We start from the raw sequence: 56,434 nt of genomic DNA, 5'->3' as shown, positions 1-56,434 counted from the left end.
CCGTCGGTGCGGTAGGCGTTGGGCTGCACGGTGAAGGTGCAGGGGGCGCTGCCGGTGTTGATCATGTCCACGTACACCGCGGCGTTGGCGATGTCATAGCAGACCCGGATCTCCGGCGCGCTGGCACCCGCCGCGGTCACGGCCCCCACGTTGCCGCGGAAGGCGCGGTGGAAGCCGTTGGGGCCAAGCACCCACAGGTCGTACTTGCCGTCGTCGCTGGCAAAGACGTCCCAGCTGCCATGCAGTTCCTTGCCCGGCTCGACCATGTAGCGGCGCGGCACGCGGTCCAGGTGCAGGCGGTCGTAGACGTGGAACACCGCCGCCGCGGTGCCGGTGTTGCTGAACAGCAGCCACACCGCGCGCTGGTCGCGGGCGTCTTCGCGGGCGCTTACGTGCAGCTCATAGGGCAGGGCGCGCGACGGGCGCGTGCCGGTGTCCTGCTGCGGCATCTGCTGGCTGCTGGCCGAAGGCAGCGGCACTTGCGGCAGCACGCCTTGCGCGGTGCGGATGGCATCGGCGCTGGCCTTGTCGCGGTTGGGCAGCGTGGGCAGCGGGTTGGTGTTCGGGCTGACGAAGTTGAAGGCCGAGGTCAGGTCGCCCGCCACGGCGCGGCGGAAGCTGCTGATATTGGTCTCGGCCACGCCAAAGCGGGCTTCCAGGAAGCGCAGCACCGAGGTGTGGTCGGACACCTGCGAGTTGACCCAGCCGCCGCGGCTCCATGGCGAGACCACGTACATCGGCACGCGCGGGCCGGGGCCGTAGGGGTGCCTGTCGACGTGGTATTCCGGCTTGATTTGTTGCGGGTCGAGCGTGGTGGCGCCGGCCAGCGTGTCGCCGTCGTAGGCGGGCGCGCACGGCGGCGGTACGTGGTCGAAGTAGCCGTCGTTCTCGTCGAAGTTGATCAGCAGCACGGTCTTGCTCCAGACCGCCGGGTTGGCGGTCAGGGCATTCAGCACCTCTTGCGTATACCAGGCGCCCTGCACCGGGCTGGAAGGCCCGGGGTGCTCGGAGTACGTCGCCGGCGCCACGATCCACGACACCTGCGGCAGCTTGCCCGCGGCAACGTCGTCGCGCAGCGATTGCAGGAAGCCGCCGTCAGGCATGGTGTTGGCCACGCCCTTGAGCAGCGGGCTGATGGCGTCGTCGGCGCTGGTGTATGCCGGGTAGGGGCTGCCGTTGGCCTGGTTGCCGCGCGCGGCATTGGCGTCGCGGTATTGCTTGAAGCCCGCCAGCGGGTTGTCGGTGAAGTTATCCGGCATGTTCTGGTAGACCTTCCAGCTCACGCCGGCGGCTTCCAGGCGCTCCGGGTAGGTCTTCCAGGTGTAGGCCGGGGCCGACCCCGTGAACGAGTCGCCGCTGTTGTCGATCACCGGCCCGCCGTTGGCGCCGCTGGGGTCGTTGGTGCCGGTCCAGTGGAACAGGCGGTTGGAGTTGGTGCCGCCGTGGAAGCTGCAGTGATAGGCGTCGCAGAGGGTGAAGGCATTGGCCAGCGCTACCTGGAAGTCCAGCTCGGCCTCGGTGTAGTAGCCCATCGACTGGGTCTGCTTGTAGGTCGGCCACTTGTTCATGCGGCCCAGGTCCCAGGCGTTCTGCGCATCCGGGTACGAGTGCGGCGTGCCGCTGACGCGCTGCGCATTGCCGGCGCTGCTGTCGAGGTGGTAGGGCAGCACGGTGCGGGTGGTGCTGCCGTTGGTATAGGTCTGCTGCCAGACGTTCAGGCCGCCCGCCAGCGGGATCGGGAAGCGGTCGCCAAAGCCGCGCACGCCGCGCAGCGTGCCGAAGTAGTTGTCGAACGAGCGGTTTTCCTGCATCAGGATGACCACGTGCTCGACGTCGCGGATGGTGCCGGTGGCATTGTTGGCCGGGATCGCCAGCGCGCGGCGGATGGACGGCGGGAAGGCCGCCAGCGCGGCGGTGGCGGCGGCGCTGCCGCCGGCGAGCTTGAGGAAGTTGCGTCTGCTTTGCGGGTTCATGGATTCTGTGCCGGGTGGTTTCTGGAGGAGGAGACGGGCCGGTGCGGCTTCAGGGCGCGCAGCGCAGTTGCGGCTTCACGGCGGGCGTCTCGCCAGGCTGGTCGCTGCCATTCCCCTGGCCGGGGTTGCCGCCGGTGCCGGGGGCACCCGGCGTGGTCGGTGCCGCGTTGGGCGAGCCGGTGGGGCTGTCGCCGGAGTCGCCGCCGCAGGCGGCGAGCGCTGCGCACATCAGCACGGCGGCGAGCCAGTGCGGCCGCGCCAGGAAGGAAGGTCGGAAAGTCATGGTGTCAATCTCCTGCAGGGGATCGGGCGGGGGGGGGAGGGTCGGTGAGGGACCCGTTCCATGACGAAACGGGTTCCAGCCGGATTTATGGATTCAGCGTGGACAGCGGCTGGCGTGCGCCGGTGATGGCCTTCAGTTCGTCCAGCGACAGCACGCGCGTCCACATCGCCAGGTCGTTGAAGCCCATCACGCCCTTGAGCGCGCCGGGGTTGTTGCCCACGTAGTTGTGCGTGGCATCGTCGTTCACGCCCCAGCCGGTGCCGAGTCCGGCCAGCTTGGTCACGTCGGTGTTGGCGATTGCCTTGTTCTCGGTCTTCTGCAAGCCCAGCACCGGATCGATGACATAGGCGCTGAAGCGCCTGGCTGCCGCGTCGACCGACAGCGCCAGGTAGGCCCACTGGTTGGCCGACACCTTCATGCCGTTGATGTCGTCGCGCTTGCCGCTGCCGCTGCCCAGGTTGAAGCGGATCTCGCAGCTGCCGAACAGCGCCACGGCAATGCCGGGGTTGCCGCCCGAGATGTAGTTCTTGTTGGACAGGATGGGCTCGCCGGTGCCGTTGCCCTGGCTGCAGTCGGTGCGGAACCAGAAGCCGATGGTGAACTGCGGGCTTTGGGTGATATCGGCGGCGTTGTATGCCAGCTTGTAGCTGTCGACACGCGAGTCCAGCTGCAGCGACTGGCCGCTGAAGTTGTCGGCAGCCAGCGTGCCGCCGTCAAGGCTTGCCACCCACGGGCCGAGCGTGGCGGCGTTCTTCGCGTCGGCGAACGGCTTGCTGTCGAGGCTGAAATACGTGGCCAGCCCATTGAGCAGCGTCGGTGCCAGCGTGACCGGCTTGACGTAGTGGATCTGCGCCAGGTACGACACCGGCACGTCGTTGCGCACCAGCGTGTAGTTGAACTGGTACAGGCCCGTGGCCATGTTGAAGGCCTTGTCGGTGAACTGCCGCGCCTCAGGTCCCAGCGAGGCGATCTGCACGCCGTCGCGCAGCACCCGGGTGACGCCGAAGGCTTCGGTCGGGTGCTGCCAGCTCAGCGTGATGGCATCGTTGTACTGGCTGATGCTGGCGCCGATGGCTCGCACGCCGGCGGTGGCAGTGGTCAGCGCCGAACCGTCCAGCCGCGTGGTGACCGGGTCAAGCGCCACGCCGGCGTGGGCCAGCACGGTGGGGACGATATCGGCTTCGGTCGGCAGCGCGGACAGGTCCGCCGGGGTGTCCGGCGCTGCCGCGCCAGGTCTGGCCAGCGCGCCGTTGAGCGCCTTGTTGGTGGCGAGGAAGGCGGTACGGTTCTCCACCGTCGGCACCGTGGTGGTGGCGCCGGTGGCATCCAGGCCGTGGCTGGTGGTGACCATCACCAGCCAGTCTTCACCGGGCTGCCCCTGGCTGCGCGCGGCCACGGCGCCGAGCAGCTCGCCCAGCGCCTTGTCGATGCCGGCCAGCGCCGTGGCATAGGCGCCGTTGCCGAAGCCGCCGGCTTCCGCCGCCTGTGCCGGCGCGCTGTATTGCGCAAACACCACGCCATAGCCGGACTGCACCTGCCGCACGGCGTTCTGCGTGACGCAGCTGTCGACCGCGGCGCAGTCAACCAGCGTATCGAGCATGCCCGCTTCCTGCTCGGCCTTGAGCAGGCCCGGCAGCACCCCCGAACTGGTGGATGCGCCTTGCTGCAGGCCGGGTTTGCCGGCCGCGCGCAGGTAGCGGAATACGGTGGGGGCCCGCAGTGCGGTGCTGCCGGTATCGTCTTCGATGCCGTGGCGGTTGGCCCAGGCGCCGGTCAGCACCGTGGCCCAGCTGGGCGCGTCCAGCGGCGGCTGCGCGGTGATGGTGCCGGGCATGCCGCCGGTGGCGGTGGGCACCAGGTTCAGCCGGGCCAGGTTGGGCAGCTCACGCCGCAAGAGCGCGCCCTGCACCTGGGCATAGGTGGCGCCGTCCACGCCGACCAGCAGCACGCGCGGGCCGCCGGCACCGGCAGGCGGCGGGGTCTTGATGGTGGTGTCGTTCGGTGCGGTTGTCGGCGCGGCGTCATCCCCGCCGCCGCAGCCGCCCAGTGTTGCCGCCAGTGCGGCGATCATGGTGGCGGCCAGCACACGGCCGCGCGCCATCCCCGCCAGCCTGCCCGGTGCAAGGTTCCCTGCCATCTCTGATTCCCCTGTTCATCTGCGTTGTTGTGCGCCGGCGGCAGGTGCCGCGTGGCGGATTGCGTTTGCCGCAATGCGCTCGCAGAGTAAGAACCGGGGTTGTCACCGTGGTGACAGCGGGGCAAAGAATGCTGATGGGGCTATTCGGATTCTTGGGGTGAGGGTGGCGCCAGCGTCCTATGCCTGGGGCGTGCCAACGGCATCGCCTGCCTGGATCAGCAGCACCGCGTCGCGCTTGTCCAGCAGGTGCTGGCGCAGGATGGCGGCAAGCCGCTTGCCATCGCGCGCCTCAAGTGCCTGCAGCATCTCTTCGTGGTCGTGGATGGCGCTGTCCCACTTCGGCTTCTGATAGTTGGAGCGGAAGCGCAGCGCCTGCAGCCGCCGGTTCACCGACAAATAGGTCTGGCGCAGCGCCGAATTGCGGGCCGCCAGGTTGATGCGGTCATGGATCTGGTGGTTGATCCGGTAATAGCCGGGCAGGTCGTCATTTGCCCGGCAGGCCAGCATCGCATAGTGCAGGGCCTTGATCTCGGCCAGTTCGACGGCCGTGATGCGTTCGCAGGCCAGTTCGCCGGAAAAGGCTTCCAGCCCGCTCATCAGCTCAAACGTGTCCTGGATCTCCGCCCCGGACAGGCGCGATACGGTCGCGCCGCGGTTGGGCGAGATATCGATCAGCCCCTCCGCCGCCAGCACCTTCAGGGCCTCGCGCAGCGGCGTGCGGGAGATGCCCAGGGTCTCGCACAGTTCGCGCTCATTGAGCTTCCTGCCCGGTTCCAGGGTGCCCTCGACGATGAACGTGCGCAGGTGGGCCACCACGGTGTCGTGCAAGCGTTGCCGTTCGAGCCTGGGCAGTACCGGAGCCGGCGAATCCGTGCCGGAAGTGGCGACAATTTGCATTCAAAATTCCTATCGCGTGATTGCGTTCAATTTTAGCAGACTCTCAACTGGAACTCAAAAACGCAGGTAAACCCTTAATTTGTCGGGTAAACGCTAGAGAATTTCCACGCAATCTCCGCTGTTTTTCCGTCACTCCTCTGATAAAGTATTTTGCATTCAAAACTCAACAGGAGGAGTCAAATGCTGAATCTCAACTTCCATCCCGCCGGCCGCCACTTCCTGCAGATCCCCGGACCGAGCCCGGTTCCCGATCGCATCCTGCGCGCCATCAGCTATCCGACCATCGACCATCGCGGCCCGGAATTCGGCGCGCTGGGCCTCAAGGTGCTGGACGGCATCAAGAAGATCTTCAAGACCGAGCAGCCGGTGGTGATCTATCCGGCTTCGGGCACGGGCGCCTGGGAAGCGGCGCTGTCGAACACGCTGAGCCCCGGCGACACGGTGCTGATGTTCGAGACCGGCCACTTCGCCACGCTGTGGAAGAAGATGGCCGAGAACCTGGGCATCAAGCCCGAGTTCCTCGGCCTGCCGGGCGTGGAGGGCTGGCGCCACGGGGTGCAGGCCGACATGATCGAGGCCCGCCTGCGTGCCGACACTGCGCATGCGATCAAGGCGGTGTGCGTGGTGCACAACGAGACCTCGACCGGCGTGACCTCGGATATTGCCGCCGTGCGCCGCGCCATCGATGCGGCCGGACACCCGGCGCTGCTGCTGGTCGACACCATCTCGGGGCTGGCGTCCGCCGATTACCGGCATGACGAGTGGGGCGTGGATGTGACCGTGTCCGGCTCGCAGAAGGGCCTGATGCTGCCGCCCGGCATCAGCTTCAATGCGGTCTCGCCCAAGGCCATCGCAGCCTCCCGCACGGCCCGGCTGCCGCGCAGCTTCTGGGGCTGGGATGAAATCATCGAGATGAACCGGACCGGCTACTGGCCCTACACCCCTAGCACGAACCTGCTTTATGGCCTGTCCGAAGCCCTCGACATGATCCTTGAGGAAGGGCTGGACAACGTCTTCACCCGCCACCAGCGCCTGGCCGAAGCCTGCCGCCGCGCGGTCAAGGCCTGGGGCCTGGAGATCCAGTGCGCGGACCCGGCCGTCTACAGCCCGGTGCTGACCGGCGTGATGATGCCCGAGGGGATCGACGCGGACGTGGTGCGCAGGAACATCTATGACCGCTTCAACATGTCGCTCGGCGCCGGCCTGGGCAAGGTCAAGGGCCGCATGTTCCGTATCGGCCATCTGGGCGACTGCAACGACCTCACGCTGATGGCCACGCTGGCCGGCTGCGAGATGGGCCTGAAGATCTCGGGCGTCGCGCTCGCGGGCAGCGGCACCGTCGCCGCCATGGACTATCTCGCCGCGCACGCGACGCCGCTGTCGCTCAAGGCTGCCGCCTGACGCAGTCACTGCCTTCCGAGACGGGGGCGGGCGCCGCGCGTGCGCAACGCCCCCGCCGGACTGATCGCAACGGATCAGCGCAGCACTGCCGTACCTGACAAAAAACAGAGGAGACGCTGTGGATACAACCCTGCAGGCGGGAACAAAGATCAGGACGTTCGAGGATGCGACCTATCGCAAGGTGAGCTGGAGGCTGGTGCCATTCCTGATGGTCTGCTTCCTGATCGCCTATCTCGATCGTGTCAACGTAGGTTTTGCCAAGCTCCAGATGTCGCAGCAACTGGGCTTCAGCGAAACCGTCTACGGGCTGGGCGCCGGGATTTTCTTTATCGGCTACTTCCTGTTCGAGGTGCCGAGCAACCTGGCATTGCACAAGTTCGGCGCCAAGGTATGGATCGGCCGGATCATGATCACGTGGGGGATACTCTCCGCGTGCTTTGCCTTCGTGCAGACGCCAACCCAGTTCTACACGCTGCGCTTCCTGCTGGGCCTGGCCGAAGCCGGCTTCACGCCAGGCATCGTGTACTACCTGTCGTGCTGGTACCCGTCGCAACGGCGTGCCAAGATCATGGCCATCTACTGCATGGGCTCGCCGCTGTCCGGCATCATCGGCAACCCGCTGTCCGGCTACCTGATGGGCAGCATGGCCGGCGTGGCTGGCTGGGGCGGCTGGCAATGGATGTTCATCATCGAGGCGGTGCCGGCGGTGCTGCTGGGCTGCTTCTGCTTCTACTACCTGGACAACTCCATTGCCAAGGCCAAGTGGCTGACCAGCGCGGAGAAGCAGGTCCTTGAACTGGCCAAGTCGGAAGACGTCAAGGCGGTGGACCCGCAGGCACGCGTCGGCAAGGTGTTTACCGATCCGCGCGTCTGGCTGATCAGCCTGATCTGCTTCTGCTATGTCACGGGCCAGTACGGCATCACGCTCTGGCTGCCCACGTTCATCAGGTCGACCGGTGTCAGCGACCCGCTCCATATCGGCATGCTGAGCGCGATACCGTATATGGCGGCCATTGTCGCGATGTACTTCTTCGGTCGCAGCGCCGACAAGCACCGCGAGCGGCGCTGGCACCTGATCATCCCGTGCATGATGGGTGCGATCGGCTTCCTGGCGTTGCCCTGGGTCATGCACAGCACCGCGCTGTCCCTGGTGTTCCTGTCGATCGCCACAGCCGGCATCCTGACCTGCACGCCGCTGTTCTGGTCCCTGCCGACGGCTTTCCTCAGCGGCGCGGCGTTGGCCACGGCCATCGCCATGAGCAACTCGATCGGCAACCTTGCCGGCTTTACCAGCGGCTACATGATCGGCTACCTGCGCGACGTGACCCAGAGCGGCAACAGTGCCTACTACATGATTGCCGGGATGCTGATGCTGGGTGCGTTCTGCATCTGGACAATACCTGCCCGCCTGGTCAACCGATAGCGAGACAAAGCGGGGTGCGGCACCGTGCCGCTGCCCCGCCTGGCCATCACCTCGCAAACACTTCGCGCCCTTGCCGGCGCATGGAAGGCTCTCATGACAAACTCGTACCAACCGGTGCCAGACGGCCCCGGCCATCACGCGCCGTTCAGCGTGGTGGAAGCCACCGTTGCCAGCGCGCATGCCGCGATGCGCGACGGCAGGCTGACGGCGCGCCAACTGGCCAGCGCCTGCCTCGCGCGCATCTCGGCCTATGACCAGGGCGGCCCCGCCCTGCGCAGCATCCTGCAGCCCAACCCGCAGGCGCTGGAAGAGGCCGGCCGCATCGACGCCATGGCGGGCCGCAACCCCACGCGGCCGCTGGCGCTGCTGCATGGCATCCCGGTGCTGGTCAAGGACAACATCGAATGCGGCGGCATGGAAACCACCGCCGGCGCCGCCTGCCTGCGCGGCAACCTGTCCAGCGACGATGCCTTCGTCATCCGCCGGCTGCGCGAGGCGGGTGCCATCGTGCTGGCCAAGACCAACCTGCACGAGCTTGCCTCCGGCGGCGAGACCGTCAGCACCTTGTCCGGCCAGACCCTCAATCCCTATGACCTGACCCGCACGCCCGGCGGTTCCAGCGGCGGCACCGGCGCCGGCATCGCCGCCAGCTTCGGCCTGCTTGGCATCGGCACCGACGGGGTCAATTCCATCCGCTCGCCGGCCTCGGCCAACAACTTGGTGGGCCTGCGTCCGACCATGGGCCTGATCAGCCGGGCCGGGCTGGTCCCTTGCGGGCTGACGCAGGACACCATCGGCCCGATCACCCGCACGGTCGCCGATACGGCGCTGCTGCTCGATGTCATCGCCGGCCATGATCCGGCCGACCCGGTCACCAGCCAGGGCGCGCCCCACATCCCGGCGAGCTATGCCGCCAGCCTCGACCGCGACGGACTCAGGGGCGCGCGCATCGGCGTGTTGCGGCATTTCTTCGGTGATCAGGATGTGCACCGTCCGGTCAACGCCGTGATGCAGGCAGCGCTGGCGACCATCGCGGCACAAGGCGCCGAGCTGGTCGCGATTGAAGACGCGATCAGCCCGGACGAGCTGCTCGCGTCCACGCTTGTGCACCACTACGAGATGGCGCGCGATCTCGATGCCTACCTGGCGGGGCTGCCCCCCGGCGTCCCGGTGCGATCGATGAAGGACATCATCGCTGCCGGTTCGGTCCATCCAAGCGTGGCGGGAACCCTCGACACCGCGGCAGCGCTGAGCGAGCGGGAAGGGGAGTACCGCGAACGCCTGCAGCGCCAGCAGGCATTGCGCCAGCGGCTGCAGGGCCTGATGGCGCGGCACCGGCTTGATGCGCTGGCATTTCCGCACCAGCGGCGCCTGGTGGCGCCGGTCGGCGAGATCCAGGCAGAGCGCAATGGCGTGCTCGCGTCGGCCACCGGCTTTCCGGCCATCGTGATTCCGGCCGGATTTTCGGCGCCAGACGGCAATGCACCGCAGGGTGTGCCGGTCGGGCTGGAGTTCTTTGGCTTGCCCTTCACCGAACCCGTGCTGATACGGCTGGCCTATGCGGCCGAGCAGGCCTTGCGCGCGCGCCGGCCGCCGCACTCGACGCCCGCGCTGGAATAGGCGCGCGCCGGAACGAAGTTTTATCGCTGCTCGACAAACGCCAGCCGGACACGGCGGCGACAAGGTCGCGGACAAACCGCGGCAACCTCGAAACGAGGAGGAGACAAAGATGGGCGCAGAAACTGTAGTTCAATCGCCGAATTCCCCACAGCAGCATGAGCTCGACCGGGCCATGGATGGCATCGGGGTGACGGCGTCGCACAAGAAGATCATCTTCATGATCATGCTCGGGGTGATGTTCGATGTCTTCGAACAGAACGCCGTCGGCCTGATCGGCCCCATGCTGCGCGAGCAGTGGGGCATCTCGGTGGCGGAGATCGGCTTTCTCAATACGCTGACCTTCAGCGCCGCCGCGCTGGGACGCATCGGCTCCGGCTATATCGCGGACCGCTACGGCAGGCGCACGATGCTGAGCGCCAACCTGCTGCTGTTCACGCTGGGCGCCATCATCTGCGCGCTGGCGCCGAACTATGGCGTGCTGGCGGCGGGCCGCTTTATCGTCGGCATCGGCCTGGGCGGGGAGATCTCGATCGCCGTGACCATGCTGGCCGAGCTGTGCTCGACGCGCTTCCGCGGCACCGCGGTGGGCCTGGTCAGCGTGGGCAGCGGCGGCCTCGGCAATATGCTAGCGCCGGCTTTCGGCCTGGCGGTATTCGCCATGTTCCCGGGACCGGACAGCTGGCGCTGGCTCTTTGCCTGCCTGGTGCTGCCGGCATTCTTCGTCGTGTTCTACCGGCGCTTTATTCCGGAGACGCCGCGCTTCCTGCTGTCCAAGGGGCGCGTGGACGAGGCCAACCGGGTGCTGTCGGTGCTCGCATCCGGCCGCCTGGGCAAGCTCGACGGCGAGCCGACGCCCTATATCAAGGCCGCGATCCAGGACGACGCGCCGCGCACCAGGGTGCGCCTGAGCGATATCTTCAAGGGTCGCCTGGGACGGCGCACGATCGCGCTGGGGATTGCGGTGTCCATGACGTACGGCGCGCAGATCTCGGTGCTGACGCTGATGCCGACCATCCTGATGTCGCAGGGCTACACCATCTCCAAGAGCTTTCTCTTCACCATGGTGATGCAGAGCGGCAGCCTGTTCGGGGCGCTCGCGGCGTCGTACTGCGGCTATCACTTCCCGCGCAAGCGGGTGCTGACGATAGGCGCGGGGCTGGCCTGCGCGGCCGGGTTGTGCTTCGGCTTCCTGACGTATAACGTGGGCCTGGTGCTGCTGTTCGGTGCCGCCTTCACGTTCTGCGTGGTATTGCTGAACACGTCGATCTGGATCTTCGCGCCGGAGCAGTATCCCACCCACGTGCGCGCGTTCGGCACCTCGCTGATCCTGGCGCTGGGCACCCTGGCCGGCGCGCTGACGCCGCTGATCAGCGGGCGTGTGTTCGAAACCTACGGCGTCGGCGGCATGTTCAGCATGCTCGCGGCGATGTACGCAGTGTTTGCGCTGGCCGTGCAGTTCGCGCCGGAAACCTTCGGCCGCGCCATGGGCGAGACCGCCGCCGACGACGAAGCCGCGCCTGCGGTCAGCGGCACCGCGGCCAGCGCCAGCGGCTCCTGAGACCGGCCCGTTCCCGGCAGCGTGCTGCGCGCGCTTGCCGGGAGCGGGATACCGGGCGATATTCATCCCTCATTCAAGGAAATACCCAAGGCATGACATCTTCCAATATCGATCGGGTCGCGCAGGCCCTGCTCAGCGCGCGTAGCGAACAGGGCTGCGCCGATGCAGAGCAATTCGCCACCGTGCTTGAGAATGCGGAACAGGCCTACGCCGTGCAGTCGGCCGTGGCCCGCGCGCTTGGCTGGCAAGTGTCAGGCGCCGGCTACTGGAAATCCGGCGGTGCCTCGCGCGAGGCGGTGCTGACGCATGCCGAACTGCCGCCTGCCGGGGTCTGGACCAGCCCCGCGCATGCCGGCGACTGGCCTTTCACATGGCGCGGCATCGAGGCAGAGATTGCGTTGCGGCTGGGGCAGGGCGTTGACGCCGCGCAGGCTGCCGCCCTCGACTACGCCGGCGCGGCCGGGCTGATCGATGCGATGGCGGTGTCGATCGAAGTCGTCGATTCGCGCTGGCGGCAGTATCTTGCCGCGCCCGCGCTGCTGAAGCTGGCCGACCTGCAGTCCCACGGCGCCCTGGTGCTTGGCGAATGGCGTGACTATGCGGCGCGGGACTGGGCGGCACAGCATTGCCGGGTGCGGATCGGCACGCAAACCACCGAGCGCCGCGGCACCCACGCGCTGGGCGATCCGGCCTTTGGGCTGGCCGCCTGGCTGCGCCATGCCACGCGCGACGGGCAACGTGTAGAGGCCGGCACGGTCGTCACTACCGGCACCTGGGTCGGCATCCTGGACGCATCGGCAGGCGACCTGGTGACCGCGGAGTTCGATGGCATCGGCGAGGCCTCGGTCCAGCTCTGAGGACGGCGTTGCCCTTGACGGGGCGTCAGCTGCGCAAGCCGACGCCCTGCATGATGATCCGCAGCACCCACGCGGCCACGCCCAGTGCCGCCACGCTGGCGGCCCAGATCAGCACCAGCCAGCCGATGCGGCGCAGCCAGGTGCCGGTGCTTGTCCCCGAGCGCCGTGTATCCATAGCCATCAGTGATAGCCCTCGCCGTGGCGCACCTTGCCGCGGAACACGTAGTAGGCCCATACCGTGTACATCAGGATGAAGGGGATGATGAACAGCGCCCCCACCAGCGCAAAGCCCTGGCTTTGCGGCGGCGCGGCGGCGTCCCAGATCGAGATTCCCGGCGGGATGATATTGGGCCAGACGCTGATCGCCAGCCCGCTGTAGCCCAGGAACACCAGCCCCAGCGCGTACATGAACGGCGAGATATCCGGCTCATGCCGCAGCGCGCGCATCAGCATGAACATGCACAGCGCCACCAGGATCGGCACCGGCGAGAACCAGAACAGGTTGGGCAGGCTGAACCAGCGCTCGGCAATCTCGGGATGCGTCAGCGGCGTCCACAGGCTGATCACGGCGATCACCGCCAGCAGCAGCCACGCCAGCGAGCCGGTCAGCTTGATCATGCGCTGCTGCAAGTCGCCCTCGGTCTTCATGATCAGCCAGGTGCTGCCCAGCACCGTGTAGGCCACCATCAGCCCCACGCCGCAGAACAGCGGGAAGGGCGTGAGCCAGTCCAGCGGCCCGCCGGCAAAGCGGTGGCCCTCCAGCTTGATGCCGTCGATATAGGCGCCCAGCGCCACGCCCTGGAAGAAACTGGCCGTGCCCGAGCCCAGGATGAAGGCGGCATCCCACACCGGGCGCTCGCGGTCGTTGGCCTTGAAGCGGAACTCGAACGCCACGCCGCGGAAGATCAGGCCCAGCAGCATCAGCATCAGCGGCAGGTAGAGCGCGCTCAGCACCACCGAATACGCCAGCGGGAACGCCGCCAGCAGCCCGGCGCCGCCCAGCACCAGCCAGGTCTCGTTGCCGTCCCAGACCGGTGCCACCGTGTTCATCATCACGTCGCGGTCATGCCGGTCCGGCACGAACGGATAGAGCATGCCGATGCCCAGGTCGAAGCCGTCCATCACCACGTACATCATCACGCCGAAGAAGATGATGAAGATCCAGAGAAGCGAGAGGTCGATGCCCATGGTGTCAGCTCCGGGTGCGTGCAGTGGTGGCGGGGGCGAGCGCTTCGTCGTCATCCACGGCTGACAATGGCCGTGCCGGCGTATGCCCGCGTCCGGGGCCGCCTTCCGGCTTGGCTTCTTCCAGCGCCGGACCCTTGCGCACCAGCCGCATCATGTAGGCGATGCCGACGCCGAACACGAAGAAGTAGGCCACCACGAAGATCGCCAGCGTCGTTGCCAGTTCGGGCACGCCGTGCGGCGACACCGCGTCGGCGGTGCGCTGCAGCCCGTAGACCACCCACGGCTGGCGCCCGACCTCGGTGGTGAACCAGCCGGCCAGGATGGCGATCAGGCCGGTGGGCCCCATCCACAGCGCCATATGCAGGAAGCCGCGCGAGCGGTACAGGCGCTCGCCCCGGCGCAGCAGCAGGCTCCACAAGCCCAGCAGGATCATCAGCAGCCCCAGCCCCACCATCACGCGGAACGACCAGAACAGGATGGTGGAATTGGGCCGGTCCTGCGGCGCGAACTCCTTCAGGCCCTTGATCTGCCCGTCCCAGGTATGGGTCAGGATCAGGCTGCCCAGGCGCGGCACCTCGACCGCGAAGCGCGTCTCTTCGCGCGCCATGTCGGGCCAGCCGAACAGCAGCAGCGGCAGGCCTTCATTGCCCTTGTTCTCCCAGTGCCCTTCCAGCGCGGCGATCTTGGCGGGCTGGTGCTTGAGCGTGTTCAGGCCGTGCATGTCGCCGATCACGGCCTGGATCGGCGCGACGATCAGCAGCATCCACATCGCCATCGACAGCATCTTGCGGATGGCGGGGTTGTCGCGCCCGCGCAGCAGGTGCCAGGCGGCGGAGGCGCCGACGAACAGCGCCGTGGCCAGGAACGCCGCCACGCTCATATGCACCAGGCGGTAGGGGAACGACGGGTTGAAGATGACTTCGAACCAGTTGGTCGGCACCACGCGGCCGTTGATGATCTCGAAGCCCGCCGGCGTCTGCATCCAGCTGTTGGAGGCCAGGATCCAGGTGGCGGAGATCAGCGTGCCGAGCGCCACCATCACCGTGGCAAAGAAATGCAGCCCCGGCCCGACGCGGTTCCAGCCGAACAGCATCACGCCCAGGAAGCCCGCTTCCAGGAAGAACGCGGTCAGCACCTCATAGGTCAGCAATGGCCCGGTGATGCTGCCCGCGAACTCGGAGAAGAAGCTCCAGTTGGTGCCGAACTGGTAGGCCATCACCAGCCCGGACACCACCCCCATGCCGAAATTGACGGCAAAGATCTTGGACCAGAAGTGGTAGAGGTCGCGGTAATGCGTGCGCTGCGTGCGCAGCCAGCAGCCTTCCAGCACCGCCAGGTAGGCGGCCAGGCCGATGGTGATCGCCGGAAAAATGATGTGGAAAGAAATCGTGAACGCAAACTGCGTGCGGGCGAGGTCGAGCGCGGTCAAACCAAACATTGTTGTTCTCCGTGGCGCTGGCCTGGCGCACGCCTGGGACGGGCGCGGCACTGCCGTCTGGCAGGCCGGGGCCGGTCGACAGGGCGCGCCGGGGCGCGGGCCGTAGGCGCGTGCGGTAAAGCGTAGTGTACGCCGCGCGCGCAGCAAAGGGCACTGTTGCTACCGGTGGCGTACGGGTGACATATCGCCGCACCCGGTACCGCCGGCGCCGCTTCGCGCGGCCCGATGCCCTTGTCGATGGCGACCATGCTAACGGAGCCGGGACGAACGGAACAGCATCACCTCATTGAAAAAATACCGTATCAGTTTTGCGCGGCGCAGCAGAGGCAGCGACTGACAAGCAGGGCAAAGAAGTGCATAGTCATGCGCTTCCCAGAAGCCTTTGAACATCGCGTCCGCCATCGTATGACGCGGCCCCGCCTGCCATGGATTCCACCTTGCTGATCGTGATCGCCGGCGCCGCCGTGGCTGGCTTTGTCCAGGGGCTGTCCGGCTTTGCCTTCGGCATGGTGGCGATGTCGTTCTGGGCCTGGGCGATCGAGCCGCAGCTGGCGTCGGCCATGACCGTGTTCGGCGCGCTTACCGGCCAGCTGCTGGCGGCGGTGTCGGTGCGGCGCGGGCTGTCGTGGCGGCGGCTGTGGCCGTTCGTGGCCGGCGGCGTGGCCGGCATCCCCCTTGGCGTGGCGATCCTGCCGATGCTCGACGCGCTGTGGTTCAAGGTCGTGCTCGGCGGCTTCCTGACCCTGTGGTGCCCGGTCATGCTGATGGTGCGCAAGCTGCCCCATATCGGCGTGGGCGGGCGCGTGGCCGATGGCGTTGCCGGTGCGGCCGGCGGCGTGATGGGCGGCATCGGTGGTTTCACTGGCGTGATCCCCACGCTGTGGTGCACGCTGCGCGGCTTCGACAAGGACGAACAGCGCGCGGTGATCCAGAACTTCAACCTCGCCACGCTGGCCATGACCATGGCCGCCTATGTGGGCAAGGGCATCGTCACGCGCGAGATGCTGCCGATGTTCCTGGTGGTGGCGCCCGCGATGCTGGTGCCAACGCTGCTGGGCACGCGGCTCTATCTGGGGATCAGCGAGGCCACCTTCCGCAAGGTCGTGCTGACGCTGCTGACCGTATCCGGTGTGGCGCTGCTGGCCACGTCGGTGCCGGTGCTGATGGCGCGTGCCAGCTAGACGGCCCTGACCTGCGCCGCAGCCTCGCGCAGGCATTCCAGCAGCTGGTCGGTGCCGAGCGAGGGCGCCCGTTCGCGCAGCGTGATGATGCCGACCGGGGGCAGGTCGACCGGCACGGCCATCTTCAGCACGTGCAACCGGCCTTCCTCCTGCAACGACAGCGCCACCGACTCAGCCATGAAGCCGGCCGCGCCGCGCTGGCCGACGAAGGTGGCCTGCGCCAGGTAGGACGAGGTCTCGATGACATCCTGCGGCGGGTGCAGGCCGTGGCGATAGAAGGCCTGCTCGATCTTCACGCGCAGCGAGGCCCACGGCGGCGGCAGCACGCAGGGCATCGCCGCCAGGTCGGCCCAGCTGGGGCGGGCCTTGCGCGCGAGCTTGTGGCCGCGGCGGACCACGACCACCATCGGTTCTTCATAGAGGGCTTCGGTCAGCAGGTCCGGCGCCGCATAGCCCGGCTCCAGCCGGCCCACGATCAGGTCCAGCTCGCGCAGCCGCAGCTTGGGCAGCAGGTGGGTCAGGTCGCCTTCCTCCACCAGTACGGTGGCGCGCGCGTGGCGGTCCTTGAGCGCGCCCACGGCCTGCGCCAGCAGCACCGGCAGCGCCGCGCCCATCGAGCCCACGCGGATGCGGCCGGAAGCGCCGCTCTGCACCGCGGCGATCTCGTCGCGGGTCTGCTCGTACTGGGCCAGCACCGAGCGCGCAAAGCGCACCAGCGATTCGCCGGCGGCGGTGGGCTCGGTGCCGCGGGTGGAGCGCGTGAACAGCGACAGACCCAGCATCCTTTCGACTTCGGTCAGCACCTTGGACACTGCCGGCTGGCTCACGGACAGGAACTCCGCGGTGCGGCCGAGGTGGCGGAACTCATCCAGCGCCACCAGCAGTTGCAGGTGGCGCAGCTTGATATTGGAGCGCAGCGCGCGATCGATCTGGACCATGCCCGCCAGTCTATCTAACCTTAAGGTTATGAAGCAATGCCGTTCTTTGATTGGATTGTTATGTTGAGGCGCGACAGAATGCGGGCATGACGAGGCTGGCTGCGCCGGTCCCGCCGATAATCAGAACATCGGAGACACCCGCAAATGACCCAAGGATTCCCCATCGATTCCAAGCGCCGCTGCCTGCTCATCGGAGCCGCCGCGGGTGCCGCCGCGGGCGCTGCCGGCGTGCTGCTGCCTGCCGCGCGGGCGCTGGCCGCCGAGTATCCCGAGCGTCCCATCACCTTCATCTGCCCATGGCCGGTCGGCGGCACCGCTGACCAGTCGATGCGCGCGCTGTGCCAGGTGGCGAGCGGCATTCTCAAGCAGTCGATCGTGGTCGAGAACCGCGCCGGCGCTTCCGGCATGATCGGCACCAAGGCCCTGGCGCGCGCCAATCCGGACGGCTACACCATCGGCCAGATCCCGATCTCGGTGACGCGCTTCGCGCAGCTCGGCATGCTGCAGCTGGACCCGCGCAGCGAACTGACCTACCTGGCGCGCACCTCGGGCCAGACCTTCGGCATCGCCGTGCCGGCCAGCTCGCGCTACAAGACGCTGCAGGACGTGGTGGCCGCCGCCAAGGCCAGCCCCGGCAGGATCACCTATGCGCACGCCGGCATCGGCGGCGCGACCCACGTCGGCATGGAGCAGTTCGCGCTGGCCGCGGGCATCCAGTTCAACGCGATCGCCTACAAGGGTGGCGCCGCCGCGCTGCAGGACGTGCTGGCCGGGCAGGTCGACCTGCTGGCCGATTCCAGCTCGTGGGCGCCGCACGTGGAAGCCGGCAAGCTGCGCCTGCTGGCCACCTGGGGCGAACAGCGCGCGACCCGCTTCAAGGACACGCCGACGCTCAAGGAGCTGGGCTACAACGTGGTGGTGGAAGCGCCCAACGGCATCGGCGCCCCGAAAGGCCTGCCGCCCGCCGTGGAAAAGAAGCTGCGCGACGCCTTCCGCGCCGCGGTGGCCAGCAACGAGTTCAAGCAGGTGGCGGCGCGCCTGGATGCGCCCGTGATGTACCTGGACGGTCCTGACTACAAGAAGTACGTGGCCAGCGTCTATGACCAGGAAACCCAGCTGATCCAGCGCCTCAAGCTGAAAGAACTGCTGCAGCAAAGCTGATCGCCGTCGAAGGCCAAGTCCAAGTGAATCCCAATCCCGTCATCCGCCTGCACGCCAACGACAACGTGCTGGTCGCCCGCAGCGACCTCAGCCTTGGCCAGCAGCTGGCCGACCCCGCCGTGCGCGTGCGCGCACAGGTGCCGGCCGGCCACAAGATCGCGGCCTGCGCCATCGCCGCCGGCACGCCGGTGCGCAAGTTCGACACCGTCATCGGCGTGGCCGCGCGCGATATCGCCCAGGGCGACCACGTGCATTCGCACAACCTGACCCTGGTCGATTTCTACCGCGACCCGGCGTTCTGCCAGGACGTGCGGCCGGTGGACTACGTGCCCGAGGCCCGGCGCGCCACCTTCAACGGCTTTGTGCGCCCGGACGGGCGCGTGGGTACGCGCAATTTCATCGGCATCCTGTCTTCGGTCAATTGCTCGTCCACCGTGATCCGCCAGATCGCCGCGCATTTCACAGCGGAGCGGCTGGCAGCGTATCCGAATGTCGATGGCGTGGTCGCCTTCGCGCAGACCAGCGGCTGCGGCATGTCGTCGCCGAGCGAGCACTTCGACGTGTTGCGCCGCACGCTGGCCGGCTACGCACGCCATCCCAACCTGGCCGGCGTGCTGATCGTCGGCCTCGGCTGCGAGCGCAACCAGGTGGCCTCACTGGTGGAATCGCAGGGGCTTGAGCCCGGCCCCGCGGTGCACACGCTGGTGATGCAGGATAGCGGCGGCACGCGTGCCACCATTGCCGCAGGCATCCGCGCGATCGAATCGATGCTGCCCGCGGCCAATGCCGCGGTGCGCCAGCCGGTATCGGCCAGCCACCTGAAGATCGGGCTGGAATGCGGCGGCTCGGACGGTTTTTCCGGCATCAGCGCCAACCCGGCGCTGGGCGCGGCGATGGATATCCTGGTGCGCCATGGCGGCACCGCCATCCTGTCCGAGACCCCGGAAATCCACGGTGTGGAATTCATGCTCACGCGCCGCGCGGTGACGCCCGAGGTCGGCCAGAAGCTGCTGGACCGCCTGGCCTGGTGGGAGCGCTACACCGCCGGCCACAACGCCCAGTTCAACGGCGTGGTCGGCCACGGCAACCAGCAGGGCGGGCTGGCCAATATCTTCGAGAAATCGCTGGGCTCGGCCATGAAGGGCGGCACCACGCCGCTGCAGGCAGTGTACGAATACGCCGAGCCGATCGACCAGGCCGGCTTTGTGTTCATGGACTCGCCCGGCTATGACCCGGTGGCCGTCACCGGCCAGATTGCCAGCGGCGCCAACCTGATCTGCTTTACCACGGGCCGCGGTTCGATGTTCGGCTCCAAGCCCGCGCCGACGATCAAGCTCGCATCCAGCTCGGCGATGTACCACCGCCTGGAAGAAGACATGGACATCAACTGCGGGCTGGTGCTCGACGGCGAACTGACCGTGCCGCAGATGGGCCAGCGGATCTTCGAACATATCCTGCGCGCGGCCTCCGGCGAGCCGACCAAGAGCGAAGCGCTGGGCCTGGGCGACAACGAGTTCGTGCCCTGGCACCTCGGCATCGTCAGCTGAGCCGCCTTCCGCCAATCTTTCTTCCTCCACACTTATGCTGACGCTTTACGAACAAGCGCTGCTGCGCAGCCAGAACCTGATTGACGACCGGTGGTGCAATGCCGGCCTTGGCGCGCGCCTGCCGGTCGCCAACCCGGCCACCGGCGAGACCTTTGCCAACGTGCCGGACAGCGATGCCGGCGATGCCTGCCTTGCCGTCGATGCCGCCGCTGCCGCTTTCCCGGCATGGAGCCGCCGGCCCGCGCGCGAACGCGCCCAGTTGCTCAAGCGCTGGCATGCGTTGATCCTCACGCACCAGGAAGACCTGGCGCGCATCATCTCGACGGAGCAGGGCAAGCCCCTGAAAGAGGCACGCGGCGAGGTGCAGTATGGCGCGTCTTATGTCGAGTGGTTTGCCGAAGAGGCCACGCGCATCTGCGGCGATATCGTCGCGGAAGCCGTGCCGGGCCGCAAACTGCTGGTGCTGAAGGAGCCGGTGGGCGTGGTCGCGGCAATCACGCCGTGGAACTTCCCGCTGGCGATGATTGCCCGCAAGATCGCCCCGGCGCTGGCCGCCGGCTGCACGGTGGTGGCCAAGCCCGCCGAGGACACCCCGCTGACCGCGCTGGCGCTGGTATGGCTGGCGCAGCAGGCCGGCATGCCCGCGGGCGTGCTCAACATCGTCACCGCATCGCGCGAGCGCACGCCGGGCGTGGTCGACGCCTGGCTGGCCGACAGCCGCGTGCGCAAGATCACCTTTACCGGCTCCACGCCCGTGGGCAAGCACCTCGCGCGCGAATCGGCTGCCACGCTGAAGAAGCTGTCGCTGGAGTTGGGCGGCAACGCGCCCTTCATCGTCTTCGAGGACGCCGACCTCGATGCCGCGGTCGATGGCCTGATGGCGTCCAAGTTCCGCAACGGCGGCCAGACCTGCGTGTGTCCGAACCGGGTCTATGTGCATGACGCCGTGCACGACGCCTTTGTCGAGCGCCTGGCGCAGCGCGTTGGCGCGCTGCATGTCGGTCCGGCCACGGAAGAGGCCGCGCAGATCGGTCCCATGATCAATGCCCGCGCCGTCGACAAGATCGCACGCCACGTGGAAGACGCCGTCGCCCGGGGGGCGCGCGTGGTCACCGGCGGCAAGCGCGTGCGCACCGCCGATGGCCCGCACTACTACGCACCGACGGTGCTGGCCGATGCGACCCCCGCGATGGAGCTGTCGTGCGAAGAGACTTTCGGTCCGGTCGCGCCGATCTTCCGCTTCCGCGATGAAGCCGAGGTGATCCGCGACGCCAACGACACCCCGTTCGGCCTGGCTGCGTACTTCTACTCCAACGACATCCGCCGCATCTGGCGCGTGGCGCAGGCGCTGGAAACCGGCATGGTCGGCATCAACGAGGGCGCGATCGCGGCCGAGGCGGCGCCGTTCGGCGGCGTCAAGGAATCCGGCTACGGGCGCGAGGGCTCGCGCCACGGGCTGGACGACTACATGCATACCAAGTACCTTTGCCAGGGCCAGCTCGGCTGAAGCGCCGGGCCCAGCGATCATCGAACCGGAACACACCATGCCCGCAAACAATCCCTTCAAGACCGCACTGGCCGCCCGCCAGGCGCAGATTGGCCTGTGGCTGTCGATGGCAACGCCGTACCTGGCCGAAGTGTCGGCCACCGCAGGCTTTGACTGGCTGCTGATCGACGGCGAACACGCCCCCAACGACCTGCGCTCGACGTTGCACGCGCTGCAGGCGGTGGCGCCATACCCGGTCCAGCCCGTGGTGCGCGCCGTGGCCGGTGAAGTGCCGCTGATCAAGCAGCTGCTCGACATCGGCGCGCGCAGCCTGCTGGTGCCGATGGTGGATACCGCGGAACAGGCCCGCATGGTGGTCAGCGCCACGCGCTACCCGCCGCAAGGCATCCGCGGCGTGGGCAGCGCGATTGCGCGCGCCTCGCAGTGGAGCGCCCGCATCGACTACCTGGATGTGGCCGACGATGAAGTCTGCCTGCTGGTGCAGGCCGAAACCGTCACCGCATTGCAGAACCTGGAAGCGATCTGTGCGGTGGATGGTATCGACGGCGTCTTTATCGGCCCGGCCGACCTGGCTGCGTCGATGGGCCACCGCGGCCGCCCCGGACACCCGGAGGTGCAGGCCGCCATCGAAGGCGCGATGCGCACCATCATCGCCAGCGGCAAGGCCGCCGGCACGCTGACGTCGGACCCGGCACTGGCACGCCGCTACCTGGACCTGGGCTGCACCTTCGTGGCCACCGGCGTGGACGTGATGCTGTACGCCAACGCCGCGCGCAAGCTTGCCGCATCGTTCCGCGAGCAGCCCTCTGACGCTCCCGCCGCAGACAAGCCTTCCGCCGCGTACTGACCCGTATCTCCTTCGCCTTACACACATGCCAGCCGAAACCCCGACCCCAGACACCACCTTGCGCGCGATGCAGGCCATCGTTGGTGCAAGCGCCTGCCGCAGCGGCGACGCCGACACGCAGGCCTACGTCACCGACTACCGCGGCATCTACCGCGGCCAGGCCCAGGTAGTGGTGCTGCCGTCATCGACGGAAGAGGTCAGCCAGGTGCTGCAGTGGTGCCATGCCCGGCGCGTGCCGGTGGTGCCGCAGGGCGGCAACACCTCGCTGATGGGCGGCGCCGTGCCCGACGACAGCGGCACCGCCGTGGTGGTCAACCTCAGCCGCATGAACCGCGTGCTGGACCTCGACACCATCAACGACACCATGACCGTGCAGGCCGGCGTCACACTGAGCGCGGCACGCAGCGCCGCCGAGGCCGGGCAGCGCCTGTTCCCGCTGCGCATCGGCTCCGAAGGCTCATGCCAGATCGGCGGCAACCTGTCCACCAATGCCGGCGGCACCGCGGTGCTGCGCTACGGCAATATGCGCGACCTGGTGCTCGGCATCGAAGTGGTGCTGCCCGATGGCCGCATCTACTCGTCACTGCGCGGCCTGCGCAAGGACAACACCGGCTACGACCTCAAGCACCTGTTCGTCGGCGCGGAAGGCACGCTTGGCATCATCACCGGCGCCGTGCTCAAGCTGATGCCGCAGCCGCGCAGCAGCGCCGTGGCCTTTGTCGCCGTGCAGGACCCCGCCGCGGCGGTAGCCTTGCTGGGCGAAGCCAAGCGCCTGTCCGGCCAGGCCGTGACCGCGTTCGAGCTGATCTCGCGGCCAGCGCTGGAACTAGTGCTTGAGTATCTTGGCAACGTGGCTTCCCCGCTGCAGGACAAGCACGACTGGATGGTGCTGATCGAGCTGACCTCCGGCACCGATGCGGAAAGCCTCAACGCCACGCTGATGGAAATCCTCGAATCCGGCTTCAGCCAGGGCCTGGTGCAGGACGCCGCCGTGGCCGCCAGCCTGTCCGATGCCCAGACCTTCTGGCGCATCCGCGAAGAGATCTCCGACGCGCAGACCCGCACCGGCGGCAGCATCAAGTGCGATGTCTCGGTGCCGCTGTCGCGCATCGCTGCGTTTGTCGAGGAAGCCTCGGCCAGGGTGCTGGAACTGGTGCCGGACGCGCGCATGGTGATCTACGGCCATATGGGCGACGGCAATGTGCACTTCAACCCGCTGCGGCCCAGGGATCAGCCAGGCAAAGAGTTCCTGGCGCAATGGTATGAACGGGTCTCCGCGCTGGTCGACGGCATGGCTCATGCGGAAAACGGCTCGATCTCGGCCGAGCATGGCATCGGTGTGGCCAAGCGCGATGACCTGACGCGCTACAAGTCCCAGGTGGAACTGGAACTGATGTGGCAAGTGAAGCAGGCGCTTGATCCGTTGAACCTGCTTAATCCGGGCAAGGTGCTGCCGACGCCGGTGCGATAGTCCACTGTCCTTCCATGTGGCGGAACGCGGGCAGGGGCGCGCGTGGCATGAATCGCCCATCTGGGCTAAGGTGTCAGCTATCCAGAACGCGCGGAGCCGGGGCATAGCCGCTTCGGCCACCGTGCACAGCACGGCCGGCCCACCGGCCCAGACACCGATGAGCGCCCAATCCCCCGATATCGCCCTCGCAGCTGCCCCCATCTCCCTCGAAAAGCCCGAGCTCGACTACCCCTGCGGTGACGCCCCCGAACCCGGCCACGCCCGCGAGGTAGCGCCCGGTGTGCTGTGGCTGCGCATGCCGATGCCGCTGGGACTGAACCACATCAACCTGTGGGCCATCCGCGACGGCAATGGCTGGGCCGCCGTCGACGCCGGCCTGCAAACGCCAGAAACGGCCCAGGCCTGGCGCGCGCTGTTCGCCGAAAGCGGGCCGCTGGCCGGCGGCCTGACGCGCCTGTTCGTGACCCATATGCACCCCGACCACATCGGCATGGCCGGGTGGCTGACCGGCAAGTTCGACTGCCAGCTGTGGATGACGCGGCTGGAATACCTGATGTGCCGTGTGCTGGCGGCGGATACGGGGCGAGCGGCGCCCGATGACGCGATCGAGTTCTATCGCAAGGCTGGCTGGGACGACGAAGCGATCGAGGTGTACCGCACCCGCTTCGGTGGCTTCGGCAAATATGTCCACGCCTTGCCCGAGAGCTTCCACCGGCTGTCCGATGGCGACACCGTGCGCATCGGCGCGCACGACTGGCAGGTCATCGTCGGCACGGGTCATTCGCCCGAACATGCCTGCCTGTACTGCCCGGCGCTGAAGCTGCTGGTGTCTGGCGACCAGGTGCTGCCGCGCATTTCCTCCAACGTGTCGGTGTTCCCGACCGAACCCGATGCCGATCCGATGCAGGACTGGCTGGCTTCGCTGGACAAGGTGCGCGCCGCCGTGCCGGATGATGTGCTGGTACTGCCGGCGCATAACGAACCGTTCCGTGGGCTGCATGCGCGCATCGACTATCTGCGGGCGAGCCAGATGCAGGCGCTGGATCGGTTGCGTGGGGCGTTGGGGAAGCCGAAGCGGGCGGTGGATGTGTTCGGTGAGTTGTTCTCACGCCCCATCACCGGAAGCGGCGGGCTGTTGGGGATGGCTACCGGCGAGAGCATTGCGCACCTGAACTACCTGCTGGAGCGGGGCGAGGCGGTGCGGGAGACCGGTCCCGATGGCTGCCACTGGTACCGCATGAGGTAATCCCCACGCGGCGGGGACTGCCGCGTCGCCTTGACTTCCGTACGATATATATCGTAAGATATGTTTTACGACATATCGGAGCTAGTCATGCGCCATCATTCCCACCCTTTTGGCATCTCAGGCCACGGCCGTCACCTGTTGATGCGCCTTGTGCCGCACTTTGAGCGTCACTTCGCCCACCACGCCATGGGTCGCCACGGCGGCGGCTTCTGGGGCGGCGGCCATGACGACGGCTTCGGCCCTGGCGGCCCCGATGGCCCCGGCAGCTTCGATGGCGAAGGCTGGCGCCGGGGCCGCAAGTTCAGCGCCGATGACCTGCAGTTGCTGCTGCTAGCCATGCTCGAAGAGAAGCCGAGCCACGGCTACGAACTGATCAAGGCGATCGAGAGCCGTACCAACGGCTTCTACAAGCCCAGTCCCGGCGTGGTCTATCCGGCCCTGACTTACCTGGAAGAAGTCGGCTACGCCACCGTCGACACGGAAGGCAACAAGAAGCGCTACCAGCTGTCCGAGACCGGCAAGGCCCACCTGGCGGCCAACCGCGAGCGGGTCGAGGTGATGATCGCCAAGCTGCGCCACGTGGCGCGCAAGGTGGAGTGGATGCGGCGCGCCATGAGCGGCGAGCCGCAGCCCGAGCCGGAGCAGGGCGGCTGGCTGCCCGAACTGATGCAGGCCCGCGCCGCGATCAAGCGTGCCATTGCGCTGCGCAGCGATGCGGGCGCCGACGAGCAGCGCCGCATCGCAGAGATCCTGCTGCGCGCGGCGGCTGAGATCGAAGCGGTCCGCAAGGCCTGACGCGTGGCACTGACGCTGGCTGCGGCCATCGGCAACCTGACCCGGCAGACGCCGGGTTTAATTCCAAGGAATTCCAACATGAGTGAGAACGACCAAGCCTCCGCACGCGACCTGACTGTGCAGCGCGTGCGCCATCCTCTTAAGATGCGGTTGCTGCAGGTGGTGCGCACCACGCAGGTATCGCCGCAGCTGCTGCGCGTGACGCTGGGTGGCGCCGATCTGCAGGACTTTATCTCGGCGTCGTTCGACGACCACGTCAAGGTCTTCTTCCCGGTGGATGGCGCTGACAAGCCGGTGCTGCCGCAGGTCACCACTGACGGCATCACCTTCCCCGAAGGCCAGCCGCGGCCGGCCGCGCGCGACTACACGCCGCGCCGCTACGATGGGGCGAAGCAGGAACTGGATATCGAGTTCGTGCTGCATGGCGATGGTCCCGCGTCGACCTGGGCGGCGCAGGCGCAGCCGGGCCAGTACCTGGGCGTGGGCGGCCCGCGCGGCTCGTTCGTGGTGCCCACGGCGTTCGACTGGCACCTGCTGATCGGCGACGATACCGCGCTGCCGGCGATCGCGCGGCGCCTGGAAGAGCTCGGGGCCGATACGCGCGCCATCGTGGTGGTGGAAGTGGGCGATGACGCGGCGCAGATTCCGCTGCCGACGCAGGCGCAATGCGATGTGCACTGGCTGCATCGTGGCGATGCGCTGGAAGGCAGCCTGCTGGAAGCGGCGCTGCGCAAGCTCACGCTGCCGCGCGGCGAGGGCTATGTGTGGGCCGCTGGTGAAGCGGCGGCGATGAAAGCGGTGCGCCAGTACCTGGTCAGCGAACGCGGTATCGACAAGCGCCGCATCCGCGCGTCGGCCTACTGGAAGCGCGGCGATGCGGCGGTGCATGAGACGCTGGACGACTGAAGCGGGCGGGGTGCCGGTAAGATAGTGCCACCGCCATCCGCCAGGGAGACCCTGCCGTGCAGCCTTCGTCCATCTTTCGCCGCTTCACGATCAGCCGGCGCTTCGCGCTGGCCTCCGCCTGCGCAGCGTTGCTGGCGGCCTGTGCGCCGGACTCCGTGCGCAATATCCAGGCCAAGGGCTTCAATGACTATCTCGATTCGCTGCAGACCGCTTGCCCCAACATGGTGGTTGGCTCCAGCAATATCAGCGACTGGCTGCGCACCAGTGGCAGCAGGGACGACGACAACTACGTATACTGGCTGGACCTGACCTCGCGGCTCTACTACCAGCGCATCTCGCCTACGCAGTATCGGGATTCGGTCAGCGCGGCGCTTGGCGGCAAGTCCGATTCGCGCGCGCTGGACTGCATCGTGCGCAACCTGCCGGCGGACCGGCCGACGCGTCCGCCGGGCGGCAAGCTGCTTTGATCTTTCGCGCGGCCTCACGTGACCGTTGTGCATTCGCCGCATCCCCGCTAACATGAGTCTCCGGCAGCCGAGACAACGGCTGCCGACGTCGCTCGGACGGTTCCGGGCGCTTACGTAAAGGACTCCCTCCATGACTGCCGCTTCTGGCAAGCGCCGCTTTGCGCGCATCGATCGCCTTCCCCCGTACGTTTTCAATATCACCGCCGAGCTGAAGATGGCCGCCCGCCGCCGTGGCGAGGACATCATCGACATGAGCATGGGCAACCCCGATGGCGCCACGCCGGCGCATATCGTGGCCAAGCTCACGGAAGCGGCGCAGCGGCCCGATACGCACGGCTATTCGGCCTCCAAGGGCATCCCGCGGCTGCGCCGCGCGATCGCGCACTGGTACCGCGAACGCTATGACGTCGAGATCGACCCGGATACCGAGGCCATTGTCACCATCGGCTCCAAGGAAGGCCTGGCGCACCTGATGCTGGCCACGCTGGACCGCGGCGACACGGTGCTGGTGCCCGATCCCAGCTACCCGATCCATATCTACGGCGCGGTCATTGCCGGCGCGGATATCCGCTCGGTGCCGCTGGTGCCGGGCATCGATTTCTTTGCCGAGCTGGAGCGTGCCATCCGCGGCAGCTATCCCAAGCCGAAGATGATCGTGCTGGGCTTTCCGTCCAACCCCACCGCGCAATGCGTGGAGCTGGACTTCTTCGAGCGCGTCATTGCGCTGGCACGCAAGCACGATATCTTCGTGGTGCACGACCTGGCCTATGCCGACATCGTCTTCGATGGCTGGAAGGCGCCGTCGATCATGCAGGTGCCGGGCGCCAAGGACATCGCGGTGGAGTTCTTCACGCTGTCCAAGAGCTACAACATGGCGGGCTGGCGCGTGGGCTTCATGGTGGGCAACCCGGACCTGGTGGCGGCGCTGACGCGCATCAAGAGCTATCACGACTACGGCACCTTCACGCCGCTGCAGATCGCTGCCATCGCCGCGCTGGAGGGCGACCAGCAGTGCGTGAGCGAGATCGCCGCGCAGTACCAGTCGCGCCGCGACGTGCTGGCGCGCGGGCTGATCGAAGCGGGCTGGCCGGTGGAGATCCCGAGGGCGTCGATGTATATCTGGGCGCGGATTCCCGAGCCGTACCGCGCGCTGGGCTCGCTGGAATTCTCCAAGCAGCTGCTGGCCAAGGCCAAGGTATCGGTGTCGCCGGGCATCGGCTTTGGCGACTATGGCGACGAGTATGTGCGCTTTGCCCTGATCGAGAACGAATCGCGCATCCGGCAGGCGGTGCGCGGCATCAAGGCGATGTTCCGGGCGGACGGGCTGGTGAAGCCGCCGTCGGCGGCGCAGGCATGAACGGGCGCCGCCTCAGTAGCGGCGCAGTGCCTCCAGGTCGAGCACATGCACCGCGCCGTGCTCGACCGCCAGCAAGCCTTCGCTCTCCAGCACCTTGAGCGCCGCATTGGCGCGCTGGCGCGAGATCCCCGCGAGCAGGCCGACTTCTTCCTGTGTCAGATGCAGCGCCGGGCCCAGGCCAGGGCATAGCACCGGATGGAATAACGTAGCCAGCGCCCGCGCCACACGGCCCTCGATGCCGTACAGCCGTTCATGCTCGACGGTCGCGATGAACAGGCCGAGCCGTTCATTGAGCTGGTCGAGCAGATAGCGGTTGAAGGGCAGGCTGGTCTCCTGCAGCCAGCGGAAGGTGGCCCCCGGCATGCAGGCGATGCGGGAATCGCGCAGCGCCACCACGTCATAGCGCAGCGCCTCGCGCTTGAGCAGGGAGCCTTCGCCGAGCCAGCCGCCGGCTGGCACGCCGGTCAGCGTCGCGCGCTTGCCGGAGGGCGATGCGCAATGCACCTTGACCAGGCCCTCGGCGATGCCTAGCCAGCTGTCGGCCCGGTCGCCCTTGCGGATGACATAGGCGCCTTGCGGCACCGTGCGTTCACGCAGCTCGGCGCGCACGCGCTGGCGTTGCGCCGGGGTCAGTGCCGCGGCCCAGGGGCTGCGCGCCAGCAGCGCGTCGAGGCTCACGGCAGCGCATCCGCTCAGCCGCGCGGGCCCAGGGGCAGCGGCTGCTCGCCCGGCGCCCACCACAGCCGGAACAGCGCCTGGACGGCGGCATCATCCACCGCGTCATAGCCGGTGACACGCCAGTGCGGGGCATTGTCCTTGTCGACGATCAGCGCGCGCACGCCCTCGATGAAATCGCCTTGCGTGAAGGTGTTGACCACCACCGCCAGCTCCATGCGGAAGCAGTCGGCCAGGTCCATGCGGCGCCCGCGCAGCAGCAATTCGCGCGTGGCGCAGGCGGATAGCGGCGAACGGGTGCGCAGTACATCGATGGTGCGGCTGGCCCATGCGGCGTAGGCCGGGTCGTCCTGGCAAGCCAGGCCGGCCAGGATTTCGGGCAGTGTCGCGTGCGCCGGGAAATGCTGCAGCAGTGCCGGCAGCACTTGCAGCAGCGGGGCGTCGGCGGCGCTGGCCACGTGCTCGCGCACCAGCGCGTGGCGCAGGTCTGCCAGCGTGTCATGGCCCCAGGCGATGCCGGCAAGCGATTGCTCCAGCCCGGCCAGCGTGGCGCTGTCCACTGCCGCATCGGCCAGTCCGCACAGCAGCGCATCAGCCGCGCCGATGGTGACGCCGGTCAGCCCCAGGTACAAGGCCAGCTCCACCGGCAGCTTTGACAGGAAATGGCTGGCGCCCACGTCCGGCACCAGGCCGATCCCGGTTTCGGGCATGGCCACGCGCGAGCGTTCGGTGACGAGGCGCAGGTGCGCGGCTTGCGCCAGGCCCATGCCGCCGCCCATGACGATGCCGTCCATCAGCGCCACCAGCGGCTTGGGGTAGCGGTGCAGGCGGTAGTCGAGCGTGTATTCGTCGATGAAGAAGCGCCGGTGCAGCGGGGTGCCGTCGCGGTAGCTGTCGGTCAGCGCGCGGATATCGCCGCCGGCGCAGAAGGCCTTGGGGCCGGCGCCGCGCAGCACCACCGCGCGGACGGCGTCGTCGTGCGCCCAGGCTTCCATCTGCGCGCCGAGCGCGACGATCATCGGGTACGACAGGGCATTGAGCTGGCGCGGCCGGTTCAGCGTGGCTATGCCGATACCGTTGACGACCTGGAACAGCACCTCCGGCTCGGCGGCATCCAGGTTGGCGGCCTTGGTCTCTTCAGTCAGGCGCATGGCGGGCTCCTAGGCGTTGCGCCATTGCGGCGTTCGTTTCTCGAGGAAGGCGTTGACGCCTTCGCGCTGGTCGGCATCGTCGAACAGGTCGACAAAGCGCTCGCGCTCCAGCGCCAGCGCGGCCTGGCGCGGTACGCCCTGGCGCGCCAGGTGCACCAGCCGCTTGCTGTGGGCGGCGGCGCGCGGGCTGACGTTGCCGGCGCGCTGCGCCATCGCCAGCGCCGTGGCCAGCGCCTGGCCGCGCGGCACGACTTCCTCCACCAGACCAATGCGCAACGCCGTGGCGGCATCGACGCGCTCGTTGGTCAGGATCATGCGCTTGGCCCAGCCTTCGCCGACCAGCCACGGCAGCGTCTGCGTGCCGCAACCGCACGGCAGCAGGCCGACGGCGGCTTCGGGCAGGGCCATCTGCGCCTGTTCCTCGGCGATGCGGATATCGCAGGCCAGCGCGCATTCCAGCCCGCCGCCCATGGCATAGCCGTTGACCGCGGCGATCACCACGGGCCGCGCGTTCTGCAGGGCTTCGAAGGCGCTGCCGAACTGCTGCGCCATCACGCGGGCATGGGCGCGGTCGCCCTCGGCAAAGCCGTTCAGGTCGGCGCCGGCGCTGAAGAACTTCTCGCCGGCACCGGTGACGACCACGGCACGTACTTCAGGGTTCGCGTCGATCTTTGCCACCAGCTCGCGCAGCTGCTGCAGGCCTTCGGCGGTGAAGGCGTTGGCGGGCGGGCGGCTCAGTGTCAGCGTGGCGACGTGGCCTTGCAGGGCAAACTCGATCATTCCTTGGCCTCCTTGTCGGCTGCGGACAGGTACTGGCGGATCACCCCGGAGAAGTCGAGCTGGCCGTCGCCGGCATGGCTCACGGCCTGGTAGACCTGCTGCGCCAGCGCACCCAGGAAGAGCGGCTGCTTCACGCTGCGCGCGGCGTCGTTGGCCAGGCCCAGGTCCTTGAGCATCAGGTCGGCGCCAAAGCCGCCGCTGTAGCCGCGCGCGGCCGGCGCGGTCTCGATCACGCCGGGCCAGGGGTTGCAGGTGTCCGAGGCCCAGCAGCGGCCGGTGGAGGTATTGACGATGCCGGCGAGCACGTTGGCATCGATGCCGAGCTTGACGCCCAGCGCCATCGCCTCGGATACGCCGATCATGGAGATGCCCAGGATCAGGTTGTTGCAGATCTTGGCGACCTGGCCGGTGCCGGTGCCGCCGCAGTGGACCAGGTTGCGGCCCATGCCGGCCAGCACCGGGCGCACCTGGGCGAACAGCGCTTCGGTGGCGCCGACCATGAAGGTCAGCGTGCCGGCCTGCGCGCCAACGGTGCCGCCGGAGACCGGCGCATCGGCCAGCGCATTGCCGTTTGCCTCGGCGGCGGCGGCCAGTTCGCGCACGGTGGCGGGGTCGATGGTGCTGGAATCCACCAGCGGCACGCCCGCGCGTACGCCGGCCAGCACGCCTTCCGGGCCCAGGTAAGCGCTGCGCACATGGGCTGCGGCGGGCAGCATGGTGATGACAAAGTCCGCTTCGGCCACGGCCTTGCGGGCGGAGTCCGCGGTGGCGGCGCCTTCGGCGCACAGCGATGCCACCGCAGCGGCGTTGAGGTCAAATACGGTCAGCGTATGACCGGCCTTGAGCAGGTTGCGCGCCATGGGCGCGCCCATGTTGCCCAGGCCGATGAAGGCGATATGCATGGGGTCTCCTTCCGGTTCGTGCTTGAATGCGGCGTGCTTACTTCAGGCTGATGGTGGTATTCACCCCATCGTTGACCGTGGCGTCGTCAAACCACCGCGCCGTCACCGTCTTGGTCTGGGTATAGAACTGCACCACCTGCTTGCCGTAAGGCCCCAGGTCGCCCAGCTTGGAGCCGCGCGAGCCAGTGAAGCTGAAGTAGGGCACCGGCACCGGGATGGGGATGTTGATGCCGACCTGGCCCACGTCGATCTCGCTCTGGAACTTGCGCGCCGCGGCGCCGCTCTGCGTGAACACGCCGGTGCCGTTGCCGAACGGGTTGCGGTTGACCAGGGCGATGGCCTCGTCCAGCGTATCGACACCGATCACCACCAGCACCGGCCCGAAGATCTCTTCGGTGTAGATCGACATGTCGGTGCGGACATCGGTAAAGATGGTCGGGCCGATGAAGTTGCCCTGCGGATAGCCCGGCACTTCCACGCCGCGGCCATCCAGCACCAGCGTCGCGCCTGCGCGCTCGCCGGCGGCGATGAGGCCGAGGACCCGTTCCTTTGCCGCCACCGATACCACGGGGCCGACATCGGTGCCAGCCTCGGCACCGGCGCCGACTTTCAGGGTCCTGGCGCGTTCGACCAGGTCGGGCACCCAGTCGCGTGCCGCCCCCACCAGCACCACCACCGAGGTGGCCATGCAACGCTGGCCGGCCGCGCCGAAGCCTGCACCGGCCAGCGCGTTCAGCGTCTGCTCCTTGTGCGCATCGGGCAGTACCACCGCATGGTTCTTGGCGCCCATCATGGACTGCACGCGCTTGCCGTGCGCGCCGGCCAGGTTGTAGACGTGGGTGCCGACAGCGGTCGAACCGACGAACGACACCGCCTTGATGTCCGGGTGCGTGCACAGCGCATCGACCACGTCCTTGGCGCCGTGCACCACGTTCAGCACGCCCGGCGGCACGCCGGCTTCCAGCGCCAGCTTGACCAGCTCCACGGTAGACAGCGGGTCCTGCTCTGAAGGCTTGAGCACGAAGGTATTGCCGCACACGATCGCCATCGGGAACATCCACAGCGGGATCATCGCCGGGAAGTTGAACGGCGTGATACCCGCGCAGACGCCGATCGGCTGCTGCAGCGTGTAGGTGTCGACGGTGGCGGCCACGTTCTCGGCAAAACCGCCTTGCTGCAGCGTGCCGATGGAGCAGGCGTGCTCGACCACCTCCAGCCCGCGGAAGATGTCGCCTTCGGCATCTGCCAGGGTCTTGCCCTGCTCGGCGGTCAGGATGGCGGCGATACGCTTGCTGTGCTCGCGGATCAGGGCCTGGAAGCGCAGCATGACGCGCAGCCGCGCGCCGATGGGCGTGTGGCGCCACGTGGCAAAGGCGCGGTGCGCGGCGCCCACGGCAGCGGCGACCTCGCTGGCGGTGGCCAGCGGCACGCGTGCCAGCACTTCCTGCGTGGCGGGATTGACCACGTTGCGGAATTCGGTGGCGGACGAATCCACCCATTCGCCGTTGATCAGCAGCGGCACGGTCGGCACGGCATTGTCGGTCTTGGGCACGGCACTCATGGTTGTCTCCGGAAGGTCTGGTTCTGTTGGCAAGGGATGGTGGGACTACAGGCTGCGCGCGATCAGCATGCGCTGGATCTCGCTGGTGCCTTCGTAGATCTGGGTGATGCGGGCGTCGCGGTAGTGGCGCTCGACCGGGTAGTCTTCGAGATAGCCGTAGCCGCCGTGGATCTGCAGCGCCTTGGAGCACACGCGCTCGGCCAGCTCGGACGCATACAGCTTGGCCTGCGAGGCTTCGGACAGGCACGGCACGCCTTCGCTGCGCATGCGTGCGGCGCGGTGCACCAGCAGGCGCGCGGCGTTCAGCTCGGTGGCCATGTCGGCCAGCATGTTGGCGATGGGCGGGTGTTCGCGCAGGGCGCGGCCGAACTGGATGCGTTCCGAGGCATAGCGGCACGCCGCCTCGAAGGCCGAGCGCGCAATGCCGATGGCCTGCGCGGCGATGCCGATGCGCCCGCCTTCCAGGTTGGACAGCGCGATGCGCAGGCCCTCGCCGGGTTCGCCGAGCAGTGCGTCGTGCGGTACGGTGCAGTCTTCCAGCGTGATCGCGCAGGTGTCGGAGGCGCGGATGCCGAGCTTCTTCTCGGGCGCGTGCACGATGAAGCCCGGGGTGTCGGTCGGAACAAGGAAGGCCGAGATGCCTTTCTTGCCGCGCTCGGGCTCGGTGGCGGCAAACACCACCGCCACGCCGGCGCGCTGGCCGTTGGTGACGAACTGCTTGCTGCCATTGAGCACCCAGCCGTTGTCGGTGAAGCGGGCGCGCGTGCGCAAGTTGTGCGCTTCGGAGCCCGCCTGCGGCTCGGTCAGGCAGAATGCGCCGATCAGCTCGCCGCTGGCCAGCCGCGCCAGGTAGCGTTCTTTCTGCGCATCGGTACCATAATGCAGGACCGGCCCGCAGCCGACCGAGTTGTGCACGCTCATCATGGTGGCGCAGGCGGCGCAGCCGGCGGCGATCTCTTCGATGGCCAGCGCATAGGCGACGTAGTCGGTATAGGTGCCGCCCCATTCCTCGGGCACGATCATGCCCAACAGCCCCAGCGCGCCCATTTCGGCGACGACCTCGTCGGGCAGGCGGGCGTCGCGGTCCCATTGCGCGGCGCCGGCGGCCAGCCGTTCGGTGGCAAAGGCGCGCGCGCTGTCGCGGATCATGGTTTGCTCTTCGGTGTAGTCGCTGTGCATGGCAGTTAGGGGTGGGCGTTTGGAGCCGCGCTGCAAGTCAGGCAGAATGCGCGTCGGCGTTTGACCTGCGGGCAGTGTAGGAACGCCGGAGGCCGGCTCCTATGCCAAAATCCGCCAATCTTCGTGAACTCGATTGCCACCCTCAGCGCCATGGAAAAAGGCAGTGTCGCCATCTGTTTCGTCCACCACGCCATCGCGGGGCTGCGCGCACGCGGCGTCGACCCCGATCCGGTACTGCGCGGCGCCGGCATTGCGCCGGCGCTGCTGGCGGTGCCGCAGTCACGCGTCTCGTCCGCCAGCTACAGCGAGCTGTGGATGGCCGTGGCGGCGGCGCTGGACGATGAGTTCTTCGGGCAGGATTCGCGCAGCATGAAGTGCGGCAGCTTTGCCATGCTGTGCCACGCGGTGGCCGGGAGCCGCACGCTGGGGCAGGGGCTGGAGCGCATCACGCGGTACTTCCGGCTGCTGCTGGACGATATCGGCGTGCGGCTGGAGCGCCACGGCGACGAGGCCGCGCTGGTGCTGACCGCGCCCTGCGCGCACCTGGGGCGGCAGCCCGGCGTGTTTGCCAAGGAAACCATGCTGATCATGCTGCATGGCCTGATGAGCTGGCTGTTGCGGCGGCGCGTGCCGGTGCGGCTGGCGGCCTTTGACTACGACGAGCCGCAGTACAGCGCGGAATACCGCGTCATGTATTCGCGCCAGCTGGCGTTCGGGCAGCCGGCCACGGCGCTGGTCTTCGACGCGGCACTGCTGGAGCAGCCGGTGCGCCAGGACGAGCGCAGCCTGAAGGCCTTCCTGCGCGATGCGCCGCACAACGTGGTGGTGAAGTACTCCGACCGCGCCAGCGTGGGCGCGCGCGTGCGCAGGCTGCTGCGCAACCAGCGTCCGGATCAATGGCCCACCTTTGAAGACCTGGCAATCAGCCTGAACCTGTCCGCATCATCGCTGCGGCGCCGGCTGATGGAGGAGGGCGTCAGCTACCAGGACCTGAAGGATGCGCTGCGGCGCGATCTTGCCATCGAGGCGCTCAGCCATTCCGGCCGCCCGGTGGCGGATATCGCGGCCGAGCTCGGCTTTGCCGAGCCGGGCGCGTTCCACCGGGCGTTCCGGCGCTGGACCGGATCGCGCCCGGGCGCTTACCGCCGGGTGGCGGAAGGCTGATGCGGCGCGTCTAGAGCTGCGCCGCGTGGTGGCGGATGTGGTCGGCGATAAAGCTGGTGATGAAGTAGTAGCCGTGGTCGTAGCCGCTATGCCGGCGCAGCGTCAGCGGCTGGCCGACGGCCTGGCAGGCCGCCGCGAATGCTTCCGGATGCAGCTGGCTTTGCAGGAACTGGTCGTCGAGTCCCTGATCGACCAGGATGCCAGCCGGGAAGGGCGCCCCATTCTGGCGTGCCATCAGTTCACTGGCGTCGTACTCAGCCCACGCGGCGCGGTCCGTGCCGAGATAGCCAGTGAACGCCTTCTGGCCCCACGGGCAGCGTGACGGCGCGGCGATCGGCGCAAACGCCGACACCGAGCGGAAGCGCTGCGGATGGCGCTGTGCCAGCACCAGCGCGCCGTGCCCGCCCATGGAATGCCCGAAGATGCCGACGCGGCCGGCATCGCCCGGCAAGGCGGTGGTGACCAGCCCGAACAGCTCGTCGGCCACGTAGCTTTCCATGCGCCAGTACTCCTGCCACGGCGCCTCGGTGGCATCGACATAGAACCCGGCACCCACGCCGAAGTCCCAGGCATCGGCCTCGCCCGGCAGGCCCGCGCCGCGCGGGCTGGTATCGGGCGCCACCAGCATCAGGCCGTGCTCGGCGGCAAAACGCTGCGCGCCGGCCTTGATCATGAAGGTTTCCTCGGTGCAGGTCAGGCCGGCCAGGTAGAACAGCACCGGCACCTTGCCGCCTGCCTGCGCCTGCGGCGGCAGGTAGACCGAGAAACGCATCGGCAGCCCGATCGCCGTCGAATCATGGCGATAGAAGCGCTGCACGCCGCCGTGGCAGCCGTGTTGCGAGATCAGTTCCATGTCGGCGCCGTCCTCAGTACAGCACCACCGAGCGGATCGACTCGCCGCGCTTCATCAGGTCGAAGCCCTCGTTGATGCGCTCCAGCGGCAGCGTGTGCGTGATCAGGTCGTCGATATTGAGCTTGCCCTCCATGTACCAGTCGACGATCTTCGGTACATCGGTGCGCCCGCGGGCGCCGCCAAAGGCCGAGCCCTTCCACTCGCGCCCCGTCACCAGCTGGAACGGCCGCGTCGAGATCTCCGCGCCGGCCTCGGCCACGCCGATGATGATCGACTTGCCCCAGCCCTTGTGGCAGCACTCCAGCGCCTGGCGCATGACCTGCGTGTTGCCGATGCATTCGAACGAATAGTCGGCACCGCCGTCGGTCAGCTGGATGATGTGGTCGACCACGTTATCCACGTCCTTCGGGTTGATGAAGTGGGTCATGCCGAACTTGCGCGCCATGGCTTCGCGGCCAGGGTTCAGGTCCACGCCGATGATCTTGTCGGCGCCCACCATCTTGGCCGCCTGGATCACGTTCAGGCCAATGCCGCCCAGGCCGAACACGACCACGTTGGCGCCGGCTTCCACCTTGGCGGTGAACAGCACCGCGCCCACGCCGGTGGTGACGCCGCAGCCGATGTAGCAGACCTTGTCGAACGGCGCGTCGGGGCGGATCTTGGCCAGTGCGATCTCCGGCACCACGATGTGGTTGGCGAAGGTCGAGGTGCCCATGTAGTGGAAGATCGGCTTGCCGTCGATGGAAAAGCGCGAGGTGCCGTCCGGCATCAGGCCCTTGCCCTGGGTGGCGCGGATCGCCTGGCACAGGTTGGTCTTGCGCGACAGGCAGAACTTGCACTGGCGGCATTCCGGCGTGTACAGGGGGATCACGTGGTCGCCGGGCTTGAGCGAGGTCACGCCCGGGCCGACGTCGGTGACGATGCCCGCGCCTTCATGGCCCAGGATCGCCGGGAAAATGCCTTCCGGGTCGGCCCCGGACAAGGTGTAGTAGTCGGTATGGCAGATACCGGTGGCCTTGACTTCCACCAGCACTTCCCCGGCGCGCGGGCCGTCCAGGTCCACGTCTTCAATGGTCAGCGGGGCGCCGGCTTTCCAGGCGATGGCGGCTTTGGTTTTCATGGGGGAGTCCTCCGGGATCAGGAATGTGGGGTGGCTTGCGGGCTGCGCGGCGTAGGCCGGCGCGGCGCGGGGGCAAGCCAGGTCCGAGGACAAGACTATACGATCTTCCTGCCGCAGCGGGCCAGTTTTGGCCGATCAGCGGTCAGCGAAACTGCCCAGGCGGCGCCAGGCGCGAGTCTTACGCCTTCAGCGCTCTCGCTTCCAGATTCCAGAGCTTGCGGTCGCTGGTGGAGACGGCCACGGCGCCATGTGCGAGCGCGCTGCGGATATCATCCCGATTGCAGACAAAGCCTGATGTCACGATCGGCGGCAGCGCCTTGCGGTCCGCTTCGGGCAGGTGCGACAGCATCGGCGCCGGCATCAGCTGCACCAGGTTCGGGTCGCTCTGTTCGAGCGCCTTGACGCTGCGCGGCCAGGTGGAGCGGTCGGTCACAAAGACCTTCTGCATCGTCACCATGCCGGCGCGGTTGGCGCGCTGGATCGTTGCCACGCGCGTGGAAACCAGACTGGTCACCCCGATGTCGGCCAGGTACTCCACCCCGCCCTTGTCCTGCGACAAGCCTTCGCAGCTGTCGATATTGACGATGACGTACTTGCCGGCGCTGGCCAGCGTGGCGATGACGGGCTGCAGCTTGCGCAGTTCCACGTTGGCGACAATGCAGACTTCGGCCACGCTTTCAAAGATGGCGTCGATCTGGTCAACACCGTAGAGTGTGCCGATGACGGGGTGTCGCGTCAGGCGCGCACCGAGGGACCTGTCCATGCTGGTTACTTCGGTTCGTTGGTGAGCACGTCACTGAGACCCAGCTTGCCCGGGTTCAGGATATTCTGCGGGTCGAGTGCCTGCTTGACCGCCGCCAGCAGCGGGAACGCCGTGTCCAGCGACGAGGCCATATATGGCGCGCGCAGCAGCCCGATTCCGTGGTGGTGGCTCAGTGCCGCATTGTATTGGATCAGCACCGCATTGGCAGCATCCCATGCCTGGCGATACCAATTCTGGCGGTCTTCCACCGCGACCTCGCCGCGAAGGGAGAAGTACAGGCAGGCGCCGTCCACATAGGCGTGCGACTGGTGCGCGGAGCCGGCGAGGGTGCCCGGCACGGCATTGATGGCCTTGACCACGTCCGCGTAGATGGCAGCCAGGTCGCGCCACGGCCCTGACATTTCGAGCGTGTCGGCGACAAAGCCGGGGCTGCGCTTGAAGCCCTCGGCGCTCTTGCCGGTCAGGTAGCGCGTGTCGAGCCAGCGCTCGAAAATGGACTCGCTGTCCAGTTTGTCACCAAGTTCCTGGCACACGCGCTCGCTGATCGTCATCACCGCATCGACCATCTCGCGCGCGCCCTCGTCGGCAACCAGCAGGACGTTGGTGTCCGGCAGTCCGAACTGCACGCCGCTTTCCAGTTCGTCATAGAGCCGCAGCGCGGCCGGGTTGGCCCCGCGCTGCATGATCTCGCGGCAGGCCTCCAGGCCGATGGCAAAGGTCTTGAAGCCATAGGCGATGGCGCGCCCGTAGTCGGGCAGGCGGTGCAGCTTGAGGCGCACGCGCACGATCACGCCCAGCATGCCCTCGGACCCGATGAACAGTTGCTGCAGATCCGGGCCCAATGCCGCGCGCGAGTAGCCGCCCACGGTGACCAGGCTGCCGTCGGCCAGCACCACGTCCATGCCGAACACCATGTCCTCGATCTTGCCATAGCGCGTGGACAACTGGCCGGCGCCGCGGCAGGCTACCCATCCGCCGACCGTGCTGATCGCGTACGACGAAGGCCAGTGGCCCATCGTCATGCCGAATTCCTTCTGCACGGTCTCCTCGAAAATGTCGCCGAACATGCCGGCTTCCACGTCGACGATCTGGCTGTCCTTGTCGAATCCGACCAGCTGGTTCAGGCCGCACACGTCCAGCACGATGCCGCCGCGCACGGGCAGGGCAGCGCCCGTGACGTTGCTGCGGCCGGCCGATACGGTGACCGGAATGGCGCTGGCGCTGGCAATGCGCATGACTGCCTGCACCTGTTCCACGGTGGAAGCGCGCACGATGACCCCGCGCGGCGTGGCGGGCTTGCCCGCGGTCTCCGTGATCATCGATCCGGCCCACCAGTCGCGGGTCCACGCCACGACGTCGGCGGTATCGGTCAGGACCTCGTCGGCCACCTTGCGCAGGGCCGCGACATCGGCCGCGCAGACGGCAATGGTGTCGCGTTGCAGGCCCGGCGCATCCGGCGTGCCCTGGATGTTCGCCGCATAGCCCGGCGGCGTGTGGGCGCCGACAACGTAGTTGCCGCGGTTGTAGCCGCGCTTGATGGCTTCCTTGCTGATCATGCTGAGTCTCCCATGAGGACGGATTTTTCGAGGGCGACGGCGGCCAGGTATTCGCTGACCTGCCGCGCCACGGCCGCTTCGGACAATCCGAGTTCGGCCTGGAGGATCTGGCCCACCCGCGCTGCGGCACGGGCGGAGGCATCGCGCGCCATCAGGCGGGCACGGATGCGTCGTGACAAGACGTCGTCAACCGTGCCGGCCAGTTCATGACGCACGGCGTAGACGATTTCGGCTTCGGTATACGGCAGGCCTTCGACGATCGGCCTGGCCAGGGTGGCGTCCGCCTGCAGGATGTCGCTGACAAAGCGCGCCTCCGTGCCATAGCGCTCGCCCAGGTGCGCGGACATGCCGCCGGATGCGACGATGGCCTGCGCGTCATAGCCAGCCGCCCCGAGCAGATAGGCCGATCTGGTCAGGCACTTGCTGCGCTTGCCGATGACCTTCTGCGCGGCATCGATGGTTTGCTCTGCCATGTGCCGCGAGGTCGTGAGCTTGCCGCCGACGATGGTCACCAGGCCGTCGTCGGCGGTATGAATCTCGTGATTGCGCCTGATTTCCAGGGTCTTGCCGCCGGGCGGCGCCACCAGCGGGCGGCACCCCGCGATGCTGCCCACCACGTCATCCGGCGTCAGGTCGGTCTTTAGTGCCGAGCGCGCGCCCTCCAGCAGGAAGTCCAGTTCCTGCCGGGTGCACATGACATTGTCGAGGTCGCCCTCATAGTCTTCGTCGGTGGTGCCGAGGTAGGACACATTGCCCCACCGCGTGATGGTTGCCCGGCGGTTGCGGCCGGGCACCGGGATCGTCACCGTGCAGTCATTGCGGATCTTCAGCCACGGGATGGCAATGTGGACGCCCTTGGCAGGGCGGATGTGCAGGGTCCTGGCTTCGCCCTTCCTGCGGCCGGTCCAGTCGCGCAGCCAGACGCCGGTTGCCATGATGACCACGCCTGCGCGCACGCGGATCTCGCGCTCGCCGGCGTGGACAATGGCGCCATCCACCTTGCCGTGGCCATCGCGGGTGATCTCGGCGACGGTCGCGTGATTGACCACGGCCGCGCCATGGAACGCTGCCGTGCGTGCGATGTTCAGTGTCAGGCGGGCATCATCGACGCGCGCATCGAAGTACAGGTAGCCGCCGGTCAGATGTTCCTCATTGAAGGTCGGGCAGTGTGACAGCACCTCGGCCTTGGTCAGCTTCTGGTGCAGGATTCCCTCGCGCCAGCCACCGGCGAGGTCGTAGGTCCAGAGCAGGCTTTCGAAGGCCTTGGCCAGGCGCTTGTCGAACACGCCGTTGCGCTCCATCACCGGGAACAGGAACGGCAGCCGCTGCACCAGATGGCGCGCGTTGCGGCGCAGGCGCTGGCGCTCCAGCAGTGAATGGCGCACCAGGCCGAGATTGCCCTGCTCGATATAGCGCAGGCCGCCGTGCACCATCTTTGATGACTTGGACGAGGTCCCCGCGGCGAAGTCGCACTTTTCAACCAGCGCCACGCGATAGCCGCGCAAGCTGGCATCCAGCGCGGCGTAGGCGCCCGTCACGCCGCCGCCGACCACCAGGATGTCGAACGCATCCGCCTCCAGGCGGTCGAGCAGGTCCCGGCGCATCAGCCGCAATGGCTCGGTGCTGGTCATGGCGGCGCGCTCGCGGTTAGCGCTGCGGGATGGAAAAATCACCATGTCTGTTGTTGCTCCTGGTTAATGGACCGCAAGCGCGTCCGCATGGTTGAGCTCGGATGCCACCCGCGCATTCCAGAGCGCGCGCCGCTGGGCGCGCTCATCGGCGCTGATCGCAGGTTCGAATACCGCGTCCGGGGTCGTGGTGGCCCGGGCCTGCTGCATGGAATCCCAAAGCAGGCCGGACGAGCCGGCAAGGTAAGCGATGCCGCGCAGGCTGGCGCGGTCGGTCTCCTTCATGCGGTGGATGGAAATTCCGCTGAGATCCGCCTGCATCTGCAGCAGCGCATCGCTGCCGGACAAGCCGCCGCCGACCACCAGTTCCGACACTGGCACGCCCGCGATCTCCCGGTTGGCCTCGATGCAGGAAGTCACCGAGTGGGCAATGCCTTCGAGGATGGCAAAGGCCATCTCGGCCTGCGTCGTTGCCATCGAGATACCGGTCAATGCTGCGCGCGCTTCAGGCTGCATGCGTGGGACTCGCAGGCCGGTCAGCGCGGGAATAAAGGTCACGCTTCGTGACGATGCAACAGTGCTGGCCAGCGCACTGATTTGCCTGGCATTCTCGAACCAGCCGAGCTTGTCGCAGACCCAGTTGAGCGCGGAGCCGGTGGTGGCGACAAAGGTTTCGACGGAGAAATGCGACACGCCCAGCTGCCGGCGTGCGGTCATGGTCAGGGTGCTGTCCGACTTGCCGCTGCGTGCGGGAAGGTTCGGACCGACTACCAGGTCGACGAAGCTGCCGGTGCCATGCAGGCACATCGCCTGGCCGGCATCGAGGCATCCTAGGCCGATTGCGCCGGCGAGCTGGTCCCCGGCACAAGCGAGGATCGGCACGTCAATCCCCAGCACGTCCGGCCGCGTGCGGCCGAAGTCGTCCGCATCCTGGCGCAGCTCAGGCAGCAGCTCGCGCGGAAAGCCAAGCGCGTCGATCCAGTCGAGCTGGTAGCGATGCCCGGTCAGCACGTAGGCGTTGCATGAGGTGGCATTGGTCGGCGTGGTGATGCACGCGCGTGCCGTCGACAGGTGCCAGAGCAGCCAGCTGTCGATGGTGCCGAAGGCGAGCCGGCGCGCACGGAAGGCGTCAGCCACAGCCGGCGTGTCACGCAGGTGCCGCGCCGCCCACAGGTAAGGCGAGCGCACACCGGTGGGGCGGCCGACTGCTTCGCGCAGAGTCGCGTCCCATGCCGGCGCAAGCTGGTCGAGATCGGCTGCGTATCGCGTGTCCTGCCACACCATGGCGGGTACCAGCGCACGTCCGGTCTGCGTGTCCCACAGTACCGCGGTGGCGCGCTGGGTCGCGATGGCGAGGGCGGTGACGGTCAGGTCTTCGTGAGCGGCCTGCGCCAGGGTGGCGCGGCAAACCGCCAGGGTCTTGTCGAGCAGGACGTCGGCGTCCTGTTCGACCACGCCGGGGCAGGGGGAACGGACCTCAAGCGTGGTGTACTCGAGGCACATGACATGACCGTCGGCGGCCACCACCGCTGCCCGCGTGCCTGAGGTGCCCTCATCGATTGCAAGGATGACATTTCTGCGCTGGGTCATGGGCGGGCCTTTTCAATCGCGGGATTCATGAAGCCCGGAGCGTCCGGCACATCGCCCTTGAACTGCGGGGCATCGGCTTCATTGTCGGGGTTGATGGTGGTGCGGGTCGGGTCCCAGCGGATCGCGAAGCAGATGATGCTGGCCAGCAGCGGGACCACGGACAGGATCAGGAAGGTGGTCTCCAGCCCATACTGTGCGCGGAACAGCGGGAACACCAGCAGGCCCAGTGCAGCGCCGATGGCACCGAGTGCGCCGATGATGCCGTTGGCGCCCGCGCGCAGTTCACTGCGGAAAGACAGTGACGACAGGCTCTTGCCATTTGCGCCGGGTCCGCCCGAGTGGAACAGAATGAACAGCGACGGAACGACCACTGCCATCCACATCGGCATCTTGCGGTTGAACAGGCCCAGGATCAGCAGCATGGCGAATACCGCAGCAAAGCCGAACGCCGAGGCGCGGCGCAGGCCCAGCTTGCGGCCTATCAAGGGCGAGAGGAACCCGCCAAAGATGCCGCAGACGTTGAAGACCAGCGCGCCGATCGTCGCGTACACAAAGTCCTTGCCGAACAGGGCCGCACTGATCAGCGGCAGGTACCAGCCGATCGCGAAGTACTGGATCGACTGCCCGATCTGCACAGTTGCCGCCAGCACGGTGCGCGGCAGGTAGACGCCGCGGAAGATCAGCAGCACGTTGGCCAGGCCGCGGCGCGCCTGGTTGAGGACGGGGATGCGTTCCGCGGGCGGTGCGGCAACGAACTCACGTCCGTAGATGCGCGTCATGGCATGTGCGGCGGCATCGAGCAATTCCTTGCGCGCCAGCCAGATCGGGCTTTCCACCAGGAACAGGCCCTGCAGCAGCAGGATGATCACGCCGAAGACCGCGGTGGCTGCCACCGAGTAGCGCCAGATCGTGTCGCCAACGTCCCAGGAGTAGAACAGCAGTGCCAGCAACAGGTTAGAGCAGACGGCCGTGTACCACATGCCTTGCCACGTGTTCAGCCGACTCTTGAGTTTCACCGGCGTGAACTCCGCCAGCACCGCCATGGCGATGGCAAAGTCGATGCCGTAGGCCGCGCCGACAAAGAAGCGACCGGCCAGGATCACCTCGAAGCCGGGGGCAAACACCACCAGCAATGCGCCGGCCACAGCCAGGACCTTGGCGAGGATCAGCGGGCGGACGCGGCCCCAGCGGTCGGCCATCCAGCCGCCGATAGGGTTGAAGGCAATGGCCACCCATGAAGCAAACGAGGTCAACAGGGCGACTTTTGCCGGCGCGAGTTGAAGGTTGCGCGTCATCGGCCCGAGGCCGGCGCTCAGTGCAGAATTGGAAAATGCATCAAGGAATAGCCCGCCGAGTGCGAGCCACCAGATGACACCGGCCCTGCCGCGAATGCCTGGGCAGGAATCTATGTAGGCAATGACATCATCGATGCCACGAATCTTGATGGCAGAGTGTTGCACGGCGGTCTCCTCTTATTTGTTCTGTAAGAGGCCGCAGCAACTGCAAGGCGCGAAGAGACCATCTTACAGATGGTCTCTTATCTAGATCTGCGTGGCCAATGTATGGCTTCGCAGGCACAGCGTCAACCGGGAAAACCCTTGTCCTGGGCATTAGCGTGCAGCGGTATTCCCCACGGCACGGCGCGGACTGGCATCCGGCGGGGCCAGTTGACCCTCATGCCGCCGCCCCAGCCACCAGCCCAGCCCCGCCCACACCAGCGCCAGCACGGCGCCAGCCAGCGCCACCGTGGCGGGATGGCCCGACAGCGCATCGATCGCCGTCTTGACCCACGCACTGACCGCATCGCCCGCACGGTAGACGGCGGTGTCGATCACGTTCTTGGCCTTGTACTTGGTCTCGGGATCGACCACGGTGAACAGCATCTCGCGCCCGGGGCGCAGCAGTGCGTATTCGCCCACGCGCCGCAGGATCATCACGCCGGCCAGCACGCCGAAGGTCGGCAGCATCGCCAGTACGAGAAAGCCGCAGGTCACCGCCAGCGGCACCGCGGTCAGCAGCACGGTGACGCCATAGCGGCGCGCCATGCGGCCGGTGAAGAAGAGCTGGACCAGGATGGTCAGCGCCTGCACGGCAGCATCCAGCGCGCTGAAGACCTGGGTCTGGCGGGTGCGCTCCGGGAAGGCCTCGGCCACCAGCCGCGCCTGCTCGAAATACAGGAAGGTGCTGGCCGTGGCCAGCAGGATCACGAACAGGCCGATGCCAAGCAGGTAGCGCGAGCGCAGCAGCAGCGACAGCCCGGCCAGCAGCCCGCCGCCGATGGGGTTGGCCGGATCCTGCGCCGCGCCGGCCGGGGCTTCGCCCGGCTGCACCACGCCCGCGCCGGCGCGGCGGCGCCAGCCGAACAGCCAGCCCACGCCGGGCAGCGTTGCGGCCAGCAGCGCGGCCGACAGCAGCATCAGTCCGGTCAGGCCGATCCGCGGCACCAGCCAGCCGCCCAGCACGGGGCCGGCCAGCCCACCCGCGCTGGCGCCGGCGGCCAGCAGTGCGAACAGACGGCGCGCCTGCTCGGGGCGGAACACATCCGCCATCAGGCTCCATGCCACGGACACCACGAACAGGTTGAACACCGACAGCCACACGTAGAACACGCGCGCCAGCCAGACGTTGTCAGGCAGGGCGCGAGTGGCCAGCGCAAAGCCAAGCAGGTTGGCGATAAAGAAGGCGTACACCCAGGGCACGAAGCGGCGCCGCGGCAGCCACGCGCAGACCGCGCCGTACAGCGGGATCGCGGCCAGCATCACGACAAAGGTGGCGGTGAACAGCCACTGCAGGTTCTTCACGCCGCCGGCAATGCCCATGGTCTCGCGCACCGGCCGCAGCATGAAATAGCTGGCGAACAGGCAGAAGAAAAACAGGAAGCCGGCCACCACGGCGCCGCCCTCGCCGGGGCGGATGCCGAAACCGCGCCGCAGCCGGGCCAGGCCGCCGGCAGGCGGGTCGCGCGCGGGATCGTCCACGATCGGTACGGCTCAGCGCAGCAGCGCGGCGATGCGCTCGCGCTGGCCGGGATCGGGCATGCGGCCCAGTCCGGCGCCGAGGTTGTCGGCCATGTTGGGCGGCTTGGAGGTGGCCGGGATCGCCGCGGTCACGGCGGGATGGCTGACGATGAACTTCAGGAACAGCTGGGCCCACGAGCCGCAGTCGATATCGCCGGCCCACGGCGGCAGCGGGCGGTCCTTGACGGCGCGAAAGAGGCGTCCGTCCTGGAATGGCCGGTTGATCAGCACCGCCACGCCGCGTGCTTCACACAGCGGCAGCAGCGTGCGCTCGGCATTGCGCTCGGCCACTGAATAGTTGATCTGGACAAAGTCCACGCGCTCGCTGCGCACGATCTTCTCCAGCGCCTCGTGCGCGTCCTCGCGGTAATGGGTGATGCCCAGGTAGCGGATGCGGCCCTGTTCCTTCAGCTCGCGCAGCCAGCGCAGGTTGGCCTGCCAGTCGATCAGGTTGTGTATCTGCAGCAGGTCGACCTTGTCTACATGCAGGTCGGCCAGCGAGCGCGCCCATTGCGCCTGCGCGGGCGCGCCGGATTTGGCCGAGATCTTGGTGGCCAGGAACACCCGGCTGCGGGCGTTGGCCGCGCGCAGCAGGTCGCCGGTCACGGCCTCGGCGCTGCCGTAGCTGGGCGCGGTATCGACGACCGAGCCTTCGCTCTGCAGCAGCAGGCCCATCACCTCCGCCAGCGGCTTGCGTTCGTCGGCGCCGGTGCCGACGTTGAAGGTGTCGGCGGTGCCCATGCCGATCACGGGCAGGGCTTCGGTGGTGCCCGGGATATTGCGGCGCAAGGGGGCGGCGACGGTGGCGGCATGAGCCGGCAGCACAGGGCCGAGGCCGGTAGCGGCCAGGCCTGCTGCAAGGCTGAGGAAGGAGCGGCGGTCGATCGACATGGGATGGTTCCCGGCAAGTGACTTACTGGTTGACCTTAGGCTGCGGGCGGACCCTTGTAAACCGTTGCGTTGATCAGTTGCGCGACAAACTGATGCTCAACCCGGCGCTGTTGATGCTGGACGAACCGATGGAAGGCTCGGCGCCGATCATCATGCAGGAACTGCGGCGGGTGATCCGGCAACTGATCGGCCAGTCGGACATGGCGGCGATCGTGGTGGAACGGAATGCGCGGCTGGCACTGGCGATGACGCAGCGGGCGATGGTGCTGGACCGGGGAAGGGTGGTGCATGCGTCGGACAGCGCTGTGTTGCTGGCAGACAAGGCGCGGCTGGATGCGCTGATGAGTGTGGTCGGGGTATGACGTGGCCAAAAAAACGTCGCGAACCTGGTGCAGGTTAACCTGCCGGTCGCTTTCAGCAGCCAGTGCCTCGTTGCTGAATAGAGTCGCGGCGCTTCACGTGACCTAGTGAAGCTTGGGTCGATGCGCCACACCAAAACGCACTGACAAGTCGTTGAGACGTTGGTCCAGTGTCCATAGCCGTGCGCCTGGCGTGATCAAAGTGGAAGCCAGCAATGAGACATCCACCAGGCCGCAACCGAGTCCATGCAATTTTTCGTGCTCGATGAACGCCATTACCTCTGACAAGCTCGCTTGCCTTGCGGGCTGCAACAGCCCGATGTCACCGAGTGTCCGCGCACGCGGTGCCGGGGGCGTCCCGCAGGCTAGTTCAACCAGGACCATGGGGTGGGTCAGTGCTTGATCCGACACGAGCAGACTGACCAGTGCGTCATTGCGGTTCTTGAAATGATCCACCCACACAGAGGTGTCGACGAGCACGCTCATTTCGATTCGGGTTCGATGCGGCTACGTGGCACATCTTCCATGTCGGGAGCGGTGCCACCCAGCGCCGCGAGGCGCTTGGCTGCTTGCACCCGCACGAAAGTCTTGATTGCCTCACGAAAAAGATCAGATTTGTCCATGCCAGGGTCGGCTATCTCTAGTGCTTGTTCATAAAGGGCGTCGTCGATAGTGACGGTCGTGCGCATAGCATGCTCCTCGCCTCAGATTTGATGTTATGGTGCATCAAAAAAAGCATCTAGGCAAGGTTGCCTGCAGGATGGTGTGACGGTGACTGCCCCGTCACACCAACGAGCCGCTACAGCATCCGCTCCCGTTCGGCCAGCAGTCCATCAAGCTGCGCCTTCACCATGCCAAGCAGGCAAAGCGCGCTGAAGCAGCCCTCCGAGCGTTCGCTTTCGTGATCCAGAAGTACGAGAACGCCGTTAATACCAGCGCGAACCTGCTGCAGGCATTCGTTAGTCATTTCATCGATCGTCGTCATTGATTCCTCACTAGTGAGTGCGCGCCACTCCTTTCCACGTGAGGGCGGCGGGCCAGTCAACGAGGGTGGAAAGACCGGTCTGACGAGGTGGAACCGGCCAGCCTTGCGGCTGCCTCGCTTGGCCCGCCATGGAACCATGCGAGCACACAGGCGTTGCATGCTGCAAGCGCAACGCCTGTCCTCGTCAGACATCCGGGCTTTCCACACCCGATCATCGGTGATCCGATGACGCCACCAGTATTTGCTGTCGGTGCAGGGGAATCGATGAGAGATGTCGCATTTCCAGGGGCGGGCGAAGTTTGAATCCATGCAGCGGATCCAGAAATCGCCGACTCTTGAAAATGCGCGTGCGGCTTTCGTAGACCGCGCCCATGCCGTCGAAGGCAGCCACGGCCGGCCATGAAGTTGGGATGGTGGCGCAGGCAAGCCAATCCCGGTTGATACCGGGGCCTGCCGGGGCCGCCCGGCGCGCCCCCGGGGCGGGGGCGCGGGAGGTAACGCTCAGATCAGCGTGGCCAGGCCCAGCGTCAGCAGCAGCGCCACCACGGAGATGATGGTCTCGCAGACCGACCAGGTCTGGAAAGTCTGGGTCACGGTCATGTTGAAGTACTCCTTGACCAGCCAGAAGCCGCCGTCGTTCACGTGCGACAGGATCAGCGAGCCGGCGCCGGTGGTCAGCACCAGCAGTTCCGGGCGGGTGCCCGGCACGCTGGCGGCGATCGGCGCGACGATGCCCGCGGCGGTGGTCATGGCCACCGTGGCCGAGCCCGTGGCGATGCGGATCATCACCGCCACCAGCCAGCCCAGCACCAGCACCGACACGTTGGCGCCGGTGGCGACGTCGACGATGGCGTTGGAGATGCCCGAGTCGCGCAGGATGCGGCCAAAGCCACCGCCGGCACCGACGACGAGCGTGATGATGGCGGTGGGCGCCACGCACTCGTTGGTGAACTTGAGGATGGTCTCGCGGTTGAAGCCGCGCGCCTTGCCGAAGGTGTAGAAGCTCACCAGCGCGGCGATCAGCAGCGCCATCACCGAGTTGCCGATCAGCTTCAGGAAGTCGTTGGCAAAGGTCTTGGGCGTGGTGAACAGGTCGGCCCAGCTGCCGATCAGCATCAGGATCACGGGCAGCAGGATGGTGAACACCGTGATGCCGAAGCCCGGCAACTCGTGCGATGCCTTGACGCGCTCATCCTCTTCGGTGAACTGGTCCGCCAGCGGGTTGATCTCGGGCAGCTTGACGTAGCGGTCCATCAGCTTGGCGAACAGCGGGCCGGCGAGGGCTGCGGTGGGAATGCCAACGATCAGCGCGTACATGATGGTCTTGCCGATGTCGGCGCCATAGGCGGTCACCGCCAGCAGTGCGGCCGGGTGCGGCGGAATCAGGCCGTGCACCACGGACAGGCCGGCCACCATCGGGATGCCGACCAGCACCATCGACGTGCCGGTGCGCTTGGCCACGTTGAAGGCGATCGGCACCAGCAGCACGAAGCCCACTTCAAAGAACACCGGCAGGCCGACGATAAAGGCGATGGTGGCCATCGCCCAATGCACGTTCTTCGCGCCGAAGAAATCGATCAGTGTGTTCGCGATGCGCTCCGCGCCGCCGGACTCGGCCATCATCTTGCCGAGCATGGTGCCAAGGCCGACCACCAGCGCGATATGGCCCAGCGTGCCGCCGACACCGGCTTCAAAGGACTTGACGATGTCGCCCATCGGCATGCCAACGGCAAAGCCGAGCAGCACCGAAACGACCACGAGGGTAATGAAGGGGTTGAGCTTGAAGCGCGCGATCAGCACCACCAGTGCGATCACTGCGATCAGCGCATACACCAAGAGCGTGGTTCCGGTGACGGCACCCATATTGTCTCCTTGTGTGGAAAAAAGGCCGCTTGTGGCGGCAGGGGTTAGTTTTTAGTTTTTCCCCTCTTCCGCGGTTGGGAGAGGGGAGTACACAATCCGCAGGCAGCAGGCTCAGGCTGCCGGCTTCTTGTAGGCGATGCAGTCCACTTCGACCTTGCAGTCCACCACCATGCTCGACTGCACGCAGGCGCGCGCGGGCGGGTTGGCGCCGAAGTATTCCTTGAAGATCTTGTTGAACGAGGCGAAGTCGCGCGTGTCGTCCAGCCAGACGCCGCAACGCACGACGTGCTCGGGGCCGTAGCCGGCCTCGGCCAGGATGGCCAGCACGTTCTTGATGGCCTGGTGGGTCTGGGGCACGATGCCGCCGTCGATGACCTCGCCGTTGACCATCGGCACCTGGCCGGAGACGTAGAGCCAGCCATCGGCCGCGACCGCGCGGGCAAAGGGCATGTGCTGGCCGCCGGTACCGGTGCCGCCTTCGACGCCGAATCGTTTGATGTCCATGGGTACTCCTGGGATGTGTTGGATATGGGAAGGAAGGAGGGCAGCGCGCCGGTCAGGCGGCGCCGAACTCAGGCCGCGAGCCTCGCGGCAGGAACCGGCCGGCGCGCACGCCGGTGGTCTGGCGCTGCTGCCATGACAGCTCGCCGTTGACCCAGACCGCGGCAATGCCCTCGGCCGGTTGCATTGGATCGGTAAAGCTGGCCGCATCGCGGATGGTGGTGGCGTCGAACAGCACCAGGTCGGCCCAGTAGCCTTCGCGCACGAAGCCGCGCTCCTGCAGGCCGAAGCGCTCGGCGGACATGCCGGTCATCTTGTTGACGGCCACCGTCAGCGGGAACAGCTCGCGGTCGCGGGCGTAGTGGCCCAGCACGCGCGGGAAGGCGCCCCACAGGCGTGGATGCGGCAGCGGGTCGTTGGGCAGCCCGTCCGAGCCGACCACCGTGGCCGGATGGCTCAGGATGCGGTCGACGTCGGCGTCTTCCATGCAGTGGTAGACCGCGCCCGCGGGCATCAGCCGGCGCGCGGCTTCGTGCAGGTCGACCTGCCATTCGGCGGCGATATCGGCCAGCAGGCGGCCGCTCATTTCGGGCGCGCCTTCGGACCAGGTCACCATGATGTCGAAGTCGCTGGTGACCTGCTTCAGGTCCAGCGTGGAGGAGCTGGCGGTGTAGGGGTAACAATCGCAGCCCACCGGCTGCCAGCGCTGCGCGCCGTCGAGTGCGTCCAGCACCTCGGTGCTGCGGCCCCAGTTGGCCACGCCCGCGCATTTCAGGTGCGAGATCACCACCGGCACGCGCGCATGGCGGCCGATGCGGAAGGCCTCGTCCATGGCGTCGAGGATCTCGGCGAACTCGCTGCGCAGGTGGGTGGCGTAGAGCGCGCCGGCCTTGGCCAGCGGTTCGGCCAGCGCCAGCACCTCATCGGTCGGCGCGCTGAAGGCATTGGCGTAGGCCAGGCCCGTGGACAGGCCCAGCGCGCCGTGCTGCAGCGCTTCTTCCAGCTGTGCGCGCATTGCCGCGATTTCTTTCGGCGTGGCAGCGCGGTCGAAGCGGTCCATATGGTTGCTGCGCAGCGCGGTATGGCCGACCAGCGCGGCAACGTTGACCGCGGGCTGCGCGGCTTCCACCGCATCGACGTAGCTTTTGAAATCCGGGTAGCGGAAGGCGTCGGCATGGCCGAGCAGGTTCATCGGGTCGGGCGGCTCGCCCGCCAGCGTCACCGGCGCGGCGCTGATGCCGCAGTTGCCGACCACCACCGTGGTCACGCCCTGCGACAGCTTGGGCGTCATCTCGGGCTGGCGCACCACGTTGGTGTCGTCGTGCGTATGCACGTCGATAAAGCCCGGTGCAAGGACCAGGCCGTCGCCTTCGACTACATGCGAGGCGGCGTCGGGATCGATCGCGCCGGCTTCATCGATGCGGGCGATGCGGCCGTCGCGCAGGGCCACGTCGGCCAGGCGCGCGGCGGCGCCGGAGCCGTCGATCAGGGTGACGCAGCGGATCAGGGTATCGAACAGGTGTGGCATGGTCAGTCTCCCAGCGGCTGGCGGCTGTCGGGGCCCCTGGCGGGGCCGCTTTCACCGCGGTGGGTGTCCAGCACGTACTTGAGCCGGCGCAGGCGCTCCTTGCTCTGGTCCGGCTGCAACAGCGCGCATTGCGTCGCCAGCACGTCCAGCACCATCAGCATGGCGTAGCGCGATGCCGACGGCTTGAAAATGAAATCCGTCTCCAGCGTGCGCACCGGCAGCAGCACGTCGGCGCGCGCGGCCAGCGGCGAGCCCAGCGCGGTCACGGCCACCAGGCGGGCACCGTACTCGCGCGCGATATCGCAGCTGGCCAGCATCTCCGGCACGCGGCCGCTGGCCGAGAAGGCCAGCACCACGTCGTCGCGGCCCAGCGTGGCCGCCACCATCTTCTGCAGCAGGGCGTCCTGGTAGCTCGCCACCGGCTGGCCCAGTCGCGCCAGGCGATGGCGCGCCTCGTCGGCCATGAACGACGAGCCGCCGCCCATGCCAAAAGCGTAGACCATGCGTGCGCCAAGCAACAGGCGCGCGGCCTGTTCGATGCGCTGCGCATCCATCATGCCGCGGTTGACTTCGAGCGCGGTGAGGATGTCGGCGTGGATGCTGTCAGCGAGCGTGGCCGGGGTGGCTTCACCGGCGGGAACGCTGCCGGGCTGCAGGAAGCGCGCACCCACCGCGGTGGCCTGAGCCAGGCGCAACTTCAGGTCGCGCACGTCGCGGCAGCCGATGGCCTTGGCAAAGCGCGTCACGCTGGCCTCGCTGACGCCGGCCTTGCGCGCCAGCTCATTGATGCTGGCGGCGGCCGCGCCGGCCAGGTCTTCCAGCACCACCTGCGCCACCTTCTGCTCGGCCAGGCGCAGCGCGGGGCCGCGCTCGGCGATGCGGGTCAGGATGTCGAAGGGCGCGGTCATGGGCGGCAGGTCTGGTCGGAAGACGGGTCGGATCGAAATGTGACGAAAGCTGCAGTACTTGCGGGCAGGGGCTATAACAGTGATTGGCGCACGTGGCGGATGCCAGTCGCGTGGTCCCGGCTAGCCCTTCCGGGGATCTGCGTGTTACTTTATAACAAGGATGAAATATCTTATTTTCAGGGCTATCATTACGTCAATCAGATTTTTTCAGGGTGATGACAAGCATGCATGAAATAAAGTATCAGGCCGGCGTGATCGATCCGCTCAACAAGGCGCTGGGCCGGATGGAAGCCCCGATCGCCCCGGATGCGGCCGGCCAGACCGGCTGGAACCTGTTGCAGGAAGAGTTGAGCCTGCCGGCCGCGGTGCTCTATGAAGACCGGCTTGCGCACAACCTGGAATGGATGCGCCGCTTCATGAACGAGTACGGCGTGCAGCTTGCGCCGCATGGCAAGACCACCATGGCGCCCAAGCTGTTTGCGCGCCAGCTCGGCGCCGGCGCGTGGGGCATCACGCTGGCCACCGCGCACCAGACCGCGGCCGCGCATGCGCACGGCGTCAAGCGCGTGCTGATGGCCAACCAGCTGGTGGGCCGGCGCAATATGGAAATCATCGCTGACCTGCTGCGCGATCCGGATTTCGAATTCTTCGCGCTGGTGGACTCGGCCGCGCTGGTCGACCAGCTCGGCAAGTTCTTCCAGGAGCGCGGGCAGAAGCTGCAGGTGCTGCTGGAACTGGGCGTGGAAGGCGGGCGCACCGGCGTACGCGACGATGCGCAGCAGCAGGCCGTGCTGGACGCGCTGGCGCGCTGGCCGCAGGCGCTGTCGCTGGCCGGCGTCGAGATCTATGAAGGCGTGCTCAAGGAAGAAGCCGATATCCGCAAGTTCCTGCAACGCACGGTGGCGGTGACGCGGCAGCTGGCACAGGAAGGCCGCTTCGGCCGCAGCCCGGTGGTGATGTCGGGCGCGGGCTCGGCCTGGTACGACGTGGTGGCCGAGGAATTCGCGCGCACCGAGATCGGCGCGCCGATCGACATCGTGCTGCGCCCGGGCTGCTACCTGACGCATGACGTAGGCATCTACCGCGCCGCGCAGCAGCGCATCCTGGCCAGCAACCCGGTCGCGCAGAAGATGCGCGAGGGCCTGCTGCCGGCGCTGCAGCTGTGGGCCTATGTGCAGTCGATCCCCGAACCGGACCGCGTCATCATCGGCATGGGCAAGCGCGATGCGGCCTTCGACGCCGGCATGCCAATCCCGGCGCGGCTGTACCGGCCCGGCACCGAGGCGCCGGTGGACGTGCCCGCGCACTGGGAGGTCACCGGCATGATGGACCAGCACGCCTACCTGCAGGTCAAGCCGGGCGACGACGTTCAGGTCGGCGACATGATCGCTTTCGATATCTCGCACCCGTGCCTGACTTTCGACAAGTGGCGCCATATCCCGGTGCTGGACCGCGACATGCGCGTGATCGACATCGTGCAAACCTTCTTCTGAGGCAGACGGCCCCATGAGCATCGACATCCTGGCCTACGGCGAACCGCTGGTGGAGTTCAACCAGCAGCCCGACGATCCGTCGCGCTACCTGCAAGGCTTTGGCGGCGACACTTCCAACTTCTGCATTGCCGCTGCGCGCCAGGGCGCCAGCACCGGCTATATCTGCGCGGTCGGCGCCGACACCTTCGGCGAGCGCCTGCGCGCGCTGTGGACGCAGGAGCGGGTCGATACCCGCCATGTGCGCGTCGACCCGAGCGCGCCTACCGGGGTCTATTTTGTCTCGCACGACAACCACGGCCACCGCTTCGACTACCTGCGCGAAGGCTCTGCCGCCAGCCGCTACCAGCATGAGCATCTGCCGCTGGGCGCGATCGCCGCGGCGCGCTACCTGCACCTGTCGGGCATCAGCCTGGCCATCAGCACCAGCGCCTGCGATGCCGGGCTGGACGCGATGGAGCATGCGCGCAAGGCCGGCACCAAGGTCACGCTGGACACCAACCTGCGGCTGCGACTGTGGTCGCTGGCGCGCGCGCGCGGCATCATGCGCGAGGCCCTCATGCTGACCGACGTGTGCCTGCCCAGCTGGGATGACATCACCGTGCTGACCGGGCTGGACGACCGCGACGCCATCGTCGACTACCTGCTGGGCTGCGGCATCGGCCTGGTCGCGCTGAAGCTGGGCGAAGAGGGCTCCTATGTGGCCACGCCAGAGTCGCGCGCGCTGGTGCCGCCTTATCCGGTCGAGCCGGTCGATGCCACCGGCGCGGGCGACTGCTTCGGCGGCAGCTTTGTTGCGCGCCTGGCCGCGGGTGCCGATCCGTTCGAGGCGGCGCGCTATGCCAACGTGGCGGCGGCGCTGTCTACCACCGGTTACGGCGCGGTGGCGCCGATCCCCGACGCCCAGACCGTGCTGGGCCGGCTGGCGCAGTCGGTGTCGGTGATCGCATGATCCCGTTGGCCTGAACTCCTGCTTCCCTGAAACCCTGCTTCTGCACTTCCTATTCCGAGACAGCCATGCAAAACCAGACTTCCCCGCTGCTTCAACGCCTTGCCGACGTGCCGGTGATCCCGGTGCTGGAATTCCACTCGGTCGACGAGGCCCTGCACGTCAGCGAGGCACTGGTCACCGGCGGCTTGCCGCTGCTTGAGATCACGCTGCGTACGCCGGTGGCACTGGAAGCGATCAAGGCGGTGGCGGCAGCCTTGCCGCAGGCCTGCGTCGGTGCCGGCACGGTGCTGAACGTCGAGCAGCTGCACGCCGTGCGCGATGCGGGCGCACAGTTTGCCGTCTCGCCCGGCCTGACCCCGGCGCTGGCCGAGGGCGCGCACGGCGCCGGCATCTCGCTGCTGCCGGGCGTGGCCACTGCCAGTGAGGCGATGGCGGCGCTGGAAGCCGGCTTCACCTTCCTCAAGTTCTTCCCGGCGCAGGCAGCGGGCGGCGTGCCGATGCTGAAGTCGCTGGGCGGCCCGCTGCCGCAGCTGCGCTTCTGCCCGACCGGCGGCATCGACGCCGCGCTGGCGCCGACCTACCTGGCGCTGCCGAACGTGGTGTGCGTGGGCGGTTCGTGGGTGGTGCCCAAGGACGCGGTCGCCAGCGGCGACTGGGGCCGCATCCGCACGCTGGCCGAGCAGGCCAGGGCATTGCGCAACAAGCGCTGAGCAGCGGCAGCGCAAAGAGAAACGGCACGCCATTGAACTGCACCCCAAAAGTTGGACGTTGATCCAATCTTTGGGGTGTTTTTCATGACGAAGTACGACGAGGCATTCAA

At 67.4% G+C, this 56,434-nt stretch carries 50 protein-coding genes and 1 pseudogene (1 of these 51 cut by a window edge); 21 read left to right on the top strand and 30 right to left on the bottom strand.

Going from position 1 to position 56,434, the window contains the following annotated elements; genetic code table 11:
* The 4 genes from AC3WVS_RS10055 to AC3WVS_RS10040 all read right to left on the bottom strand — a co-directional run.
* Window positions 1-1,973, bottom strand: partial view of a phosphocholine-specific phospholipase C gene (locus AC3WVS_RS10055; RefSeq protein ID WP_492318501.1) — the 5' portion only. Its footprint begins 184 nt before the window's first position; 1,973 of the gene's 2,157 nt are visible here — the first part of the coding sequence; the start codon lies at window positions 1,971-1,973; the stop codon falls past the left edge of the window.
* 49 nt (window positions 1,974-2,022) lie between these two features.
* On the bottom strand, window positions 2,023-2,256 hold the full coding sequence (locus AC3WVS_RS10050; protein ID WP_492318500.1) for a hypothetical protein: 234 nt from the start codon (window positions 2,254-2,256) through the stop codon (window positions 2,023-2,025).
* A gap of 85 nt (window positions 2,257-2,341) precedes the next feature.
* Entirely contained in the window at window positions 2,342-4,393 is a 2,052-nt protein-coding gene (locus AC3WVS_RS10045; protein ID WP_492318499.1) for a LamG-like jellyroll fold domain-containing protein, read from the bottom strand.
* 177 nt (window positions 4,394-4,570) lie between these two features.
* A complete protein-coding gene (locus tag AC3WVS_RS10040) occupies window positions 4,571-5,290 on the bottom strand; it encodes a GntR family transcriptional regulator (RefSeq protein WP_492318498.1) in 720 nt (239 codons plus the stop codon).
* 180 nt (window positions 5,291-5,470) lie between these two features.
* Here AC3WVS_RS10040 and AC3WVS_RS10035 point away from each other — a divergent pair, with 180 nt between their 5' ends.
* From AC3WVS_RS10035 to AC3WVS_RS10015, 5 genes are all read left to right on the top strand, one after another.
* Entirely contained in the window at window positions 5,471-6,691 is a 1,221-nt protein-coding gene (locus AC3WVS_RS10035; RefSeq protein ID WP_492318497.1) for a pyridoxal-phosphate-dependent aminotransferase family protein, read from the top strand.
* Window positions 6,692-6,809: 118 nt separating this feature from the next.
* Window positions 6,810-8,114 carry an MFS transporter gene (locus tag AC3WVS_RS10030; protein WP_492318496.1) on the top strand — a complete coding sequence of 435 codons (1,305 nt, stop codon included), beginning with the start codon at window positions 6,810-6,812 and terminating at the stop codon, window positions 8,112-8,114.
* A gap of 93 nt (window positions 8,115-8,207) precedes the next feature.
* A complete protein-coding gene (locus AC3WVS_RS10025; protein ID WP_492318495.1) occupies window positions 8,208-9,734 on the top strand; it encodes an amidase family protein in 1,527 nt (508 codons plus the stop codon).
* 109 nt (window positions 9,735-9,843) lie between these two features.
* Complete coding sequence (locus AC3WVS_RS10020) at window positions 9,844-11,292, top strand: MFS transporter (RefSeq protein ID WP_492318494.1); 1,449 nt, start codon at window positions 9,844-9,846, stop codon at window positions 11,290-11,292.
* A 92-nt stretch (window positions 11,293-11,384) separates the two neighbouring features.
* Window positions 11,385-12,149, top strand: coding sequence for a fumarylacetoacetate hydrolase family protein (locus AC3WVS_RS10015; protein WP_492318493.1), 765 nt, complete (start codon window positions 11,385-11,387; stop codon window positions 12,147-12,149).
* A gap of 25 nt (window positions 12,150-12,174) precedes the next feature.
* Here AC3WVS_RS10015 and AC3WVS_RS10010 read toward each other — a convergent pair whose 3' ends face one another.
* Genes AC3WVS_RS10010 through AC3WVS_RS10000 form a run of 3 tightly spaced genes read right to left on the bottom strand, consistent with a single transcriptional unit; the run spans window position 12,175 to window position 14,775 of the window.
* Window positions 12,175-12,330, bottom strand: coding sequence for a DUF2474 domain-containing protein (locus tag AC3WVS_RS10010; protein WP_492318492.1), 156 nt, complete (start codon window positions 12,328-12,330; stop codon window positions 12,175-12,177).
* Entirely contained in the window at window positions 12,330-13,337 is a 1,008-nt protein-coding gene (gene cydB, locus AC3WVS_RS10005) for a cytochrome d ubiquinol oxidase subunit II (RefSeq protein WP_492318491.1), read from the bottom strand. Before cydB ends, AC3WVS_RS10010 begins: the two co-directional genes overlap by 1 nt.
* Window positions 13,338-13,341: 4 nt before the next feature.
* Complete coding sequence (locus AC3WVS_RS10000; protein WP_492318490.1) at window positions 13,342-14,775, bottom strand: cytochrome ubiquinol oxidase subunit I; 1,434 nt, start codon at window positions 14,773-14,775, stop codon at window positions 13,342-13,344.
* 425 nt (window positions 14,776-15,200) lie between these two features.
* Between AC3WVS_RS10000 and AC3WVS_RS09995 the strand changes: the two genes are divergently transcribed.
* Window positions 15,201-15,956: a sulfite exporter TauE/SafE family protein gene (locus AC3WVS_RS09995; RefSeq protein ID WP_492318489.1), complete on the top strand. Its 756-nt coding sequence runs from the start codon at window positions 15,201-15,203 to the stop codon at window positions 15,954-15,956.
* Here AC3WVS_RS09995 and AC3WVS_RS09990 read toward each other — a convergent pair.
* Window positions 15,953-16,894 carry a LysR substrate-binding domain-containing protein gene (locus AC3WVS_RS09990; protein WP_492318488.1) on the bottom strand — a complete coding sequence of 314 codons (942 nt, stop codon included), beginning with the start codon at window positions 16,892-16,894 and terminating at the stop codon, window positions 15,953-15,955. The genes AC3WVS_RS09995 and AC3WVS_RS09990 overlap by 4 nt on opposite strands.
* A 144-nt stretch (window positions 16,895-17,038) precedes the next feature.
* Here AC3WVS_RS09990 and AC3WVS_RS09985 point away from each other — a divergent pair, with 144 nt between their 5' ends.
* From AC3WVS_RS09985 to alaC, 10 genes are all read left to right on the top strand, one after another.
* Window positions 17,039-18,055, top strand: a complete 1,017-nt coding sequence (locus AC3WVS_RS09985) for a tripartite tricarboxylate transporter substrate binding protein (protein ID WP_492318487.1) — start codon at window positions 17,039-17,041, stop codon at window positions 18,053-18,055.
* 23 nt (window positions 18,056-18,078) lie between these two features.
* On the top strand, window positions 18,079-19,602 hold the full coding sequence (locus AC3WVS_RS09980; RefSeq protein WP_492318486.1) for a UxaA family hydrolase: 1,524 nt from the start codon (window positions 18,079-18,081) through the stop codon (window positions 19,600-19,602).
* A 34-nt stretch (window positions 19,603-19,636) separates the two neighbouring features.
* Window positions 19,637-21,109, top strand: coding sequence for an NAD-dependent succinate-semialdehyde dehydrogenase (locus AC3WVS_RS09975; protein ID WP_492318485.1), 1,473 nt, complete (start codon window positions 19,637-19,639; stop codon window positions 21,107-21,109).
* A gap of 37 nt (window positions 21,110-21,146) precedes the next feature.
* The gene (hpaI, locus tag AC3WVS_RS09970) at window positions 21,147-21,956 is read left to right on the top strand and encodes a 4-hydroxy-2-oxoheptanedioate aldolase (protein ID WP_492318484.1); all 810 of its coding nucleotides are present in this window, start codon (window positions 21,147-21,149) and stop codon (window positions 21,954-21,956) included.
* 25 nt (window positions 21,957-21,981) lie between these two features.
* Window positions 21,982-23,427, top strand: coding sequence for an FAD-binding oxidoreductase (locus AC3WVS_RS09965; RefSeq protein WP_492318483.1), 1,446 nt, complete (start codon window positions 21,982-21,984; stop codon window positions 23,425-23,427).
* 157 nt (window positions 23,428-23,584) lie between these two features.
* Entirely contained in the window at window positions 23,585-24,673 is a 1,089-nt protein-coding gene (locus tag AC3WVS_RS09960; RefSeq protein ID WP_492318482.1) for an MBL fold metallo-hydrolase, read from the top strand.
* Window positions 24,674-24,760: 87 nt separating this feature from the next.
* Window positions 24,761-25,468 carry a PadR family transcriptional regulator gene (locus tag AC3WVS_RS09955; RefSeq protein ID WP_492318481.1) on the top strand — a complete coding sequence of 236 codons (708 nt, stop codon included), beginning with the start codon at window positions 24,761-24,763 and terminating at the stop codon, window positions 25,466-25,468.
* Window positions 25,469-25,546: 78 nt separating this feature from the next.
* Window positions 25,547-26,374, top strand: coding sequence for a siderophore-interacting protein (locus AC3WVS_RS09950; protein ID WP_492318480.1), 828 nt, complete (start codon window positions 25,547-25,549; stop codon window positions 26,372-26,374).
* 56 nt (window positions 26,375-26,430) lie between these two features.
* A complete protein-coding gene (locus AC3WVS_RS09945) occupies window positions 26,431-26,841 on the top strand; it encodes a hypothetical protein (RefSeq protein WP_492318479.1) in 411 nt (136 codons plus the stop codon).
* A 130-nt stretch (window positions 26,842-26,971) separates the two neighbouring features.
* Window positions 26,972-28,198 carry an alanine transaminase gene (gene alaC / locus AC3WVS_RS09940; RefSeq protein ID WP_492318478.1) on the top strand — a complete coding sequence of 409 codons (1,227 nt, stop codon included), beginning with the start codon at window positions 26,972-26,974 and terminating at the stop codon, window positions 28,196-28,198.
* A 12-nt stretch (window positions 28,199-28,210) separates the two neighbouring features.
* Here alaC and AC3WVS_RS09935 read toward each other — a convergent pair whose 3' ends face one another.
* Genes AC3WVS_RS09935 through AC3WVS_RS09910 form a run of 6 tightly spaced genes read right to left on the bottom strand, consistent with a single transcriptional unit; the run spans window position 28,211 to window position 34,446 of the window.
* Window positions 28,211-28,876: a Crp/Fnr family transcriptional regulator gene (locus AC3WVS_RS09935; protein ID WP_492318477.1), complete on the bottom strand. Its 666-nt coding sequence runs from the start codon at window positions 28,874-28,876 to the stop codon at window positions 28,211-28,213.
* Between the two features lie 14 nt (window positions 28,877-28,890).
* Window positions 28,891-30,024 (bottom strand): enoyl-CoA hydratase/isomerase family protein, encoded by a 1,134-nt coding sequence (locus AC3WVS_RS09930; RefSeq protein WP_492318476.1) that lies wholly within the window; start codon window positions 30,022-30,024, stop codon window positions 28,891-28,893.
* Between the two features lie 9 nt (window positions 30,025-30,033).
* The gene (locus tag AC3WVS_RS09925; RefSeq protein WP_492318475.1) at window positions 30,034-30,804 is read right to left on the bottom strand and encodes an enoyl-CoA hydratase; all 771 of its coding nucleotides are present in this window, start codon (window positions 30,802-30,804) and stop codon (window positions 30,034-30,036) included.
* Window positions 30,801-31,706, bottom strand: a complete 906-nt coding sequence (mmsB, locus tag AC3WVS_RS09920; RefSeq protein WP_492318474.1) for a 3-hydroxyisobutyrate dehydrogenase — start codon at window positions 31,704-31,706, stop codon at window positions 30,801-30,803. Before mmsB ends, AC3WVS_RS09925 begins: the two co-directional genes overlap by 4 nt.
* Window positions 31,707-31,743: 37 nt before the next feature.
* Window positions 31,744-33,267: a CoA-acylating methylmalonate-semialdehyde dehydrogenase gene (locus tag AC3WVS_RS09915; RefSeq protein ID WP_492318473.1), complete on the bottom strand. Its 1,524-nt coding sequence runs from the start codon at window positions 33,265-33,267 to the stop codon at window positions 31,744-31,746.
* A 45-nt stretch (window positions 33,268-33,312) separates the two neighbouring features.
* Window positions 33,313-34,446 (bottom strand): acyl-CoA dehydrogenase family protein, encoded by a 1,134-nt coding sequence (locus AC3WVS_RS09910; RefSeq protein ID WP_492318472.1) that lies wholly within the window; start codon window positions 34,444-34,446, stop codon window positions 33,313-33,315.
* 150 nt (window positions 34,447-34,596) lie between these two features.
* On the opposite strand from AC3WVS_RS09910, the gene AC3WVS_RS09905 reads away from it, so the two are divergent.
* Window positions 34,597-35,610 carry an AraC family transcriptional regulator gene (locus AC3WVS_RS09905; RefSeq protein WP_492318687.1) on the top strand — a complete coding sequence of 338 codons (1,014 nt, stop codon included), beginning with the start codon at window positions 34,597-34,599 and terminating at the stop codon, window positions 35,608-35,610.
* Between the two features lie 10 nt (window positions 35,611-35,620).
* Here the strand turns inward: AC3WVS_RS09905 and fghA are convergent, their stop codons facing one another.
* The 9 genes from fghA to AC3WVS_RS09860 all read right to left on the bottom strand — a co-directional run bounded on the left by fghA (window position 35,621) and on the right by AC3WVS_RS09860 (window position 47,028).
* Window positions 35,621-36,463 (bottom strand): S-formylglutathione hydrolase, encoded by an 843-nt coding sequence (gene fghA, locus AC3WVS_RS09900; RefSeq protein ID WP_492318471.1) that lies wholly within the window; start codon window positions 36,461-36,463, stop codon window positions 35,621-35,623.
* A gap of 13 nt (window positions 36,464-36,476) precedes the next feature.
* Window positions 36,477-37,583 carry an S-(hydroxymethyl)glutathione dehydrogenase/class III alcohol dehydrogenase gene (locus AC3WVS_RS09895; protein ID WP_116358555.1) on the bottom strand — a complete coding sequence of 369 codons (1,107 nt, stop codon included), beginning with the start codon at window positions 37,581-37,583 and terminating at the stop codon, window positions 36,477-36,479.
* A 178-nt stretch (window positions 37,584-37,761) separates the two neighbouring features.
* Entirely contained in the window at window positions 37,762-38,346 is a 585-nt protein-coding gene (locus tag AC3WVS_RS09890) for a glycerol-3-phosphate responsive antiterminator (protein WP_492318470.1), read from the bottom strand.
* 5 nt (window positions 38,347-38,351) lie between these two features.
* Window positions 38,352-39,902, bottom strand: a complete 1,551-nt coding sequence (locus AC3WVS_RS09885; RefSeq protein WP_492318469.1) for an FAD-binding oxidoreductase — start codon at window positions 39,900-39,902, stop codon at window positions 38,352-38,354.
* Window positions 39,899-41,578: a glycerol-3-phosphate dehydrogenase/oxidase gene (locus AC3WVS_RS09880; RefSeq protein ID WP_492318468.1), complete on the bottom strand. Its 1,680-nt coding sequence runs from the start codon at window positions 41,576-41,578 to the stop codon at window positions 39,899-39,901. The genes AC3WVS_RS09885 and AC3WVS_RS09880 overlap by 4 nt, the downstream gene beginning before the upstream one ends.
* 18 nt (window positions 41,579-41,596) lie before the next feature.
* Window positions 41,597-43,120, bottom strand: a complete 1,524-nt coding sequence (locus AC3WVS_RS09875; RefSeq protein WP_492318467.1) for an FGGY family carbohydrate kinase — start codon at window positions 43,118-43,120, stop codon at window positions 41,597-41,599.
* On the bottom strand, window positions 43,117-44,580 hold the full coding sequence (locus tag AC3WVS_RS09870) for an MFS transporter (protein WP_492318466.1): 1,464 nt from the start codon (window positions 44,578-44,580) through the stop codon (window positions 43,117-43,119). Before AC3WVS_RS09870 ends, AC3WVS_RS09875 begins: the two co-directional genes overlap by 4 nt.
* A gap of 150 nt (window positions 44,581-44,730) precedes the next feature.
* Complete coding sequence (locus AC3WVS_RS09865; protein ID WP_492318465.1) at window positions 44,731-46,098, bottom strand: NTP/NDP exchange transporter; 1,368 nt, start codon at window positions 46,096-46,098, stop codon at window positions 44,731-44,733.
* Between the two features lie 12 nt (window positions 46,099-46,110).
* On the bottom strand, window positions 46,111-47,028 hold the full coding sequence (locus AC3WVS_RS09860; protein WP_492318464.1) for an aldo/keto reductase: 918 nt from the start codon (window positions 47,026-47,028) through the stop codon (window positions 46,111-46,113).
* A gap of 89 nt (window positions 47,029-47,117) precedes the next feature.
* Between AC3WVS_RS09860 and AC3WVS_RS09855 the strand changes: the two are divergent.
* Window positions 47,118-47,390: pseudogene (locus AC3WVS_RS09855) on the top strand (ABC transporter ATP-binding protein); the annotation flags it as partial.
* Window positions 47,391-47,492: 102 nt separating this feature from the next.
* Here AC3WVS_RS09855 and AC3WVS_RS09850 read toward each other — a convergent pair.
* The 7 genes from AC3WVS_RS09850 to AC3WVS_RS09820 form a co-directional block, all read right to left on the bottom strand.
* Window positions 47,493-47,873 (bottom strand): type II toxin-antitoxin system VapC family toxin, encoded by a 381-nt coding sequence (locus AC3WVS_RS09850; protein ID WP_492318463.1) that lies wholly within the window; start codon window positions 47,871-47,873, stop codon window positions 47,493-47,495.
* Window positions 47,870-48,076, bottom strand: a complete 207-nt coding sequence (locus tag AC3WVS_RS09845) for a type II toxin-antitoxin system VapB family antitoxin (protein ID WP_492318462.1) — start codon at window positions 48,074-48,076, stop codon at window positions 47,870-47,872. Before AC3WVS_RS09845 ends, AC3WVS_RS09850 begins: the two co-directional genes overlap by 4 nt.
* Before the next feature lie 110 nt (window positions 48,077-48,186).
* Window positions 48,187-48,372 (bottom strand): hypothetical protein, encoded by a 186-nt coding sequence (locus AC3WVS_RS09840; protein ID WP_492318461.1) that lies wholly within the window; start codon window positions 48,370-48,372, stop codon window positions 48,187-48,189.
* Window positions 48,373-48,873: 501 nt separating this feature from the next.
* Window positions 48,874-50,235 (bottom strand): GntP family permease, encoded by a 1,362-nt coding sequence (locus AC3WVS_RS09835; protein WP_492318460.1) that lies wholly within the window; start codon window positions 50,233-50,235, stop codon window positions 48,874-48,876.
* Window positions 50,236-50,346: 111 nt separating this feature from the next.
* Window positions 50,347-50,739, bottom strand: a complete 393-nt coding sequence (locus tag AC3WVS_RS09830; protein ID WP_012355941.1) for a RidA family protein — start codon at window positions 50,737-50,739, stop codon at window positions 50,347-50,349.
* Between the two features lie 52 nt (window positions 50,740-50,791).
* The gene (locus AC3WVS_RS09825; RefSeq protein WP_492318459.1) at window positions 50,792-52,264 is read right to left on the bottom strand and encodes an N-acyl-D-amino-acid deacylase family protein; all 1,473 of its coding nucleotides are present in this window, start codon (window positions 52,262-52,264) and stop codon (window positions 50,792-50,794) included.
* Between the two features lie 2 nt (window positions 52,265-52,266).
* Entirely contained in the window at window positions 52,267-53,172 is a 906-nt protein-coding gene (locus AC3WVS_RS09820) for a MurR/RpiR family transcriptional regulator (protein ID WP_492318458.1), read from the bottom strand.
* Window positions 53,173-53,396: 224 nt separating this feature from the next.
* On the opposite strand from AC3WVS_RS09820, the gene AC3WVS_RS09815 reads away from it, so the two are divergent.
* The 3 genes from AC3WVS_RS09815 to AC3WVS_RS09805 all read left to right on the top strand — a co-directional run bounded on the left by AC3WVS_RS09815 (window position 53,397) and on the right by AC3WVS_RS09805 (window position 56,324).
* On the top strand, window positions 53,397-54,665 hold the full coding sequence (locus AC3WVS_RS09815) for an amino acid deaminase (RefSeq protein WP_492318457.1): 1,269 nt from the start codon (window positions 53,397-53,399) through the stop codon (window positions 54,663-54,665).
* A 13-nt stretch (window positions 54,666-54,678) separates the two neighbouring features.
* Window positions 54,679-55,614, top strand: a complete 936-nt coding sequence (locus AC3WVS_RS09810) for a sugar kinase (RefSeq protein ID WP_492318456.1) — start codon at window positions 54,679-54,681, stop codon at window positions 55,612-55,614.
* Window positions 55,615-55,679: 65 nt separating this feature from the next.
* Window positions 55,680-56,324 carry a bifunctional 4-hydroxy-2-oxoglutarate aldolase/2-dehydro-3-deoxy-phosphogluconate aldolase gene (locus tag AC3WVS_RS09805; protein WP_492318455.1) on the top strand — a complete coding sequence of 215 codons (645 nt, stop codon included), beginning with the start codon at window positions 55,680-55,682 and terminating at the stop codon, window positions 56,322-56,324.
* The last annotated feature ends 110 nt before the right edge of the window (window positions 56,325-56,434 follow it).

The sequence above is a fragment of the Cupriavidus sp. CPT47-8839-RL05A genome, from assembly GCF_058792255.1.
The sequence above is the reverse complement of the archived record's forward strand: the minus strand, read 5'-3'. Positions and strand labels throughout refer to the sequence as shown.

Excerpts from the sequence above, each read along its gene's own strand:
- AC3WVS_RS09960 (WP_492318482.1), top strand. The coding sequence starts at position 23,585 with ATGAGCGCCCAATCCCCCGATATCGCCCTCGCAGCTGCCCCCATCTCC.
- AC3WVS_RS09990 (WP_492318488.1), bottom strand. The coding sequence starts at position 16,894 with ATGGTCCAGATCGATCGCGCGCTGCGCTCCAATATCAAGCTGCGCCAC.
- AC3WVS_RS09890 (WP_492318470.1), bottom strand. The coding sequence starts at position 38,346 with ATGGACAGGTCCCTCGGTGCGCGCCTGACGCGACACCCCGTCATCGGC.
- AC3WVS_RS10020 (WP_492318494.1), top strand. The coding sequence starts at position 9,844 with ATGGGCGCAGAAACTGTAGTTCAATCGCCGAATTCCCCACAGCAGCAT.
- AC3WVS_RS09835 (WP_492318460.1), bottom strand. The coding sequence starts at position 50,235 with ATGGGTGCCGTCACCGGAACCACGCTCTTGGTGTATGCGCTGATCGCA.
- AC3WVS_RS09925 (WP_492318475.1), bottom strand. The coding sequence starts at position 30,804 with ATGATCGAGTTTGCCCTGCAAGGCCACGTCGCCACGCTGACACTGAGC.
- AC3WVS_RS09965 (WP_492318483.1), top strand. The coding sequence starts at position 21,982 with ATGCCAGCCGAAACCCCGACCCCAGACACCACCTTGCGCGCGATGCAG.
- AC3WVS_RS09985 (WP_492318487.1), top strand. The coding sequence starts at position 17,039 with ATGACCCAAGGATTCCCCATCGATTCCAAGCGCCGCTGCCTGCTCATC.
- AC3WVS_RS09955 (WP_492318481.1), top strand. The coding sequence starts at position 24,761 with ATGCGCCATCATTCCCACCCTTTTGGCATCTCAGGCCACGGCCGTCAC.
- AC3WVS_RS09875 (WP_492318467.1), bottom strand. The coding sequence starts at position 43,120 with ATGACCCAGCGCAGAAATGTCATCCTTGCAATCGATGAGGGCACCTCA.
- AC3WVS_RS09905 (WP_492318687.1), top strand. The coding sequence starts at position 34,597 with ATGGAAAAAGGCAGTGTCGCCATCTGTTTCGTCCACCACGCCATCGCG.
- mmsB (WP_492318474.1), bottom strand. The coding sequence starts at position 31,706 with ATGCATATCGCCTTCATCGGCCTGGGCAACATGGGCGCGCCCATGGCG.
- AC3WVS_RS09975 (WP_492318485.1), top strand. The coding sequence starts at position 19,637 with ATGCTGACGCTTTACGAACAAGCGCTGCTGCGCAGCCAGAACCTGATT.
- AC3WVS_RS09810 (WP_492318456.1), top strand. The coding sequence starts at position 54,679 with ATGAGCATCGACATCCTGGCCTACGGCGAACCGCTGGTGGAGTTCAAC.
- AC3WVS_RS09830 (WP_012355941.1), bottom strand. The coding sequence starts at position 50,739 with ATGGACATCAAACGATTCGGCGTCGAAGGCGGCACCGGTACCGGCGGC.
- cydB (WP_492318491.1), bottom strand. The coding sequence starts at position 13,337 with ATGGGCATCGACCTCTCGCTTCTCTGGATCTTCATCATCTTCTTCGGC.
- AC3WVS_RS09850 (WP_492318463.1), bottom strand. The coding sequence starts at position 47,873 with ATGAGCGTGCTCGTCGACACCTCTGTGTGGGTGGATCATTTCAAGAAC.
- AC3WVS_RS09880 (WP_492318468.1), bottom strand. The coding sequence starts at position 41,578 with ATGGTGATTTTTCCATCCCGCAGCGCTAACCGCGAGCGCGCCGCCATG.
- AC3WVS_RS10040 (WP_492318498.1), bottom strand. The coding sequence starts at position 5,290 with ATGCAAATTGTCGCCACTTCCGGCACGGATTCGCCGGCTCCGGTACTG.
- AC3WVS_RS09815 (WP_492318457.1), top strand. The coding sequence starts at position 53,397 with ATGCATGAAATAAAGTATCAGGCCGGCGTGATCGATCCGCTCAACAAG.
- AC3WVS_RS09895 (WP_116358555.1), bottom strand. The coding sequence starts at position 37,583 with ATGAAAACCAAAGCCGCCATCGCCTGGAAAGCCGGCGCCCCGCTGACC.
- AC3WVS_RS10050 (WP_492318500.1), bottom strand. The coding sequence starts at position 2,256 with ATGACTTTCCGACCTTCCTTCCTGGCGCGGCCGCACTGGCTCGCCGCC.
- AC3WVS_RS09840 (WP_492318461.1), bottom strand. The coding sequence starts at position 48,372 with ATGACGACGATCGATGAAATGACTAACGAATGCCTGCAGCAGGTTCGC.
- AC3WVS_RS10015 (WP_492318493.1), top strand. The coding sequence starts at position 11,385 with ATGACATCTTCCAATATCGATCGGGTCGCGCAGGCCCTGCTCAGCGCG.
- AC3WVS_RS10000 (WP_492318490.1), bottom strand. The coding sequence starts at position 14,775 with ATGTTTGGTTTGACCGCGCTCGACCTCGCCCGCACGCAGTTTGCGTTC.
- AC3WVS_RS10025 (WP_492318495.1), top strand. The coding sequence starts at position 8,208 with ATGACAAACTCGTACCAACCGGTGCCAGACGGCCCCGGCCATCACGCG.
- AC3WVS_RS10035 (WP_492318497.1), top strand. The coding sequence starts at position 5,471 with ATGCTGAATCTCAACTTCCATCCCGCCGGCCGCCACTTCCTGCAGATC.
- AC3WVS_RS09950 (WP_492318480.1), top strand. The coding sequence starts at position 25,547 with ATGAGTGAGAACGACCAAGCCTCCGCACGCGACCTGACTGTGCAGCGC.
- AC3WVS_RS10010 (WP_492318492.1), bottom strand. The coding sequence starts at position 12,330 with ATGGCTATGGATACACGGCGCTCGGGGACAAGCACCGGCACCTGGCTG.
- AC3WVS_RS09885 (WP_492318469.1), bottom strand. The coding sequence starts at position 39,902 with ATGATCAGCAAGGAAGCCATCAAGCGCGGCTACAACCGCGGCAACTAC.
- AC3WVS_RS09915 (WP_492318473.1), bottom strand. The coding sequence starts at position 33,267 with ATGAGTGCCGTGCCCAAGACCGACAATGCCGTGCCGACCGTGCCGCTG.
- alaC (WP_492318478.1), top strand. The coding sequence starts at position 26,972 with ATGACTGCCGCTTCTGGCAAGCGCCGCTTTGCGCGCATCGATCGCCTT.
- AC3WVS_RS09860 (WP_492318464.1), bottom strand. The coding sequence starts at position 47,028 with ATGTCGATCGACCGCCGCTCCTTCCTCAGCCTTGCAGCAGGCCTGGCC.
- AC3WVS_RS09995 (WP_492318489.1), top strand. The coding sequence starts at position 15,201 with ATGGATTCCACCTTGCTGATCGTGATCGCCGGCGCCGCCGTGGCTGGC.
- hpaI (WP_492318484.1), top strand. The coding sequence starts at position 21,147 with ATGCCCGCAAACAATCCCTTCAAGACCGCACTGGCCGCCCGCCAGGCG.
- fghA (WP_492318471.1), bottom strand. The coding sequence starts at position 36,463 with ATGGAACTGATCTCGCAACACGGCTGCCACGGCGGCGTGCAGCGCTTC.
- AC3WVS_RS09825 (WP_492318459.1), bottom strand. The coding sequence starts at position 52,264 with ATGCCACACCTGTTCGATACCCTGATCCGCTGCGTCACCCTGATCGAC.
- AC3WVS_RS09820 (WP_492318458.1), bottom strand. The coding sequence starts at position 53,172 with ATGACCGCGCCCTTCGACATCCTGACCCGCATCGCCGAGCGCGGCCCC.
- AC3WVS_RS09805 (WP_492318455.1), top strand. The coding sequence starts at position 55,680 with ATGCAAAACCAGACTTCCCCGCTGCTTCAACGCCTTGCCGACGTGCCG.
- AC3WVS_RS09910 (WP_492318472.1), bottom strand. The coding sequence starts at position 34,446 with ATGCACAGCGACTACACCGAAGAGCAAACCATGATCCGCGACAGCGCG.
- AC3WVS_RS09845 (WP_492318462.1), bottom strand. The coding sequence starts at position 48,076 with ATGCGCACGACCGTCACTATCGACGACGCCCTTTATGAACAAGCACTA.
- AC3WVS_RS09930 (WP_492318476.1), bottom strand. The coding sequence starts at position 30,024 with ATGCGCCTGACTGAAGAGACCAAGGCCGCCAACCTGGATGCCGCCGAG.
- AC3WVS_RS10045 (WP_492318499.1), bottom strand. The coding sequence starts at position 4,393 with ATGGCAGGGAACCTTGCACCGGGCAGGCTGGCGGGGATGGCGCGCGGC.